Source organism: Bacillus sp. RE35, assembly GCF_052146655.1.
GTDB classification, from domain to species: Bacteria; Bacillota; Bacilli; order Bacillales; family Bacillaceae_G; genus Bacillus_A; species Bacillus_A cereus.
This window is the reverse complement of record NZ_CP197377.1, coordinates 146,836-204,506: the sequence shown is the minus strand read 5'-3', so window position 1 is coordinate 204,506 and position 57,671 is coordinate 146,836. Positions and strand designations below refer to the sequence as shown.

Below are 57,671 nucleotides of genomic sequence, written 5' to 3'. Positions count from 1 at the left end.
ATATACTTCTTCGGTTTTATATGCTTATATCCCCATAAAATACAAATAGAAATCATCGGCATAAGTGCTTCCATAATGGAAGCTACCATTACACCCGACTTACCCATTAACATTTGCCCTAAAAATATGAGGACATTATATACTGTAAATGCCATCGTTCCAAAAAAGACGAGTAACTTTCCTCTTCCCTCTAAACAAAATGCCTGTTTTCCTTCTTTCACTAACAACAATACAATCAGCATTATCGCCACTGCTCCATAGCGAATAAGCGAAAAATAAAATGGATCTATGTATTCTAGCGCATGATCAGCAACTGGAAACATCGCTCCCCATGACATACTCGCAATTAAACACGCCAAAGCCCCTATTATCATTTGACCTCTTCTCACCGCAATCCCCCGTTTCTTTCTATTTGCACAAAGAGAATTGTAAAAGAAAAAATATATCACGTAAAATGATTCAAAATGATGTTAACTATCATTTATAATGATAGTTAACATCAAGGGGGATTACAAAATGGAATTAAGAGACTTACAAATCTTTAAAAGCGTTGCCGATCAGGGTAGTGTAAGTAGCGCAGCAAAGGAATTAAATTATGTACAATCAAATGTAACTGCACGTATTAAACAACTAGAAAACGAATTAAAAACCCCACTCTTTTACCGCCATAAACGAGGAATGACTTTAACAGCTGAAGGAAGAAAAATGCTCGTTTATGTTAGTAAAATTTTGCAAGATGTCGACGAACTAAAACAAGTATTTTTAGATAGCGAAACACCTTCTGGTATATTAAAAATCGGTACAGTCGAAACAGTAAGTACACTGCCTACCATTTTATCTTCTTACTATAAAAGCTATCCGAATGTCGATTTATCATTACAAGCGGGTCTAACAGAAGAATTAATTAGAGAAGTACTTGATCATCAATTAGATGGCGCCTTTATATCAGGTCCTATTAAACATCCACTAATCGAACAATACGATGTTAGTACAGAGAAATTAATGCTTATAACACAAAATAAAGCCTTTCATATAGAAGAATTTACAACAACGCCTCTACTCGTTTTTAACCAAGGATGTGGATACCGCTCCAAACTAGAACGTTGGCTTAAAGACGAAGGTTTGCTACCAAAAAGAATTATGGAATTCAATATATTAGAGACAATATTAAACAGTGTTGCACTCGGTCTCGGAATTACACTCGTACCACAGTCTGCTGTCCATCATCTTTCTAAAGCAGGTAAGGTACATTGTCATGCAATCCCTGAAAAATACGGCAGTATTTCAACGGTTTTCATACGCCGTAAAGATAGCTATATGACGAATTCAATGCGTAGTTTTTTAAAAACAATTGAAGACCATCATCATATCAATATGCTGTGAAAGACATTCTTACATGAATGTCTTTTTTTCTTACAAAAGTGTAAGTCTTTCGTAAGCTAATTCGATAGTTGGAAGTATCCATATTCCCTATAATTAAGACATAAGCAGGGCAACAACTATTCGAAAAGGAGCGGATACGCATGATGAACAATATGAAATCAAATAAATTTTTAAATACAATGGGCATGGTGCTATCCGCACTTGTCGATGCAAAAGCTGTTGCAACTACATTAAACAAATAAGGAGAGATTATAATGAACAACATTACTTTCAACAAATCAGACTTTATCGGACTTGCAAGTGGAGCTACTCTTCTTACGGCTTTCATTTATACACTTGCTCAAGGTCTTATTTAACACTTTGTTTCCCCAACCCCCTTTATATATAGAAAAAGCTGCTCGTCTTATAGACAAGCAGCTTTTTAGTTTGTCCCGCTTTAATGGGCAGTAAGACCCCCTCCTCAAAATTCAGCAAAAGCAAAGAAGTTAGGTGGGGGTCGGGCTGCCCATAAAAGTCCGATTGGTGAAGGCTAATAATCAGTGGGGGATGAAGAACCCCCACACTGATTAAAGTTTCACTTTATTTCATATACAATTTGACCTGTTTTCGTAATATCATATCCGCCAATCGCATTTAATTCATTATGAAATTCTTCCGATTGCAGAATGTCTTTCACAACTTCAATCAGCTCTTCATTTTCTTTATTCTTCAAAATTACTAAATCATACTGTTCTTTCATGATTGGAATAAAGTCCACATTTACAATTTGCGAAAACTTTTCTGAACCTACTCCTACATCAGCTTTTCCATTTGCAACTTGCGTAGCAACACCAAGATGATTCGATTCTTCCCATTCATATCCACTAATATCAGCTTTATTTAATTTTCGGATTCGTAATTGTTCATCCACTAACACTCTAATACCAGAACCCTTTTCTCGATTCACAAACTTTATAGTGGACCCGGATATGTCAGCCCATGTCTTTATTTTCTTCGGATTTCCTTTTTGAACATAAAACCCTACATTTCTGGACAATAAATTAATCATAAGACATGGCTGTCCTACTAAAATACGTTTTACGTAAGGAATATTATATGTACCCGTTTCACCATCAAACAAATGCAAACTAACGATACTTCCTTCTCCTTGATACATTTTCACTAAACTCGTTAAGCTACCTTGATACGCTCTTAAAACATTAGAACTTGGCAAACGATTTTCTATACGTTTAGCTAACATATCTAACGTTAGTTCTTGACCACTAATAATACACGTGTTCAAGATACTACTACCATCGTTTTTCACAGGATTAACTTGTACTTTCCCTGTTTTCATTTGCTTTATATATTGATCTAAATCTGCTGCATCAATGCGCATCTGTCTACCAACTCTATAAGAAGGAAGTTCTCCTTTTTTAATTAAGTCGTATACAGTTAATTTTGATACTTTTAATCGCTTTGCTACTTCTTCCGTTGTGTAGGAATGATGATCCATAGACGATTCCTCACTTTCTCCTTTCATTGTAACAAAGAAAAGAATATTTCTCCTATTTTTTAAAAATAGACATATGTTCAAATTATATTCAATTATAACTAGTTATATTTAGTTATATTTAGTTATAATTAGATGTGTCAAAATGAAAGGGGATTTTTTTATGAATAAATTTATATTACGTTCCATCGGGGCACTTATACTTTCTTTCCTTCTTATATTTAGCGCTGCTTGTACAAGTGGGGAAAAGCATACAAAGTCAGCTGCTAAAGAGGATAAAACAGTTGAACTGACTATCTCAGCTGCTGCAAGCTTACAAGATGCATTAAAAGAAATCGAAAAACAATATAAAGAAAAAGAGCCAAATATCAAACTTTCTTTTAACTTCGGTGCTTCTGGAGCACTTCAACAACAAATTGAACAAGGTGCACCTGCTGATTTATTCTTCTCAGCAGCAGAAGATAAATTCCAAACCCTTGTAAAAAAAGGATTCATTAATGAAAAAGAGGGGAAAAATCTCCTTGGAAACGAACTCGTTCTAGTCGTCCCAAAAGATAGTTCTCTTACAAAAATTCAAGATTTAAAAGATGAAAAAATAAAAAAAATTGCACTTGGTACACCTGAATCTGTACCTGCTGGCAAATATGCAAAGGCTTCTCTAACACACGAAAACCTTTGGAATGATGTTCAAAATAAAGTCGTATTTACAAAAGATGTTCGCCAAGTGTTAACATATGTAGAAACAGGGAATGTCGATGCTGGTATCGTATACAAAACAGATGCTCTCATTTCGGATAAAGTAAAGATTGGTGAGACAGCAGCAGCTACTTCTCATGAGCCAATCCACTATCCTTTAGGTGTTATAAAGGAATCTAAACATAAGAAAGAGGCGACTTCATTTTATGAGTATTTGCAGTCAAAAGATGCACAATCTATCTTTAAAAAATATGGATTTACAGTCCTGTCGTAATTACTATGAGCATTGATGCTATTTTATCGCCTGTCTTTCTATCTTTAAGAGTAGCTGCATGCGCCACTATTCTCGTTACAATTTTAGGGACAATTGTCGGGCGAGCACTAGCTCGCTCCTCATGGCGATATAAAGTACTATTAGAAACCATATTTTTATTACCAATGGTACTTCCACCAACTGTTATCGGCTTCTTTCTCATTATCATCTTTGGAAACAACAGCCCGATCGGAAAGTGGGTTGAATCATTATTTCAGCAGTCTATTATGTTCACATCTACTGCTGCGATCATTGCTTCTACAGTTGTTGCATTTCCGCTTATGTACCAATCAGCGAAAACGGGATTTTCTATCGCAAATGTACAAATTGAAGAAAGTGCTCGTGACCTTGGCGCAAGTGAATATCAAGTTTTTCTGCACGTTACACTTCCGCTCGCATTTCCTGCCTTACTAAGCGGGATGATTTTGAGCTTTGTCCGCGCGCTCGGTGAATTTGGTGCTACACTTATGTTTGCCGGGAACATTCCTGGTAAAACACAGACAATCCCAACTGCAATTTACATGGCTATTGATGCAAGTAATATGCAACTCGCATGGACACTTGTAGTTATTACTATCGGTATGTCACTCGTATTTCTACTATGTATTCAACTTATTAATAAAAGAATTACTAACTCTTAAAGCAGCTTTTTTCGAAGCTGCTTCTTTATTTCTTAGGAAATAAAATATACCACCGGGAAATAACTGAATTTTACCTCTTATTAAAATATACATTTTATTTGAATTCACTTTCTAAAATAGGCAATTTCCTGTTATTATATGGAGGTGTTTCAAAAAATGAAGAAATGAAAACGCATTTATATCGTGAATTCTTCATCCTGTTTTAGCGATCGGTAATCTTCTACTCTATTAGTGGGGCATTACCGATCGTTAGAACGATATGTAACTATATTGGTATAGCAAACCGAAGGGAGTCTTGTAATGGACATTTTATTAGCGCTTCTTCCTGCAATTGCATGGGGAAACATCTTATTAGTAAGCGTAAAAATGGGCGGTGGTGCATATAGCCAAACGGTAGGTATGACAATCGGTGCTCTATTCTTCGCAACAATTATGTATGTATTTACTCAACCAGCTTTAACAATGACAATCTTAATTGTTGGTTTTATTTCAGGTTTATTCTGGGCTTTAGGACAAGTAAACCAATTAAAAACAGTTGAAAAACTAGGTGTTTCAACTACTGTAACGATTTCTACTGGTATGCAACTTGTTGCAACTTCTATCTTTGGGGTTATCGCTTTCCGTGAGTGGACTACTACTACAACGATCATTCTGGGAACGATTGCAATCCTATTAATCGTAGTTGGTGTTGTATTCACATCATTAGATGATAAAGAAAATGCTCAGCCACCTGGACAATTGAAAAAAGGACTTCTTACTTTAATTGTTTCTACTTTCGGCTATCTTGTATATGTAATTATTATTCGTTGGTATAATATCGATGGTTGGTCTGCTATTTTACCACAAGCAGTTGGTATGTTTGTTGGTGCGGTTGTACTGACGTCTAAACATAAACCATTTAACAAATATGCAATCCGTAATGCTTTGTCTGGTTTACTATGGGGAACTGGAAACTTATTCTTACTTCTTTCATTACCACGTGTTGGAGTAGCAACAAGCTTCCCATTATCTCAAACTGGAATCGTTATCTCAACATTCGGTGCGATTGTATTCTTAGGTGAAAAGAAAACAAAACGTCAATTGATCTTTATTGCACTAGGTAGTGTTTTAATTATCGGCGGCGCTGTATTACTTGGTATGACAAAAGCATAATCTTATATTCTATTAGTAAACCCCTGAAGCATATGTACTTCAGGGGTTTTTTAATTCTAATTATTTTCTAGATATAATTATTTGTATGTTCTTGCCCCTTATAATTGCTCTTCCACTCTAGCAAACCAGCTACACATATAAAGAGATTAATAATAGCTAATATTAGCATGACGTATAAACCAGTAGAAATATAAATTACAATGCTAACTACGTTATATAAAATCCATAAATGCCAGTTTTCTAATATTTTTCGACTTAACATAAATTGAGCCACTAGTCCCAATACGGCATTTAAAGCGTCTAAATATGGACTTGTTGACTCTAAATAACGGACTTGATAATAACCCCAACCAATCCAAGCAACTAAAATAAAACTTATATAAAAAGTCCATCCTTTCAAATCTAAACGAACTGTTGCTTTTACCTCTCCCTCCCCACTTCGTGCAATCCAATAATACCAACCATATACATTAAATATAAATTGAAAAGCGGCTAATACTGCCATTGCATATAAACCTTGTGTAATAAAAATGTATAGAAATACCGCAACAGTAATCATGCCAAATAAAAAGTTGGATACTTTTTCTCTCGCTAATAACCAAACATTAATGATCCCCATAATTGATGCGAAAATTTCAATATAACTCGATTGAATATACAATCCAACTAATACACAAATAATACTAGAAACAAGTAAAAAAAGTGGACTTCTAACCATATTTATCTCTCCCCAGATGTGTAATAAATTCCCTATCACCAGTATAAGGAATAGCCCTTTCCTTTACCATGAATCTCCTCCTTCTCATTATCCATTCCATCTACGGTAAGTCTTTTCTTTTTACAAAATTCTCTTAAAGATGATATCGTTTTTATAACATATCTCTACTAGAAAGGAATAAAGGATATGCTAACTAAACATCGAATTTTATTTATTGGTGCCGGTCGTATGGCAGAAGCTATATTTTCCGGATTACTTAAAACAAGCAAAGAGTACATCGAAGAAATTATCGTCTCTAACCGAAGCAACATAGAAAAGCTAAAACAGTTACAACATCGATATAATGTGTCTACTACAACAGATTGGAAACAGCATGTTACATCTGTTGATACGGTTGTTTTAGCAATGCCACCTTCGGCTCATGAAGAGTTATTAGCTGAGCTATCTCCGTTAATATCAAATCAACTAGTCGTAACAGTAGCAGCTGGCATTGGACCATCTTATTTAGAAGCTAGACTCCCAAAAGGCACGCCTGTTGCTTGGATTATGCCTAATACAGCTGCTGAAATTGGAAAGTCTATCTCCTTATATACAATGGGACAATCAGTAAACGAGATACATCAAGAAACCCTGCAACTACTTTTAAAAGGTATTGGTACTTCGCAACTTTGTACTGAGGAAGAAGTTCATCAGCTTACTGCAGTTACTGGAAGTGCACCAGCCTTCCTTTATTACTTTGCTGAAAGCTTAATTGAAGCAACAAAAAGTTATGGAGTTGATGAAGAAACCGCAAAACATCTTGTCATTCAAATGATTTCTGGCTCTGCTTCTATGCTTGAACAAACGCAAAATCCAGCTAACCTTCGCGAACAAGTAACAACGCCAGGTGGTTCCACAGCTGAGGGTCTCAAAACTTTATACGAATATAATTTTTCAGAGGCAATTCAAAAAGCAGTAGAAGCAACAAACAAAAAAGCTAGGGGGAAATAATATGATTTTAACAAGTTTAAAAGACTATACAACATTACATAACGGTGTAAAAATGCCTTGGTTTGGTTTAGGTGTTTTTAAAGTAGAAGATGGTTCAGAAGTAATTGATTCTGTAAAAGCAGCAATTAAAAATGGCTACCGCAGCATCGATACTGCAGCAATCTATCAAAATGAAGAAGGCGTTGGGCAAGCGATTCGTGAATCCGGTGTTTCACGTGAAGAATTATTTATTACCTCAAAAGTATGGAATAGCGATCAAGGATATGAAACAACGCTTCAAGCATTTGAAACTACATTAGAGAAATTAGGTCTAGAATATTTAGATTTATATTTAGTACATTGGCCTGTAAAAGGGAAATATACTGAATCATGGAAAGCATTAGAAACACTTTATAAAGATAGCCGTGTTCGCGCTATCGGTGTGAGTAATTTCCACATTCACCACTTACAAGACGTATTTGAAATTGCTGAAATTAAGCCAATGGTCAACCAAGTGGAATACCACCCACGTTTAGCACAAGAAGAGTTACATGCATTCTGTAAAGAACATAATATCCAGCTTGAAGCTTGGTCACCATTAATTCAAGGACAACTACTAGATAATCCAACGTTACAAGAAATTGCGACAAAATATAATAAATCAACTGCGCAAATTATTTTACGTTGGGATTTACAAAACGAAGTTGTAACAATTCCCAAATCAATTAAAGAACATCGCATTATTGAAAATGCAAACATCTTCGACTTTGAATTAAGTGCTGATGATATGAAAGCCATTCAAGCTTTAAATGAAGATCGTCGCGTTGGTCCAGATCCAGATAACTTTAACTTCTAGTAGAAAAACCACTGCCATATGCAGTGGTTTTTTCATTTAAGAAAACTGAAAATTTAAACTATATTTCATTTAGTTGACACTTCATTATTCAAGGTGTAAGATTTTGAATTATCAAAGAAACAAAAAAATTAATAAAATTTATTCGTTTACTCATTGTATCAAGAGAGGTGGAGGGACTGGCCCTTTGAAACCTCGGCAACAGGTTCATTTTGAATACTGTGCCACTTCCTGCAAGCTTTATGCTTGAAAGATAGAATGAGGGACTTCGTTTATATACGGGTGCATAACTTGTACGTAAAAATCCCTCTTTCTCAATATGAAAAGAGGGATTTTTTATTTTTCATTTCCCTCATCATCATCCAAACTTAATTATTTAGGAGGAAAATCAAATGAAAAAGAAGTTTGTACCCGGTATTGCATCAGTTGTAGGAGTAAGTATTTTATTAACTGGTTGCGGTAGTTATAAAAACGAAGCAAGCGGAGCAAATGCAAAAGACGAGGCACCTAGTAAACAGGTTTTAAACTTATCTTCACCTACTGAAATACGAACAATGGATACGGCTCGTGCTACAGATACTGATTCTGGTCAAGTAATGAGAAACGTATTTGAAGGTTTGTATAATCTTGGTGAAGGTAACAAACCTGTTCCTGGTGTTGCAAAATCTCATGAAGTAAGTGGCGATAAAACGAAATACACATTCCATTTGCGAGATTCAAAATGGTCAAATGGCACTCCTGTTACAGCTAAAGATTTTGTGTTCGCTTGGCAACGTGCCGTAGATCCAGCAACAGCCTCTGAATATGCATTTTTATTCTTTGATATTAAAAACGCAACAAAAATTAACAACAAAGAACTTCCAGCCGACCAACTTGGTGTAAAAGCAGTTGATGACCATACGTTTGAGGTAGAATTAGAGCGTCCTGTTCCTTATTTTATTAGCTTAACAGCGTTCCCAACATTTCTACCAATTAATGAGGAATTCTTTAAAGTACAAGGTGATAAGTACGCTTTAGAAGATAATACAATTTTGTACAATGGAGCTTTTACACTAAGCGATTGGAAGCACGAACAAAGCTTTAAATTTAAGAAGAACCCTACCTATTGGGATAAAGATACTGTCAAACTAGAAGAAATCAATTTTAATGTCGTAAAAGAAAAATCAACAGAAGTAAATTTATTCGAGTCAAAACAATTAGATCGTATAAAACTAACATCTGACTTCGTCGATAAATATAAAAAGGATGCTAACTTTAAAGAACGTCCAAACGTAGGCGTACAATTTTTACGTATGAATCAACAAAACAAAGTACTTCAAAACGTTTCTGCACGCCAAGCAATTGATCAAACAATTGATAGAAAATCCTTTGTAAATACGTTATTAAATGATGGCTCTACACCAACATTTGGTCTCGTTCCAAAAAACTTTGCAAAAGGACCTGAAGGAAAAGACTTCCGTACTGCAAACGGCGATTTAACAAAAGTTGATACAAAATCTGCACAAGAGTTATGGAAAAAAGCTAAACAAGAGCTTGGTTCTGAAAAGATAACATTAGAATTATTAACGAGTGAAGCTGACCTTGATAAGAAAACTGGTGAATTCTTAAAAGGACAACTAGAAAAGAATCTAGATGGATTAACAGTAAATATAAAACCTCAGCCGCGTAAGCAACAAGTTTCGCTTTTATTAAAAGGTGACTACGAAATCGGAATTGATGGCTGGAGCCCTGACTTTGCGGATCCAATTACATTCCTTGAGCTATTTACAACGAATAACCCTTATAACTTAGATCATTACTCTAATAAGGAATTCGATGAAACAATAGCAAAAGTGAAAACAACTTTAGCTGGTGATGAAAAAGCTCGCTGGGAAGCATTACTAGCATCCGAGAAAATATTATTTAAAGACTCTGTTATCGCTCCTCTTTACCAAAAAGGCGAATCTTATTTAGAACGTTCTTATGTGAAAGGAATTGTGCAAGTAGACTTTGCAGGTCAATTAAACTTCAAGTGGGCAAAAATTGAAAAATAAAGTGAAACTTTAATAAGTGGGGGTTTCTTCATCCCCACTTATTATTAGCCCACACCAATTGTTTTTTTAGCAAAATATATTAAAAATAGGTTCTCTCACACATGAGAATCTGCTTTTTTAATATATTATTCTGAGAAATTAACAATCTATTTTTATTATTGACATATAGTTCTTTTCAGTGTTAATATTCTAAATAATCAAAGAAACAAAATATTTCACCATCAAAATATAATGTCTACTACGTTGAAACATATAACGATAGATTATAGTTCGACATGTATATACATATAGAACACCTGATTACCTATAAACAAATATTTATAATAGGTTTTATCTCCTTCTATAGCTACTTCAAGACACGGACATTATGACGTTACGAACAACACATTTAGGGAGGAACGAACAATGAAGAAAAAAGTTGTACCTGTTGTTGCATCTGTTTTAGGGGCAAGTCTATTACTAACTGCTTGCGAGGGAAATAAAGATAATGCAAGCGGAGCGAAAGCAAACGATAAAGCACCTGATAAACAGGCAATTAACTTATCATTCGCTTCAGAAATTCCAACAATGGATGTTGCAAAAGCAACGGATGGGGAATCCATGAACGTAATGCGTAATGTTTTTGAAGGGCTATATGCAATGGGAGAAGATAATAAACCGGTTCCTGGTGTCGCTGAGTCGGTTGACATTAGTCCCGATAAAACAAAATATACATTCCATCTCCGTGATTCAAAATGGTCAAACGGTACTCCTGTTACAGCAAAGGACTTTGCCTTCGCTTGGCAACGTGCCGTAAATCCTGATACAGCAGCTGAATACGCATTCTTATTCTTCGATATAAAGAATGCGAAACAAATAAACCAAAAACAATTGCCAATTGATCAACTAGGGGTCAAAGCTGTTGATGATAAAACGTTAGAAGTACAACTAGACCGTCCTGTTCCCTACTTCTTAAGCTTAACTACATTCTCAACATTCTTACCAATTAATGAAGAGTACTTAAAGTCTCAAGGCGATAAATATGGTTTAGAAACAAATCATTTAATTTATAACGGTGCTTTCACATTAGATAACTGGAAACATGAACAAAGCTTCCAATTGAAGAAAAATCCTAACTATTGGGATGCTAAAACTGTAAAATTAGAAGAAATCAACTTCAATGTCGTTAAAGATAAGTCTACAGAAGTGAACTTATATGATTCAGGACAAATTGATCGTGTTGCTTTAACTGCAGAGTTTGTTGATAAATATAAGAGCGATCCAAACTTCAAAGAACGCGCTGAAGTCGGTATTCAATTCTTACGATTAAATCAGAAAAATGAAACATTAAAAAATCAACATGCACGCCTTGCTATTAACGGCGCAATGAATAAAAAAGCTTACGTAGAAACAATCTTAAATAACGGCGCTGTTCCAGCTGAAGGAATGGTTCCTGCGAAATTTGCAAAGAGCCCAGAAGGCAATGACTTCCGTAAAGAAAATGGAAATCTAGTCAAGGATGATGTGAAAACAGCGAAAGAAAACTGGAAAAAAGCAAAACAAGAACTTGGTACTGACAAAGTAACAATCGAACTATTAACAAGTGACAATGCTTTAGCTAAAAAGACTGGTGAATATTTAAAAGGTGAATTAGAAAAGAACCTAGATGGATTAACAGTGAATTTAAAACCACAACCACGTAAACAACAGCTAAAACTACTATTAAGTGGTGACTATGAAATTGGTATTGACGGCTGGGGCCCTGACTTCGCTGATCCAATTACATTCTTAGATTTATTTACAACAGATAGTGCTTATAACTTCGATAAATACTCTAACAAAGAGTACGATGAGCTAATTCATAAAGTGAAAACAGATTTAGCTGGCGATGAAAAAGCACGCTTTGAAGCAATGAAGCAAGCTGAAAAAATTCTATTACAAGACGGCGCTGTCGCTCCTTTATACCAACAAGGCCGTTCTTACTTACAACGCTCTTTCATTAAAGGACTTGTAACAACTGACTTCGGTGGTGAGTTTAACTACAAGTGGACAGAAGTTACAAAATAATAAGTGCTAATAAAAAGGTATCCCACCGAGGATACCTTTTTATTTTATACTTCTTTAACTACAGAGCTTCTTCTTCCCTTTACCATTCCTTTTATAGCTAAAGTCATCACTGCTACTGATTGTGTAACCAATACAATAACTAATAATGAAATAATATTTCTCTCTAAACTAACTCCTCCAAATATTATTGTATAATAGCCATTCGCTGCATATGTTTCAGGAAATAATTCACTAATTGTTTGATATGTTTTAGAAAGCATTTCATGTGGCACAGTTACAACCATTTGTGTTAATGAAAGAAAGGCGAAAAAGACTATTGTCAATAATCCTCTTTTCCTTCTTTTTGCATTGAACCAAAACTCATCATAAATATAAACACAAACATCAAATATGTTCTCCACGTCAAAGAAGGTATATGCCCTGACCAAAGATAGCTAACTAAATAATTAATTCCCATAATACAAGACGATATTACTAAACTAATACTTATTAGTTTTACATATTTGAGCATATCTTTTCTCCTTGTTTTTATTTTTCTACTTCTTCAAACTGTAGATTCACCGGATCTTCTAAAAGTGTTTCATAAAAGTTCTCTGCCAAATCTGTTGAAGGGATTTTTTCATCTACTTCATCAAATCGAATACTATCTAGCCACACACAACCTTCTCCTGATAATAAAACACCAAATGCAATACCAAGTGCTTCTTCTTTTATATCTAATACAACCGAGTACGATTGCCAGTTATTCGTATTTTTAATGGGGCGATTTTGCATATTATCCATAGCGAGCGGTTCTGTATCTTTTCCATCTACTCGCATCCACAATCCTGCCCAATCTCTTACATTTTCACTCTTAATAAATGCTGTAAAACGTAATCTCTTCCCTACATATTTATCCGCTCGGAACATTTGCATTAATGTTGAAAATCCTCCATGCGTAACATTCTCTTTTGCTTTTATGTATGCAGATACTTTTCCTTGATGGACAACTTCATAATCTAAACCCATCTCATATTCAGCAGGATGACTTCCACTTAAGATCCATCCTTTCGGTATACCTTTTTGCATTGAAACACCCTCTCTTTCTATATAAAATGACTGAAAGTACTTTCGATATTTCTTTGGTGGTAATTGAAACATTCTTTTAAAAGCTCTCGTAAATGCCTCTTGTGAGGAAAAACCATATTGCACTGCAATATCAATAACAGCTCTCTCCGTTGACACTAAAACTTGCGCAGCATGAGTTAACCTTCTCTTTCGAATATAATCTGTTACACTTATCCCAACATATCTTTGAAAGATGCGATGAAAATGGTACATCGATACTGCACTGTGGGATGCCACTCTTTCTGTTGTAAGCTCCTCATGTAAGTGATTCTCTATATATTCAATTGATTTTTTTATTATCTCTTTATATTCTTCATGCATTTTAGCCCCTCCCTCACAACTTCAATTTACCATATACATACAAATCGTTTTTGATTTAAATTGCGGATTAGTCCTTGTGACTGCAGGATAATAATTTATTTTCAACACATACATAATTACATGTTTTTGGGAAAAACTTGTATAGAACGAATTTACATAAGGAGGAATTTATAATGAGAATTCTACTATCAGTTTTATTAGCTCTTATGCTAGTACCTGCATTAACAGGATGTAAAGCTCCTGCCAAAGAAGACACAACTTCTAATAAAAAGACGACTGAAGAAGCAAAAAATGAGGCTCCTGCAGATTTAAAACTAAACTTCAATGAATTCGATTTAAAGGCAGACTACCAAGATACAAAGAAAGACTACGAAGCAGACTATAAAAATGTAGCAGCTGACAAGAAAATGGAAGCAAAAATTGAAGATCATAAAGCAGATGTAAAATTAACAGGAGACGAGGCTATCACAAAATTAAGCCCACTTCTACAAGAATTAAAATTTGATAAAGATACTCCTGACCAAGAAGTAATCGATCAAGTAGTGAACGTGTTCAAACTTGATAAAGACTATCAAAAATTCGATTTAGAAGTTGTCTTCTCTGATGGAACGAAAAAAGAATATAAAAGAGAAATAAAATAAAGAAGTAGGCGGTTGCCTACTTCTTTATTTTTGCATATCTTAAATCTGGTTTAGATCCAACATAATATTGAAGTCCAGATACCGTTTGTTTTTGTAAATAGGAATCCGACGGGAATATAATTGGAATTAATGGTGAATCTGTAAACATAATATCTTCCGCTTTATGCAATAAATCAAAACGCTTATCTTCATTTTGTTCTACTTCTGCTTCCTTCACTAAAGCATCAAATTCTTTATTATGCCATTTTGCATAATTGTTTGGACCATCACCTGCATATAAATCTAATTTAGTAATTGGGTCTAATAGAGAACCGCCCCATCCCATATAAGCTAATTGGAAATCACTTTGCTTATATGTGTCGATGTAACTCTTCCACTCTTTATTTTCTAATTTAATATCTACGCCAAGATTTTTCTTAAACATTTCTTGCATTGCTTCTGCTACTTTTTTATGTTGTGTATCTGTAGTGAATTTTAATGTTACTTCAGGTAATGTAGACCAGCCTTGTTCTTTCATACCTTCTTCTAATAATTTTTTCGCTTCTGCTGGATCAAATTTAACGTAACCACCTTTTTCTTTACGGAAATCACGCCCACTTTGTGTTTTTGCTCCTTCTGGAACGAATGCATTTGCTTCTTGTGCATTGTTTCTATACAGTTTTTCAACAATAAACTTACGATCAACTGCTAATGAGAATGCTTTACGTACTTTCGCATTTGTGAACGGCTCTTTTTCTACGTTAAACGAATAAATATAAGATGAAAATCCTGCAACACGTTTATATTCTTTATTTCCTTTTTCTTTCTCAATCATTTCTTGCGGTAAACTACTTAGTAAATCTAATTCTTTTGATTTGTATAATTGGTACGCTGTTTTAGAATCTGGAATAATACGAAACTCAATTTCTTTTAATGTTACCTTTTTATCATAGTATTCTTTATTTTTTTGTACCGTAATAGCCTGATTATGCTTCCATTCTTTTAATGTGAATGGTCCGTTCGTAATTAACTCTTTTGGATCTGTTTTTAATTTATTATTATCATCAATTGATTTTTTTGATAATGGAATGAATAATGAGCTTGCTAATTTTTGTTTAATGGAAGACACTGGGTGCTCAAGTGTTACCTTTAATGTTTGAGGATCAACAACTTGAATACCAACTTGTCCTTCTTCACCTTTTCCAGTATTGTATGCCTCTGCCCCTTTAATAAAATACATTTCTGTCGCATTCATAGAACCCGTTTTCGGATTTAATAATCGCTTCCATGCAAATTCAAAATCATTTGCTGTAATAGGAGAACCATCTGACCATTTAATATCTTTCTTTAAATGAATTGTATACTCAGTTCCATCAGCATTTACTTCTTCTTTCTCTGCTAATTCATTTTGATATTTTCCATCACTATCTTGCGTATATAAGCTTGAGAATAAATGTCCAATTACATAACCTGAAGTACTATCTGTCGCAATAGCGGAATCAAGTGTATATGGATCGCTACCAATATTCGTTACTAATCGATCTCCTTCTCCCTTACCAGCACTCGCCTTTTGTGTCTCTTTCTTACCGCAAGCGACAGAAGTAATTGCTAAAACAGTCATAATGACAAACAGTAAAAACTTCTTCATCCTACATTCTCCTTTAACCTGAAATTTTTGGTGTTGATGCCAATAGTGTTTTTGTATAAGAATGTTGTGGATTACGGAATACTTCGTCCGTATTTCCAAATTCAACAAGTTCTCCTTTGTATAAGACAGCTACTTTTTCACATAAATAGTGAACCATCGGTAAATCGTGCGCGATAAATAAATATGTATAACCTTGTTCCTTTTGAATTTTTTGCAGCAAGTGCACAATTTGGATTTGAAGCGAAACATCTAATGCCGAAATTGGTTCATCAAGAATTAATACTTCCGGCTCACACAATAACGCTCTTGCAATAGCAATTCGTTGACGTTGTCCTCCGCTAAATTCGTGCGGATAGCGATCAATATATCGTCTATCTAACCCAACACGCTCTAGCGCATCACCTGCTACTTTATCTTTCAATCCTTTATCACCTAAACCAAATGAAATATAGCCTTCCGTTACGCTATCGCGTACTTTCCAGCGCGGATTTAATGCTGCTGTGGAATCTTGAAAAATAAACTGTACTTTCTGTAAGAAATCACGTTTATGAGTTGCCTTCAACTTGTGAACGACTTGACCGTTATAATCAATTTCACCAGACGTTGGGCTCTCAATCCCAGCTATGAGCTTACCAAGTGTTGTTTTTCCTGAACCACTTTCTCCAATAATGCCAAGCGTTGTTCCTTTCGGGATAGAAAGTGATATGTCTTTTAACGCTGCGATTTCTTTATTTTTACTTCCATACGTTTTCGTTACTTGCTTTACAGTAATTAAATCTGTCGTCATGAGGCATTCACCTTCTCTTTTGATTTCGCTTTATTATGCTCCAGAACATGTTGCCAGCAATGTGAACTATGCTCCTTGGAATATGTTGTTCTCTCTGGGAAACGATGAATACATTCTTTTATCGCTACTGGACAACGATTTACAAAAGGACAACCAAAGCTATTTAACGTCTCAATGGAAGGTGTCGTCCCTTCTATTGCACGTAATACTTTTTCAGAATCATCCATATTCGGAATTGCTTGTAATAAGCTTTTTGTGTATGGATGTTTAGGGGAACCTATCACTTCCTCTATCGTTCCTTTTTCAACAACACGTCCTCCATACATCACAACTACTCGATCCGCTACTTCACGTACAAGTGCTAAATCGTGCGTAATTAGTAAAATACTCGTATTTTGCTTTTCCTTTCTTTCCTTTAATAACTCCATAATTTGCTTTTGAATTGTTACATCTAATGCTGTCGTAGGTTCATCCGCAATAACGAGTTTGGGGTGGCAGGCAAATGCGATTGCTAAACAAATACGTTGCCTCATGCCTCCGCTTAATTGATGTGGGTACTGTTCAAAGCGTTTCTCTGCTTCATGTATCCCTAAATCATTTAATAAGTTAATCGCAATTTCTTTTGCTTCTTTTTTCGATTTCTTTTCGTGTTGCAAAATCACCTCTGTAATTTGCCTTCCCACCTTCATCGTCGGATTTAAAGATGAAAGTGGGTCTTGAAAGATAAACGAAATATCTTTCCCTCGAATTTGATTCCATTCTGATTCTTGTAGATTCGTTAATTCCTTTGATTCAAAAGATATATTTCCATCATCAATATGAATTGATTCTTGATTTAAGCCGATAATAGATTGTGCTGTAACACTTTTCCCTGAACCACTTTCTCCTACAAGTGCAACTATTTCACCTTCGCTAATAGAAAAGGAAACATGCTTCACAATTGCTTGGTTACTATTCTCTTTTTCAACGGCTAACGTTACGTTTTCTAAAGATAAGAGCTGTCCCATGTTTTTTCTCCTTTCGATTCCGTTTTACGATTTTTGGATCAATTGCATCTTGTAAACCATCACCAATCGCATTAAATGCGAACATAATGAGCGCAATCATGATTGCTGGGAAGCATAGCTGCCACCATTCTCCACTCAATAATGTCCCAAGTGCATCATTCGTCATCGTCCCCCAGCTTGCTGCCGGTGATTGCACTCCTAGTCCGATAAAGCTTAAAAATGATTCTGAGAAAATAGCTGCGGGAATTGTAAATGATAAATTTACGATAATAATGCCCGTTAAGTTCGGAATTAAATGCCCGTATATAATTTTCATATGGGATGTACCTAATCGCTCCGCTGCAATAACAAACTCTCTTTGTTTTAAAGATAAGACTTGCGCCCTAACGAGACGTGCCATACCAATCCATCCTGTTAATGCAAGGGCGATGATAATGGTAAAAAGACCTGGTTTCATAACAATTAATAGTAAAATAACAATTAATAAATACGGGATACCGTATAACACTTCGATTCCTCGTATAATCCACTCATCAATTAATGTCCCAAGGCGATTGCGCCCTCTCACATATCCACTAAATCCTCCGATTAGCACACCAAGTCCTATATCAAGAGCAGCTGCCACTAATCCAACTGTTAATGAAATTTTCCCGCCAGCCCAAGTACGTGCCCATATATCTCTTCCCAAATCATCTGTTCCGAACCAATGCTCACTACTAGGTGGTAAGTTTGTTGCCTCTTTTACTTGTTCACTCGCAGTAAATGGCGTTAAACTTTCACCAACAAGTGAGAAAACAATAATGAGTAATAACGTCACTGATCCTAAAACTGCGATTGGATTCGATACAAACTTACGAAACACTTCTTTCTTTCGGCTAATCTTTTGCTGATCTTTATTTATCGTTAATTCTTTCTTCTCTTCATTTGTTAATAACTGGTCATTAATTTCATAAGCTCCCATCTAAACATCCCCCTCCTTACGTAATAGAACGAATACGTGGATCAACAATACGATGAATAATATCTGTAATAAAAATACATACAATTAAAAGTGCACTATAAAAAATGGTTGTTCCCATAATCACTGGATAATCTCGATTAAAAATACTATCTACAAAATATTTTCCGAGACCAGGAATTGAAAAAATCTTTTCAATAACGAAAGTACCTGTTAAAAGTCCCGCCATTAATGGTCCAACAAATGTAAGTACCGGAACAATTGCATTTCGAAGAGCATGTCTTATAATAATCTTCTTAATCGGTATACCTTTCGCTCTCGCTAACTTAATATAATCACTCTGCAGTACTTCGATCATATTAGAGCGAACAAATCTTGTAATCACTGCGATTGGTCCTAACGCTAATGCAAAGGATGGCAATACCGTATGTTCAAATGTACCCCAAGAAGCTACTGGTAAGAGCTCGAATTGAATAGCCAATACTTGTATAAATAGTGGTGCTAAAATAAAGCTCGGAATAGAAATACCGAGGATGGCAAGTAAACTTACACCGTAATCAATTACCTTCCCATGATAGAGAGCAGCAAATGTACCTGCAGCAATTCCGACTAGCAATGAAATAATAAGTGCTTGTAAACCAATAATTGCTGATGGACCAAAACCAGTTGTTATAATTTCTGATACACCTTGCCCGGTTGATTGAACAGATTCACCAAAATCAAAATGAACTACGCCGTCTAAATAAGCAACATATTGATTCCATAACGGTTCATCAAGGTGATACTTCGCTCTCATGTTTTGGATCACTTCTTCAGGAAAGATTTTTGCATCTGATGAAAATGGATCCCCCGGAATAATATGCATAATTAGAAATGTCACCGTCGTAATAACCCATAGCGTGAACACCATAACTGATAATTTTTTAATTACATACACCCCAATAACCCCCTAAACACATATATTTACTTAGTTTTATAAACGTACTTTTTCCATTACTCCCTTTTCTCTTTTTAGAATACAAAAAGCCTTGATCTTAAAAAATAAGATCAAGGCTTAATAAACAAAGGCCCATCACTTATCTTTCAAGACTTGCTTGCTGGAATTAGCACGGTGTTCCTATTACAGAACCCGCTGCTGAGGTGTCATAGGGCCAGTCCCTCTACCTCTCTGGATAAGTAAATTGCTATATTATTATTTGGTTCAAATTGTATATTTCGAATTATAATTCTGAAAAAATGAAAAGTCAATCAAATTGGATATATTTAGAAAAATCAGTTTTTAATACTTTTATTTATCTATATCGTATTTCGCTTATAATAAAAAAAGATATGAAAGGAGTTATAAGATGGACCCCTTACTTCTAGCTACTATAGGATTACCCTTAACAATCGTTATACTTGTCATCATCGGCTTCTACAAACTCTTCATCAAAAAGAAAAGTATCACTTCTTTTTATACCCCTTTCGATAATATTACCGGGCAAACTATTTCCGAATTTCACGAAGAACAGAAGATATTAGTATCCGAGGATGAAGATGGAGATGGCAAGAAGAAAAAATAACCTTGCATAGGCAAGGTTATTTTTTCGTTTCTGCTTGAAAACGTTTATAGTATGTCGATGCTGTTGCAAAATTAATTTCTATATCACGAATCAACGATGAATCTTCTTCTTTAGCTAACTTCTGTAATTTTTTCATTGCTTGTTCTGATTCATTCAAGAAACCAACATATACCTCATGTTCTTGCTCTTTCGATTTTGGAACACGAATTTCTTTACGTATATGATCAATATCTTCTAACATGCTAGTTGTTACCTTTTGCACATCTTCTTTATATGTAGCATTCGTTATTTCCTTACCGCCCTTTTCTTTTGCCACTTCAAATAACTGCAGTGCTTTATTAATTTCTTTATTGATTTTTATATCGTATTTTTCATGTACTGCACGGTATTCTTTCATCTCTTCTGTTTGTTCAGTAGATTGCTCTACCTTTTCTTTCGTATCTTTATTTCCATTACACCCTGCTAGAAGGAGCATACTTCCCATTACAGCAATACCCAAAACCTTCTTCATCTCTTCTTCTCCTTTTATCTACAGCTATTACTCATTATAGTTTCTTTTATCTCCACTTGTTATTATACCGAGAACGCCCTACTTTTTACACTTAAGACGACATCGTAATATATATACCAACATGTTTGTCACAGTATCGTCACTTTATACAAATAACTTTTGCAATGCTTTACTACTCACCTTACAAAACTGTAAGCACACATAAAGAACAAACCATGCTAGACTTACATATGCATAACGCAAACATATGTAAGGTTTTAAGGAGAATCATCTATGTACAACACAATACCTTTTATGGGAGAAGATATTCGTGTCCTTATTCGCGAAAAATCACTTCATATCGAAAATACAGAGAGCCTTCGCCGCGTATTAAAGAAGAAGCATGCTCCATTTAAGTTAGCTCAATATTTAAAACAACAACATACAAATCAATTTCATACCGTGCTCAATATATCGGATAAATCATTAACAATCGAAATCATCGGTCATGTCTACATTGGAAACTTTGCAGATACCTTAAAGGAAATCCCACGTATACCGAAGATTGCTCCTATTATCGTTAAAAAAGCGTATAAAATTACTGACCATACCGATATTATCGACTGTGGGGAAAAAGAAGTCGATAGTAATCGCTGGGTGTGGGATAAACTTGCTGTTTTATATGATACGATCATGAATAATATGTATGAGGTATTTCAAAGAAATGAAAAAAAGAACTGATTCAAACATTCCCTTTGAATCAGTTCTTTTTTGTTAAGCCTCTAAATTTTGTTTTTGCTGCAGTTCAAACTGCTTCTCACTTCTTCTGGCCATAAATAGATAACATAACACTGCTCCTACTTCACAAAGCGCAATAACAACCCCCATCGGTAATGCTGTATTACTTCCACCGATACCTACTAGCGGCGCAACAAGAGCTCCTGAAATGAACTGTAATAAGCCTAATAAAGCTGATGCTGTTCCTGCAGCTTGTTTCTGATTTCTCATCGCTAATGAAAACCCAGTTGTTGATACAACCCCGACACTTGATACGACAAGGAATAACGAACATAAAACACCGATTAAACCTATTCCTAGTACGATTGTCAGTAGTAAAGATAGGCCACCAACAGCTGCGATAATAATACCAGCAACAAATAATGTCTTCTCATTCACTTTCCCCGCTAAACGACCCGTTACCTGACTAGCAATAATAATACCGATGCCGTTAATTGCAAAGAATAAACTAAATTGCTGTGGTGATGCTCCGTATATGTTCTGCAACACAAATGGTGAGCCCGAAATGTATGCAAACATTGCCGCTGTTACTAATCCTTGTGACAATGCATATCCCATAAACAGACGGTCCTTTAACAATTTTCCGTACGTCGCCAAAGTCCCTGACAAACCACCCGTTTCTCTTTCTTCAGGAGGTAATGTTTCACGCAATACAAAAGTAGCTGAGATTAACATGAATACACTAATTGCTCCAAGAACGATGAAAACACCGCGCCACGTTGTAAACTGTAATAATTGCCCCCCAATAATCGGTGCCAAAATAGGTGCTGCTCCGTTTACTAACATAAGCAGTGAGAAAAACTTCGTCATTTCAGAACCTGAATACATATCACGTACCATCGCACGTGATATAACAATCCCGGCTGATCCTGAAGCTCCTTGTAGGAAGCGCAATAACACTAATGTCCAAATAGATGGCGCAACAGCACAAAGTAAAGAAGAAGCAACATAAATAATAAGAGCAATAATAAGAGGTTTGCGTCTTCCGTAAATATCACTAATTGAGCCAACAAATAATTGTCCTACTGACAGCCCAAGCAAACAAGCTGTTAATGTAAGCTGCGCGAGGGATGCACCTGTTTGCAAATCATCCGTTAACTTCGGTAATGAAGGCAAATACATATCAATAGATAATGGTCCAATCGCCGTAAGTGTTCCTAATACAAGAATCATCCATAACCTGTTTGCCTTTACAGGTTTATATATTTCGTGATTAACTTCATTCACTTTTTCAATTCACCCTTTCCTATACAAACTGAATCGTAACAATTATAGTTACATCATAAACATACGTCAAGTACAGCGCATTTTCCTCTTTCATAATGTAAAAAAAGCGATAGAAATTCTATCGCTTTACTTTTTCACATTGCTATTCGTAAATTTAGATACTGAGGACATCATCTCTCCCGTATCTAAATATGTAATTTGAATTGGGTCTCCTACTTCTGTAAACATAGCATATGGGAATTTCTTCACCGGTATCATAAATACCTTTTGTTCATTCTCTAAAAGTACGTACACGATTGTATTTTCACCTGATTTTTCTTTATATACACGTTGTACAATACCTTCTTTTTGCGCTTCTTTTCCTGTTGAGGTTGGTCTAAATGTATCACCATTACCGCTCATTACGTTTTTATAATTCTCAAGCGCTTCTTTCTGCGAAGAACCTGTCGCAAATATTTTTGCATTAGCAGCATATACAACTGTATGTGCACGTACTAGGCCTCCGTCATCAACAACCGGAATAATCCAAGCTGGTTTACCGTATACGTTATAAATGACAGGCATTGTCCCATGCCATTTCTCTCTCTTAAAGGAATTATCTACTACTTCTGTAGCTGCTGAACCATCCATAATCCCCTTTACTTCTTTTCCATTATAGTAATATAGCTTGCCTGTGCGTGCATCTACTAATGAATAGCCTAGGGCTGAATCTACTCCTTCTTTTGGAGAAGTAAAGTCTGTAAAATAATACAGTGTTCCATCTTTACCAAAGATCGGGGTCACGCCTTCTTTCGTTCCCCACTCAGTCGGAATTTTCATATCTGTTTGTGAGAATTTCGTATTCCAAAATCCGTGAATATATTTACCAAAGTACGTATTTAACGTAGATGCAGTCTCATGATTTAATACACCATCAACAAATTTAGGTGCCTTTCCTTTATCATATCTTTTCACTTCACCTGTTTGTGCATCTACTACGACAACACCTTCTACCTCAAATCCAGATCTTCCTGAAATAAATTCACCATACGTCATTGTATAATATGGTTTTCCTTTATCATCAACCTCAAATTTAGGTTTTCCTTTAAAGATTAAATTTGGTTCTGCTTGCCTTACCACACGCTCTAAATTATTACCAAAAAACATGCTTGGCACATATTTCATTTTATAACCGAGGTGCAGTTTCGCTTCCGCATCAGGATTCGTACCTGACATCGTTACATACCCTGGAATTGTCTCAGCTTTACGCGCTTTAAAAAATCCTGAAACTTCAATCGGCGCTACATATAAAGCTTCGCCGTTTACCATTTGTGGCGTTAATTCTCCTAGCTCAAAATAAGCTACTTTCGGAATATCACCAAATACTTTTTTCATCTTATTCTCCGCTGTCTTTGGCGGCACTGTAAACGGCTGGTCATTTTCAGTAAATGGCTCTGAAATATCTTTCTCTATCTTAACAACAGAATCATATTTCTTTTGCGAGATTACTATATCGTGCAAATAACCAAAGTAGCCGTAACTTGCGAGTAAAATAAACATTAGAAGTCCTTTTAATGTACCTTCTAATTTCCCTATTTGATCTTGTGAAAATAAAACAAGCCCAATTAAAATTGCTACTGCAACAGAATAATGAGTAAGAATCGAGTCTACCCGATCATCAATTAGCCAAAAGTATTCATAGATTGCAATACCTATCCAAAATAAAACAGGAATAACTAAAATAGATGATTTCTTACCCTTTACAACCTTCTTATCTCCCTTCTTATCCACTGCTCGAAGCTTACTACTACTTCTTGTCCATGGAATCAAAAACAAAGTAAGAATAGCTAAAACTACAAATTTCATCAAAGGCACTGTCCCCTTTTCTTTTGTATTCCCTTTTAGTATAACAAATAAAGGGTATTAAGGTGAAAATAGGAATAGTTATATTTTTTTACTACTTAATACAATCCCGCTCACTACATATAGAATAGATGCAATATAAAAAATTGTACCAATCGTAAAGAAATCTACTAAATATCCCGTGGCAATAACCGCTACTGCTCCGCCAATGGATGTCCACACATGGTATTTTCCAATCTCATAACCAGCCTTTTCCTGCGCAACCTTTCGTGCTAACGAAGTCTTCTCAGTATTACGCTGCACAGCACCTAAAATGCCCATTACAATTTGAAGAATATATACATGCCATACTTCCGTGGCAATCGGAAAGCAAAGCATTAAGATTGCCATGGACCAAGCGTATATGATTAATAATTTTTTATCACCTACTTGATCAGATATCTTTCCCACTAGTGGATATACAAGTGCTGATGTTAAAGCAAATAAGCCATACGCCCAGCCAAATTGCGAGAAGCTATTTCCAATGTTTCGAAGCAATAATATATAAAAAGGAAATACCATACTTCCTGCCATCATGATGATACTTTGCGAAGCCACAAATCTTCTATATGTCATTTCGTATACTCCCTATAAAATAAATTCACAAATCTCTCTTCTGAATCTACTTCCTTCTTTTTCTTGAGAAATTCTTCAATACGAGGATATGCCCTCTTTAACTGCTCTTTCGTTGGATAAGAATAGTACGGCAAATAGTAACTACCGTTATGCTTTAAAGTAACATCAATCATCTTCCGAATGACATCCTCTGTTTTCTTTATCTCACTCTCTGAGCGTCCCTGGTTAATCAAAAGAACCAGCGCAAACATATCATCTTTCGCATAGGACAAAACTGCATTTTCATTCTTTTCCACGTAACGAATCGTAATGTTGAGTAAATTAAACTCTTCTTCATTTAATACGTTACGTAAATCATCTATATACTCCGTGAAAGCATCTATAGGCACAAAGTATTCTTGTAACACTTCGGTCCTATTTGGATTTTCATATTCCATAAAAGCACTATCTGATCTCATAACATTATTACGCGTCTCATACTTTCCATCTGTACGTTCAAAATAACCTCTTTGTATATCCCAAAATGTATTCTTTCCCCAATCACTATAACGTGATAACCCAAGTAAAAATTTCGGTACCGCTATAATATTTTCTTCCTTTAATTCACTGTACTCTTCTCTCATATTTTGATTTTGTGCCAAAGTATAATCTGTCACATACATCTCTTTTAAAAATGAATTTGGAGCAATAGAAATACGCGCTAAGTGCATACGAACATTTTCATCTCTTTTCACTTTCTCTTTGAAATAAGATACGTATTCTTTATAATCTATCATTCTCGTGTGCATTTCATATAATTCATCATCTGTTAACTTCAGCGTCACATCTAAAATAACTCCAAATAAACCGTAACCCCCAATGACATATGGAAATAACTCTGCATTTTCTTCTCTACTTACATTACGTACCGTGCCATCTGCCATTAACAATCTAAATGAATCTACTGTATCAATTAGTGCCTCATGACGAATATCACGCCCGTGTACATTTACACTTAATGAACCACCAACAGTAAAAATATTTTGAGACTGCATGACCTGTACCGCAAGGCCATATGGATTTATTTTCTTCTGAATATCATTCCACGTGACACCACTTTGAACTGTAATCTGCTTCTTCTCTGGATCAAATTCTAATATTTTATTATACCCTTTCATATCGAGCATCGTGCCATTTGGATAATATGTCTGTCCTCCTTGGCTATGTTGCATGCCTGCAATGGAAATTTTCTCTCCTGAAACTTTTGCATCTCGCACTAATTTTATTAACGAGTGCTCTTCCGTAGCACTTTCAACACGTTTTATTTTTGTCGGAAGCAATTTACCTACATCACTCATAATGGGATGATCAATTTGTTTTTTATACGTATGTACAGACGTTGCAAGCAAAACCGTATATGCGACAATGACCACTACTATCTTTCTTTTTTTCAAAGGACACTCTCCTTATTAGCAACAAAAAGAGATACCCGTTCTTTCAGGTACCTCTCTTGACAGTGATTACTTTGCTGCTGGCAATTGTATTGGATCAAATTTATCATACGATGTAAACTTCGCATCCGTAATAATGTGCGCTTTATCCTCACCATTGCTACTCATAACCATATCTATCTTTGCTGATTCATATTTAAAATCTTTTGTAATAATATATTCTCCATCTATTTCTTCTATCTTTGCATTTTGGCCTTGTAGCATTTGTTTCTGCTTTTCATCCATACTAGCTAACATACTCTCTGTCTCTTGCCCTTTTAATGCAAACTTCAGCTTATAATTATCTCCACTTTTCTCCATCTTCACTTTATTTAAAATTTCCGATGGAATCTCTAAATTATCTACCATTCCTTGAGTCGCATTCATTCCGTTAGCATTTAATTGTTCCTCTGGTACAGACATAACTTCACCCGTATTAGGATTTTTCAACTGACCAGCAATTTTGCCACCCACATCATAAACAACAACCTCTGTACCAGAAACATTCATTTCAGAACGAGAATTTTTTTTCTTCGGCTCTAATTGCATTTTGGCCTTTATTACATTCATCTCTGTTCCTTCAGCCTTTATTCCCACATCATATGTCATCGTTACATTTTCTTCGTTTTTAAAAGCTTCATTCGCTTTATTAAAAACATCCTTCGCTGTTAATTCCTTTTCTTTCTGCACAGCTTCTTTTTTCGGTTCATCAGTCTTTTTTGCTTTCTCATTACTACACCCTACTCCTAGACCGACTGCAAGTACTAAACTTGAAATTAAAATAATTTTTTTCATAACGTCCCCTCCTTCCCAAAAATAATATCATCTCTTTTCCTATGAAATCTATATAATTCGTAATATTCTTCTTTAAATTTATTTCCTATATAGCAACATGTTTGAGAAAAAGTTTAAATATGATGTAAATAATAACAACTCATTTCAGGAGGTCATTATGAAAGCTATTATTTGCACAAAGTATGGACCACCTAATGTTCTCCAACTTCAAAATATAGAAAAGCCTAAACCTAAAAAAAATGAAGTATTAGTTAAAATTCACGCAACAAGTGTATCGACTGGAGATTGTAGAATACGTGGCTTTAATAGCCCCCTCTTATTTTGGATTCCTATGCGGATCATATTAGGTTTCAGAAAACCGAGAAAACCTATACTTGGCGTAGAGTTATCCGGTGAAATCGAAGACATTGGAACAGATGTAACACAATTTAAAAAAGGAGATCAAGTTTTTGCATTAACAGAACTAAACCTTGGTGGTTATGCCGAATACACATGCGTGCATGAAAGTGGATTAATAGCATTAAAACCTACCAATGTGACATATGAAGAAGCTGCCGTTATTCCTTTTGGCGGAACTTCAGCATTGCACTTCCTTAGAAAAGGACAGATAAAAAAAGGGCAACGAGTACTTATATACGGCGCCTCTGGATCAGTAGGGACAGCTGCCGTACAACTTGCGAAATACTTCGGGGCGACTGTCACAGCCATTTGTAGTAGTTCGAATTTCGATTTAGTAACAGCTTTAGGGGCAGACAACGTAATTGATTATATGAAAGAAGATTTTACTAAGCGGGGCGAGCACTATGATATTATATTTGATGCAGTTGGAAAATATAATAAGTCTCTTTGTACAGATGCATTAATGCCTAATGGAAAATATGTATCTGTGAACGGAATGATGGCAAAAGTCAGTAAAGAAGATATGAACCTACTAAAACAACTGGCTGAAACAGAAAAGCTAAAGCCTGTTATTGATAGAACTTACCGATTAGAAGAAATTGCTGAAGCTCATATATATGTAGAAAAAGGACATAAAAAGGGGAACGTTTCGATTACCTTAAAATAAAATATATTCTGAAAATATCATTGACAATTCTTTTTGTACGATTTACTATTAGTACCATATTCAAAACTACATACACATACTCTTATCAAGAGTGGCGGAGGGACTGGCCCGATGATGCCCGGCAACCGAGCTTATGACGTATAAGCTAAGGTGCTAATTCCTGCAAAACGAGTTTTCGTTTTGGAAGATAAGAGAGGAACCTATTTCGTCTATTCGGCACCTCTCTTATTTTGAGAGGTGCTTTTTATTTTGGAACGTATATGAAGGGGGAATCATAGATGAAGAAAGTATTATTAAGCATTGTAAGCGGAGCGGTACTATTATTAGGCGCATGTAGCGCAGGTTCAGATAAACAAGTAAAAGCGTTAGATGAGAAAAAGATTACTGTCGGTGTAACAGGCGGGCCGCATGAGCAGATTTTTGAAAAGGTAAAAGAAGTGGCAGCGAAAGATGGTCTCGAAATTGATATAAAAGTATTTAATGATTATGTAGCACCAAACGTATCCCTCGATGAAAAAAGCCTTGATGTAAATAGCTATCAAACGAAATCATATTTAGACGTATTTAAAGCTGAACGTAATATGAAATTAACCGAAGTATTTTCAACAGTAACATTCCCTATGGGCGTCTATTCTAAAGACATAAAAGATGTAAAAGAATTAAAAGAGGGCGACGCAATCGCTGTCCCAAATGACCCAACGAATGAACTTCGTGCTTTAAAGTTATTTGAAAAAGCAGGGGTTTTAAAAGTGGATCCAAAAGCGACAGAAAAAGCGACTGCGAAAGATGTAATTGAAAATCCAAAAAAATTAAAGATTGTTGAGTTAGAGGCATCTCAATTACCAACACAACTAAGTGAAGTAAAAGCAGCTGCAATTAATACAAACTTTGCATTAGGTGCAAAATTAAGCCCTGCGAAAGATTCCATTTTCCGTGAAGGCAAAGATTCGCCTTATGTGAACTGGGTCGTTGTTCGTACTGAAAATAAAGATGATGTTGTTGTAAATAAATTAAAGAAAGCTTATCAATCTAAAGAAGTAAAAGAATTTATCGAGAAAAAATTTGATGGTTCTGTTTTACCGTCTTGGTAGGAGCTGACGATAATGATTGAATTAAAAAATGTATCCAAAGTATTTACAACAAAAAAGGGGAATGTGGAAGCTCTTAAGTCCACTTCCCTCCAAGTAAAAAAGGGCGAAGTATTTGGAATCATTGGATATAGTGGCGCTGGCAAAAGTACATTAATTCGCTGTGTAAATTTATTAGAAAAACCAACGACAGGAAATATTATTGTAAACGAGCAAGATTTAACAACACTGTCTACAAAAGAACTAGCAAAAGCGAGACAAAAAATCGGGATGATTTTTCAAGGATTCAATTTGCTCAAAACTGTTACCGTTTATGAAAATATCGCATTACCGTTACGCCTTGCTGGCGTTCCAAAATTAGAAATTGAAAAAAGGGTAGAAAAGTATTTACGTATTGTCGATCTTTTTAATCGAAAAGATGCCTATCCGAGTGAACTTTCTGGTGGCCAGAAACAACGTGTTGCCATTGCACGTGCACTATCACATGAACCGGAAGTGTTATTAAGCGACGAAGCAACGAGTGCTTTAGATCCAGAAACAACTGATTCTATTCTTGACCTATTATTAAAGATTAATGAGGAAATCGGGATTACAATTTTATTAATTACACATGAAATGAATGTCATCCAACGTATATGCGACCGAGTTGCTGTTATGGAACATGGAGCAGTAATTGAAAGCGGGACTGTGAAGGAGATCTTCACAAACCCACAACATGTAACAACGAAGAAATTTGTAAATAGTGCATTTGCAGCAAAAATCCCAGCTGAAGTACAAAAAGAACTACAAAGAACCGGAGAAATCGTAACACTTTCATTTATAGGAAATTCTTCTGGTGAACCAGCGTTAGCTATCGCTACAAAACGTTTCCAAGTGTATCCAAATATTTTATCCGGTAATATTACACAGTTAAAACATGAGGCATACGGGAAACTTGTCATTCATATGCAAGGGGAACAAAATGAAATCAACCACGCTTTATCATTTTTACAAGAGCAAGGAATCATCGTAGAAGGGGGTAGAACAGATTATGGGAAACAAGTCCTTTTTGGATGAATGGGGTAAAGTCATATGGGAAGCAACCATTCAAACATTTCAAATGACATCTATTTCACTATTCATCTCTATCCTTATTGCACTACCACTTGGTGTTACACTTGTTTTAACGAGACCTGGTGGGCAGCACGAAAATAAAATCATTTACCCAATTCTTAATACAATTATTAATATCATTCGCTCTCTTCCATTTATCATTCTATTATTCTTCATTTTACCTTTTACAAAGTTTCTAATGGGAACCTCCATTGGTGTACAAGGCGTAATCGTACCGCTTGTCGTATTCACGGCCCCTTATATTGCACGATTAATGGAAACTGCTTTATTAGAAGTAGATCGCGGCGTTATTGAAGCCTATCAAGCGATGGGCGTTTCTACTATAAAAATTATTTGGCACGTTATGGTGAAAGAAGCTCGTCCCTCCCTTGTACTTGGATTAACAATTGCAACGATTGGCTTAATCGGCGCAACAGCAATGGCTGGTCTTGTAGGCGCTGGTGGGCTAGGAGATTTAGCATACCGCTTCGGACATTTACGCTATGAACCTGAAGTAATGTATGCAACTGTCTTTATTTTAATTATCCTCGTTCAAGGATTACAGTCTTTAGGGAATGGTATTGCACGAAGGTTGAAGAAAGATTAAAAAAGAAGGTATCTCACTAAGGTGAGATACCTTCTTTTTTATCTTTTAAATCCACCTTCTGAATGAATAACTTGCCCAGTAATCCACTCAGCTTCTTCACTTACTAAAAATTTAATGAGTCTAGCTGCATCCTTTGGCTCACCAATTCTGCCAAAAGGAAACATCGGCTTTAACCCTTGTTTTATCTCTTCAGTCATCCATCCTGTATCAGTTGGTCCTGGATTAATTGCATTCACTGTTATTCCTAAATGAGCTACCTCTGCTGACAACGTACTAGTAAGAGCATCAATAGCTCCCTTCGTTGTTGCATACGCTAGTTCTCCTACCATAGGACTTTGAAATTGCCCCGAAGTCATATTCACAATTCTACCACCAGATTTTTTATCAAATCCTCGGGCAAATTGACTACTGAGCAATGTAGTCGCACGAATATTCACCATATAATGCTTATCTAATTCTTCAGCAGTCAACGTAGAGAAATCATTATTCGTAGAATATGCTGCATTATTAATTAATATATGAGGGTACCCTAATTGTTCAGTAACTTTATTTATAAGCTCTTTCGGTGCATCATTCTGAGTTAAATCTAACTCCATACTTGAGACTTTAACACCGTTTTTTAGTAACTCTTCTTTTAATTGTATTTGTTCATTTTTATCAACGCCCCAAGGCATCTCTTTATCGTAAGCTGTCCAATACGTAAAAAATATATCGTATCCTGATTCAGCTAATTCTTTACAAACCGCTGCGCCTATACCATCTAGACGACTTACCCCTGTAATAACTGCTACTTTATTTTTTAATTGGTTCATCATATACTCCTCCAAGTTTAAAGGACGCATATTTTATATAAGAGATATAAACTTTCCCACAAAAAAGACAGATACATAAAATAGGCCCCTATCCTTATAAAAGGGATGTACAATCCAAATATGCATTCCTTGAATGATTTACAGATGACTAAATAAACCCTCGCTTATGAGAGCAAAATTCATCTATCTAGTTTCTAATCATTACAAGTTCATCCACATATTGAGTCTTTGTCTCCTTTACATATATCTCCAAATTTTATTTTAGCACTAAAGATTTAATATTTCAAAAAATAAAAGAACCACTCCTATTTATAAAGTATCGTGTACTATAAACCATAGTGAATAACTAATTTAAATTTAAGTGTATACATTTATCATTACCTATTCGTTGTATAAGTGTAGGGAGGAAAAGTGATGGGAAAAGAAAATATATTTACCTCCTATCTTATCAATCTAGGGGAGGAAGTGTTCAAACTACTACTAGCGAAAGGGGCTATAAAAGAAGATGCAGAAGACATCATCCAAAATACCTTCTATAAAGTATACACATTGCTAGATAATCTAACCGAGAGTAACATACGTCCATGGTTTTTCAGAGTCGCATTAAATGAATACATTGATTTAAAACGCAAAAAAGAACAGCAAAACATCTACTTAACTGAAGAAATCTATTCAAAACTTCAATATACAGACCGAGAATTGGATACAGTTTTAAATAAAGATGAGATTTTCTATTTATTAAAAGATATAAAATTAGAATATAAAGAAGCCTTCTTTTTAAAATATTATTACAATTTTACATACGAAGAAATCGCTCTAATACTAGATATTCAAGTAAACAGCGTCAAACAAAAATTACATCGTGCACGTAAGACAATTCATTCTAAAGTAGGAGGAAAAAATTAATGGATACTTCTTTAAAAGATGCTTTAAAAAAGGCTAAAAGGAAACAGTTGCTTAAAATCATCATTACCTCTATTATCGTTGTCATGATGCTTATCCCTATCATTTATAAAGTTGGCAATTACTTCGCAGCGAAAAGCTCTACGAAACTTCACGAACATCTCTTTTTACATAACGCAATTGCAGAACCGAATGTACAAATTGATTCTCAAGTAACAAGTAATTCATCTATGTTTGGCGGCAATATTATATCAAACCGTTCCAAAAACATTAACGGTTATGTAGTCCCATGGAACACATTAACAAGTTCTTATGGTTGGTTCCTGACTCATATTGACTTCAATGAGTTAACACCTGGCTTTTATTGGTCAGATACAAATTTCTATGAGTATGATAAACAAACAAAGAATAAATTTGCGACATTTTATAATCCGGCTATTAAAGATTATCACGATGGTGTGCAAAATGAATTAGGTGAAGTTTCACAAATGAACAACTATGTTGCCGAAGTTGCCATCTCTTTCAATCAACCCTATACATTAAAAGAGGTTCAAACAAAAATACCAGATAACTTAAATATCGTATGGCTATATATGACCTCACCAATCAGAGATGAAAGTAAAGGACCTGCTGGTATGCCTGTTTACGGATTCAATCCAGACAAGTCCCCTAAAGAAGCGTACAAAGAGTTCATTGATTCACTTAATCAATACGATGACGATGGACATGACGAAGATATACAGAAGTTTTTAAAAGCAAACAAAAACAAACCATTTGATCAAGTGAAAATTTTAGGTGTTATGCTAACAGGAAAAACGGAAAACTTTAAAGCATTAGAAAACCAAGATTTTATTCGCGGTGCTTCTGTAGGGGTGACTGCGCAAGTTGTTCCTTATATAAAGCCAGAGAAATAATACGTAATGCCCAGATACACTAAAAAAACTACATGAATCTGTTTACTATGGGAGCTCTCTACTAAAATAGATAGCTCCCATACTACATTTATTCTTCACCTTCCAAAAATAAATTTCAAAATGCTTTATGTACAATTTTACAAATAAAAAATCATAAACTTGTTCACATTATATCCATTGTGAATTTGTTCACAATGGATATATAATAAACATGTAAATACAATATTGGAGGGATTTCAATGGTTATCAATTTTTTAAGAACTGATAAACGTGCTACTTTCATATTATTACTTTTACGGCTTTACATAGGGTATACATGGTTCGCTGCTGGGATAGGCAAAGTCTTCGGACAATCTTTTGACGCAAGTGGCTTTCTAAAGGGTGCTATTGCTCAAGCATCAGGTGACCACCCTGCAGTACAAAGTTGGTGGGCAGATTTTCTTCAACATTTTGTCCTTCCAAACGCAGACCTATTTAGCTTTTTAGTTCAATGGGGAGAAATTTTAGTAGGTCTAGGTTTAATTTTAGGCGGATTAACAAAAACAGCTGCATTTTTCGGAATCATAATGAATCTTTCATTTTTATTAAGTGGAACTGTTAGTGTAAACCCAAACCTGCTTATTTTGACTATGTTCATTTTAGTTGCAGGGCAGAACGCTGGACGTATTGGATTAGATGGCTATGTTTTCCCTAAACTTTTCCGTAAAAACAACCACGGAACATATAAATTAAGTAAAACTGCGTAGTAACAGTTTACTTTTAAAATATAAATAAGAAAAAGAGCCTGAATATAGGCTCTTTTTCTTATTTATCCTAATTTAAACTTTTAACGAGCCACGAAAACCTCTGGCAGCATAGTAAGAGTCTGCTCCATTATGGTACACGAAAACATGTCCAAAGCGATAATCGCAAAATAAAGCACCACCGAGTTCTCGAATATCTAAAGGTGTTTGTACCCAACTTGATGATTTCATGTCAAAATCGCCAAGTTGTTGCAATTCCCGATACTGTTCTTCCGTTAATAATTCAATGCCCATAGCATTGGCAACATCAATAACGTTATTCTCTGGTTTATGTTTTTTTCTTGATTCTAACGCTTCAAGATCATAACAAAGACTTCTGCGGCCTTTAGGACTCTCCTTTGAACAATCATAGAAAGTATATTCGTCCTTTTCTTCATCATAACCAACAACATCCGGTTCACCACCAGTTACTTCCATTTCGTTAAGTGACCACATTTTTTCATTATTAGTAGTCAGCTTCGCTTCAACTTTAGCCCATTCAAGACCTTCATGGCGGTTCATGTTTTTCTCAAAACGAGCTTGCAATACTTTCAATAACTCTTCACGTTTTTCTACTAGTAAGTCATTTTTATTTCCTGTCATATTAGTCCTCCCTGATGTATGTACTGATAGTAGTTTAAGTATATATTTTATAATAAATCATCTCAATATGAAGACCGTTTCAACCTTATGTCTTGTACAAACATCCCTTACAAAGTCCTAAAACCCTCCATACTCTCTCCAAGAATATAGTGTGAAAACCACATCAAGTTCTGCTTCATAATAGCCACATGAACTCCTGGTTGGTCAGAACTATATGCCATTCCTTTAAATATAATTAATTCTGTATCAACTTCCATATCCATTAATCCTTGATATAGATCATATGCATTTGTAATTGGAATTCTTGCATCCTTTTCCCCATGTTGAATTAAGGTAGGCGTACAAGCTGATTTAATATACGTCATAGGTGATGTCTTCGTATATATCTCTGGATCATTCCATGGAGTATTTCCTAAATACATTCTAATAAAGTAAGGTATATCTGTATTTACATAATGGGTACTCCAGTTAGTTATTCCACCGCCAACTGAAATAGCTTTAAACCGACTACTAAACGTAGAACAGAAAGCTGATACATATCCACCGTTGCTCCATCCCATAACTCCTACTCTATCCTTGTCTACCATCCCTTTTTCTACTAGTTCATCCACTCCAGATATAACATCATCGTAGTCAGCAATCCCCTGTTTTCTATAGTTAGCTTTTAAAAATTCATTACCATAACCTGAACTTCCTCTGTAATTTGGTTCTAAAACGATAAAGCCTTTTTCAACAAACTGTTCAATCGGATATTTCTCATTGAAGCAGTCTGAAAATATCGGAAAAGATGCCCAAGCCGGACCGCCGTGAATTACTACTAATAAAGGATATTTTTTATTAGTGTCCAACTCTACTGGCGTTGATAAAACACCTTCTATTTCAAGACCATCGCTACTTTTCCATGAGATGATTTCCCTGTTACTTCTAAGTTTCCCTTTGAAAAAGCTATTTTCATCCGTTATTTTTTTATCGTCTAAATAGATTTCAAAGGTTTCATTTGTTATAGCCTTATTGTAGGATATATGTTTGCCATCCTTTGTTATAGAAGCATCCATTATAAAGCCATCTACTTTTTCGCTTAATATTTCCACAGTGCCATCTTCGGCTAGCAATCCAATAAGATAATTCGTTTTATTCTGCCACCTAATTAAAACCCCTTTAGCTGTCCACTGTAATGGCATAACCGTACTATCAAAATCTGTTAAAGGTTGAATTAGCTCTCCGGTATTTATATCATATATCTCTAACGTACTATCTTGTATATGGTTTCTATAGTAACCCTTCTCTCTTATGCTTGCTGTGTAACATATTTCACTGCCGTCAGGAGAAAAGCAAACACTCCCTCCCAACAACTTATCCACATTCAGCTTTTGTAGCTCTCCAGCTTTAATATGGAGTATGTATAGATCTCCATTTATATAATCTGCCATATTTGAGCTTGGTGTCGCCATAAATACAACCTTTTTACCATCATTTGAAATATCAAATTCATGGATATGAAAATCCTTACCATCTGTTAATTGATAAACAACTCTGTTCTCGTGTTCATCTGTATCACTTTGTATCACCTTCTCTATTTCAATGTAATATAAACAATTATTCTGGTGTTCCTTACCTATATGTTGAAAATCTCCATATAGATCCTTACGTTTCTTCATCTCCTCACATTCTTTTGACTGCGTAACATAATAAAGACCCTTGCCAGTAGGACCCCATTTGAATGTACTGACTCCTTCTTTCTCATCGGTAATTTGAAACTCTCTATAACCATCTAGTGACTTAACAAATATCTGATTTTTCCCATCACCAACTGGACTAAGATATGCGATACACCTAGCATCTGGAGACCATAATGGGTGTGTACTATCTATATCACCATTTGATAATGGGTAACTCTGCTTCTTATCTTTTTCATATATCCATACATGATTCCTATATGTATTGTCTTTCCAATCAGCCGTCTTCTTAACAAATGCTACGTTTTTACCATCATCACTTATGTTTGTACTTGATACGGTTGGTAATGAAATAATCTCTTCTATACTTAAATATGTTTTTTCATTCACTTTCATCAATATACCCCCTTGAAATGTCCATAAATCTCTCGTCTCTTTTTATCGTAATAAAGGAAATTGTTCACGAATACTTAAAATGATAACGGAAAATTCAGATAAATAAAAGTGAAGTCGATAAAGTAAAACTTTAATTTATGGAGTTCTATCCACTTACCAATTCTAGATGTTCTTTTCCGACACAAAAACACCCCTTTTAGATACAAATTTGTAAATTTATTTTAAAGCTATAACTATATGTTGGTTTAGAATAAAATTTGATAAAAATGAAGTCACAAATCTTTATTTAACAACAAAAAAATTCATTTTGAAAAAACGATTGATCAAAATAGAATCACTCTTTTTAACTAAGTATGAGATTTTTATAAAAAAATTTTAATCAAAACTCACTTAGAATCTTTACTTGAAGGAATAAAGCTTCGCATCTTTTTTGTGAACATCGTTAAACTAAGATAAATTTTGACCGTATCTGTAATTAATTGTAAAATATTATACGTAGAAAGGTATTATAAAATAAATATAGAAGGGGTATGTTTTTTAGTTTTAAAGGGGCTAAAGCACATCTATTTTATGTTTTTAAAGGGAGAATTGAAAAATCATATGAAGAATTTCAAAAAGAGTACAGGTAAAATTTTACTAGCATCTGGATTAGTAGTTTCTATGTCAGCTTGTAGTGTAACAAATTTATTTGGAGAAAAAGAAAAAACAAATGCTGAATCTGGTAAACAAGAAAGTAAAGAAACTAAGACAGAAGGTAAATCATCTGAAACAAAGGAAAAATCAACTAACTCAAAAGAAGAAAGTAAAGATGTTAAGATGATTATGGTTTTACCTGAGGATTACCCACAACTTATGGTAGACATTGAAGAAGACTTATTAAGACGTCTAGATTACTATGATGCTTCTGTGAGGGATAATAAAAAGGGAAGTAAGTCAAATGAAGAGGTACGAGATAGTATTAAAGACTTAGATAAAGTATTTAATAAAATAGAGCGTATAGATGCACCAGGAAAATACAAGGAAGATCATAAGGAAATTGTAAAAGCTGTTCAAAAGTTAAAAGAATCTTTCAAAGAAGTATCGAAGTTATTTGATTACTCTAAAACACTTAAAGATACGGATGATGCAATCATAGATAAAGCAAACAATAAATTAGATGAAGCAAAACGCATTTGGAAACCTGTATTTGATAAGTTAAAAGCGGAAGCTAAGGGTGGTTCAACAACTACTTCTACAACAAGTGGTACTAGTTCTTCTAACTCACCGAGTTTATCTAGTGGTAATACAGTTAAAACATACAGTACCCAAGATAAAACTGGTATATTCAAAGGAAAAATTGATACACCAGACGAGGATTCCGCTAAGTTTAAGAATGTACAGAACAACTATAAAGACGGTACAGAGCTTGTAGGTAATTGGGGTATTGATTACGGAGACGGAGTCAAAACTACGTTAGTCCTAAAAGCAGATAAGACATTTGAAACATATGCAAATGGTTCTTATCCAAATAAAGATAATTACTTAACAGGAACATACCAAGCAGACGTTTCTTCCCATCAGTTAACGCTAATGGTGGAAAAAGGAACTCAAAATGGTCAAGAAGTGAAATTGGAAAGACCTATTTATTCATCATATGAGGTTAAAAATTTAGATGGTAAAGCGTTACAGATTTTCCACATAGACGAACAAGTAACAATTTGTTATGTAAAACAATAAATAACTAAAAAAACTCTGTAAAATGATTTTTACAGAGTTTTTTCTTAGTTTTAATTTATTTCAAACGTATAACTATATTTATTAACCTACCAATCTCCTACTCAACAGTAACAGACTTAGCTAAGTTACGTGGCTTATCAACGTCACACTCGCGGTGAAGCGCTGCGTAGTATGAGATAAGTTGTAATGGAATAACTGCTACTAGCGGTGCTAGCGCTTCGTGTACAGCTGGTAATACGAAGCTGTCACCTTCCATTTCTAAGCCTTTCATTGAGATTATACATGGGTTAGCCCCGCGTGCTACTACTTCTTTCACGTTACCACGAATTCCAAGGTTTACGTGCTCTTGTGTAGCAAGTGCGATAACTGGTGTACCATTTTCAATTAAAGCGATTGTACCGTGTTTTAACTCTCCTCCAGCGAATCCTTCTGCTTGGATGTAAGAGATTTCTTTTAGTTTTAACGCACCTTCTAATCCTACGTAGAAGTCTACGCTACGGCCGATGAAGAAACAGTTACGCGTTGTTGCTAAAAATTGTTTTGCTAATGCGTCCATTTCTTCTTTTTGATCACAAAGTTCTATCATTGCATTTGCTACAAGTCCTAGTTCGTGTGTTAAATCGAAATCAAGAACTTCACCTTTTGCTTTAGCAATATCAGCTGCTAAAATTGAAAGTACTGCAAGCTGTGCTGTGTAAGCTTTCGTTGATGCAACTGCAATTTCTGGTCCAGCGTATAACGGAAGTGTATAATCAGCTTCACGAGAAAGCGTAGAACCAGGCACGTTTGTAATTGTTAATGCTTTATGACCCATTTCATTTGTTTGCACAAGTACTGCACGGCTATCAGCTGTTTCACCACTTTGTGAAATATAAATGAAGAATGGTCTTTCTGTTAATAATGGCATGTTGTAAGAGAATTCACTTGCCACGTGTACTTCAACTGGCATTTTTGCAAACTTCTCGATAAATTGTTTTCCAACAAGACCTGCATGATAACTCGTTCCACATGCAATGATGTAAATACGATCGCTATCTAAAATCGCATTGCGGATGTCTTGATTTAATTCAATTTCGCCATTTTCATCTTGATACTTTTGAATTATATTACGGATTACAAGTGGTTGCTCATCGATTTCTTTAAGCATGAAATGAGGATATGTTCCCTTTTCAATATCACTTGCGTCTAATTCCGCTGTAAACGGTGCACGTTCAATCGTTTCACCTTGTAAGTTTTTAATTGTAATACTTTCTTTCGTTACGATTACGATTTCTTTATCCATTAACTCAATAAATTGATCTGTAACTTGTAACATCGCCATAGCGTCGCTTGCCACAACATTAAAGTTGTCACCAACACCTACTAATAGCGGGCTTTTGTTTTTAGCAACATAAATCATGTTTGGATTTTCAGCATCAAGTAATCCGATTGCATAAGAGCCATGTAAAAGAGATAGCGTATTACGGAACGCTTCTTCTACACTTAATCCTGTGCTCACTTGTTGTTCCATAAGCTGTACGATAACCTCTGTATCTGTTTCACTTACGAACGTTACATCTTGTAAATATTCCTTTTTCACTAATTCATAGTTTTCAATTACACCGTTATGAACTAATGTAAAGCGTTTTGATGTACTTTGATGCGGATGCGCGTTTACTTTACTTGGAACACCGTGTGTAGCCCAGCGTGTGTGTCCGATACCCACGCTTGCTGCTACGTTCTCATCTACGATTTCACGAAGTTTTGCGATACGGCCTTTTTCTTTGTATACAACAACACCGTTCTCTGCTTGTACTGCAATACCTGCTGAATCATATCCACGATATTCTAGCTTTTCTAAACCTTTTAATAAAATTTCCTTTGCATCTTGCTCTCCAATAAATCCTACGATTCCACACATGTTTAGTCGCCGTTACAAATGCTTACACTGCTCTGCGAACATGTAACGACATAGTCCGATACCATTTTTATTTATACTAAAAAACGGATTACATATTGCTAGCCCTGTAAGCTTGTAACGGCTTTCACCTTCCTCTCGATTGGGTTTAAGTCCGTATATACTTATACAGCTAGTTTTCATCCGTTCCTCTTCTCTCATCACACTTTCACCTTTGTCCACTAAGTCACCTTAATGATTTAAGTAAAAGCTTGCGGTTGTGATGAACAACCGGGAGTCATCCGCCGAAATCTCGATAAACCCCACCTCGTCAACTACACTATTTGTAGTTCTGGCGCTTTTATAATTTACAATATTTCCTTTGAGAAAAAGAACAAGACCATCTTATAACAAACATGGATAAACCGTCAATGAAATTTTTTTCATCGTCTATAAAACATATGAAAAAGGAGCACTTTTTGTGCTCCTTTTTCATATAAATTCAGCTAATTATTCAGCGCCGACTTCAGCTTTCACAACTTCTACAATGCGATGTACATATGCATCACAAACTTCTTGTGTTGGTGCTTCTGCCATTACACGAATAAGTGGCTCTGTTCCAGATGGACGAACAAGAATACGGCCATCACCGTTCATTTCTTCCTCTACAACACGAATAATTTCTTTAATTTTTTCATTTTCTAATGCTAATTTTTTATCTGTTACACGAACGTTTACTAACAATTGTGGGAATTTCGTCATTTCTCCTGCAAGCTCAGATAATGGCTTTTTCGTCATTTTCATGATGTTTACAAGTTGAAGTGCACTTAACATTCCATCACCAGTTGTAATGTAATCAAGTAAGATAATATGGCCTGATTGTTCTCCACCTAGATTGTAACCTCCACGCTTCATTTCTTCCATAACGTAGCGGTCACCAACTGCTGTTTTATCACTTGTAATATTATTTGCTTCAAGTGCCTTGTAGAAACCTAAGTTACTCATAACAGTTGAAACAACTGTATTATGTTTTAATTGACCAGTTTCTTTCATATATTTCGCACAAATGAACATAATTTGATCACCGTCAACGATGTTTCCTTTTTCGTCTACAGCAATTAAACGGTCGCCATCGCCATCAAAAGCAAGTCCGATATCCGCACCTTTTTCTTTTACCAATTCAGCTAAGCCTTCTGGATGTGTAGATCCTACACCCTCATTAATATTCATACCGTTTGGAGAAGTTCCCATTGTTGAAATATCAGCTTCTAGGTCTGCAAATAAGTATGGAGCTAGAGAAGAAGTTGCACCATGTGCACAATCTAAAGCGATATGTAGGCCAGAGAAATCTTCTTCAACAGTTTGTTTAATGTACTGTAAATATTTTTGTCCACCTTCAAAGTAATCGCTCACTTGTCCAAGATTAGTACCTGTCGGACGTGGTAGTTCATCAACTTCTTTGTCTAATAAAGCTTCAATCTCAGCTTCTTGCTCATCTGTTAATTTAAAGCCGTCTGAACCAAAGAATTTAATACCGTTATCTTGTACTGGATTATGAGATGCAGAAATCATAACACCCGCTTGTGCATCTAGTGCTTTTGTTAAATAAGCAACGCCCGGTGTAGAAATAACGCCAAGGCGCATTACTTCTGCTCCAGTTGATAATAGACCTGCTACTAAAGCTCCTTCTAACATATGACCAGATACACGTGTATCACGACCGATAATTACTTTTGGACGATCTGTATCTTTTGTTAATACATAACCACCAAAACGTCCAATTTTGAAAGCTAATTCAGGTGTTAACTCCTTATTTGCAACTCCGCGTACTCCATCTGTACCAAAATATTTACCCATTATGATTCGCTCCTTTTTCTTGCTCTTTTTGATTATCTACTGTTGGTTCTTGACTCGTTTCTTTATCTTTATCTTGATTTTGATTTTGGTTTTGATTCTTTTCCTGTTCTTTTTCTGAATCAGGTTCAGGATTTTTTGGTTTCTCATTTTGATTTTCTTGATCCGTATTTGAATCCGGTTGTTGACCGTTACCCTGTACTTCTTTATCTGGTTTTTCTTTCTTCACAATAGTAACTTTAGCACTTTTTTGTTTTGGCTCTATTGAAATATTACCAGGACCGCTCACTTGAATGGAAATATCTTTCGTCCCTGAGGATACATTTTGCAGATTAATTACCGCTGTTATTTGAGCAGCTGTTATTTTATCTACTATACTTGCTTCTCCTGAAATATCAACACTTATCTTTCCATCTTGCGGCGAAAGTAGCTGAGCAGTAACATCTTTAGACAGTCCATTTTTCTGGATTGGGATACCATCAATCGTTTTTGTTTTCGTTTGTTTTGTTTTTTGCACTCCCACCGAAACCTTCACTTGATTCGGTTTTGCACTTGTTACACCCTTGGGTAATAAAACAGAGGCATCGAATGTTGTAGACTCTGTCAATTGACTAAGATCTACTTCGACCCCCTCTAGCGATTGTATATTATCCAAAATATCTTTTGGACCAGCTATCGTTACTTCTCTCGGTTCAACACTGATATTTGTAACCGCCAATCCTTCTGCTAAACTCCCCTTCTTCGTATACGTTACAGGAACAGTTTTTTCAGTATTATTGGCTGTAGTTTGCGTTGCCACATTCAACGTTACACTAATCTTAGATGGACTTGTTCTTACATTTAAACGTTTTCCTTCTTTATTGTATAATGTAACTTCGGGCGTTTTTGTAACAGTTTTATTAACACCTTTTAAATCAACATACGCTTTGGCAGAGGAAATGCTTTCAATTTCTTCTTTCGTCCCAACTACCTCAACAGTATCCGGTTTAAGGCTTGATTTTTCTAGAGTAGCCCCCGCTGGCATCTGATCCTCATTTGATAATTTCAGATCTACATGAACATATTTTCTCGCCTTTTCATGAAGAGTAACTTTAATTGTTGATGGCTGAACTGTTCCTTTCACATCATCTGGAAGCCCGTTCGTTTTTAAAGAAATCTCATAAGTTCCTTTTGGACTATCTCGCAAATCAACCGGTATGTCAAATTGTTTTTTTGCTTTTGCTGTAGCAACTGATGCTTTTGGGCCTTCTAATTTTACTTTAACGCCCTCTGCCGGAATACCACTTACAATATATTTCTCCTCATCATACTTAAGATTAATAGCATAATTAGTTAATGTTTCTTTCGTATCATTTGCAAAAGGTAATATACCTGATGTCGTATTTTTTTCAGTTAACGTCGCTGACATAAAAAGCATACACGCCAATAGTAATGAGATCCCTTTTAAAAACCAATGATTCTCCATTAACTTATCCATGACGCTTTCTCCTCCAATTCCATAAAGACGAAGAAGTCGTTTTTTCGTTTCCACTAAATTCAGCTAATAACATATCTTTCAGCTGTTCTGTCTTCAAATCACGATGCAACTTACCATTTTTCGTTAAAGAAATTTGACCAGTTTCTTCAGACACAACTACTGTAATACTATCAGTAACTTCACTAACTCCCATTGCAGCACGATGCCTAGTTCCTAATTCTTTAGAAATAAACGGACTTTCTGATAATGGAAGATAGCATGCTGCTGCTTTAATTGTACTTCCTTGCATAATTACCGCTCCGTCATGAAGAGGTGTATTTGGAATAAAAATATTAATAAGTAATTCCGATGATACGTTTGCATTAAGCGGAATACCCGTTTCCACATAATCACCCATACCGGTCTCTTTTGACAAAGTAATTAATGCACCAATTCTACGTTTCCCCATATATTCGGTTGCTTTTGCTATCGCTGTTGCAACCATTTCAGGTTCATCATCCTCATGCGTTCCAACACGCGAAAATAAACTCCCGCGCCCTAGCTGCTCAAGTGCTCTTCGCAATTCTGGCTGAAAGATAATAATAACGGCTAAAAATCCCCACGTTAATACTTGTTCAGTTAGCCAAGATAGCGTACGCAATTCAAGGAAAATACTGATCATCTTAACGACGATAATAACTGTAATCCCTTTTAAAAGTTGAACAGCTTTCGTCCCTCGGATTATAAGAATTAGCTTATATATAATAAACCATACAATGGCAATATCTAATGCCGTACTAAGATATTTCAAAATGGTCGTATCTTCAAAAGGCATGCTATCCCTTCCTCCTACTTACGAGCAATTCTATCCATATATTGAAATATTGTTTTATGCTCTATCTGTATGTATTTCCAACAACTAGTTAATTATACCATACATGAAACAAACGACAATTACAAACAACCCCCTTTAGCTCAAATTGGTAAGATGTCAAACATTTTTATTGTACAGTATAATATAAATCATTATTATACGCTTATTTTCAAATAAAAAAAGCAACTTCTCAGTTGCTTTTCTTACATTTATTTTAGTTTTTCACCGAATAAAGAACCCATTAAAGCAACTGCTGTTGTTGCCGTTCTATTTCTCTCATCTAAAATCGTATTTACCTCAACAAATTCAGCAGATGTGATAATATCAGCTTCTGCTAACATTTCCATCGCCAAATGACTTTCACGATAAGATAGACCGCCAATTACAGGCGTTCCAACACCTGGTGCATCATGAGGATCAAGACCATCTAAATCTAATGATAAGTGTACACCATCGGTATGAGATAAATATGCGATTGTTTCTTCCATCACAGCCGTCATCCCCATACGATCAATTTCATGCATTGAGAACACTTTAATACCTTCATTGCGAATGAAATCTTTTTCTCCTTCATCCAATGCACGCGCACCGATAATTACGACATTCTCTTTTTTCACCTTTGGATATGCTCCGTATAAATCTACAAGTGAAGAATGTCCATAACCTAAACTTGCTGCAAGTGACATACCATGAATATTTCCAGATGGTGAAGTTTCCTCTGTATTTAAATCACCGTGTGCATCATACCAAATAACGCCTAAGTTTTTATAATGTTTTGCTACACCAGCTAATGTACCGATAGCAATACTATGGTCACCACCTAATACAAGTGGAAAACGACCTTCTTCTATAATATGATCCACCTTACTTGCTAATTCATTACATACAGTTGCAACTTGTGTAAGGTTTCTTAATTTTGTATTTTCATCTATCTCTTTTTCTCTCTCTATACATATATCTCCCATATCTTTAACGTCATATCCAATTTCTTCAATTCTTTCAATTACCCCTGCATAACGGATCGCGCTCGGTCCCATATCAACTCCACGACGCATCTGTCCTAAATCCATTGGAACTCCAATAACTGAGATTTCTTTTTTCATAGATAGTATCCCCCTTTTATGCCTTCACTAAATATTTTAAATCTTTTATATAGTCTGACTCAACTCGACATTTTTCTGTATGGATATACAATTTATTCACTTATATTCACGTTGAAAACCAAATTTTAAGACTATTCTATGTATAAAGTTAACTTAATGAAACAATCGCAATCACTATTATTAAATAATAATAATAAAACACTCCTATATTTAGAAGTGTTTTTCTGATGCTATTTTCCATACTGTTGCAATATTCTTCGTTGTCATTTCAATATTTTCTTCTGCTACTTTATATGCTTCTTCTAGTGTCATCGGTCTCGTTGTGATACTAAATACCGCATCTATTCCTTTCTCGTACACAGCTGAATAATCAGATGATACAGACCCTCCAATAGCAATTACAGGCACAGAAAAACGTTTTGCACGCCCCGCAACACCCACAGGAGCCTTTCCATATGCAGTTTGTTTATCTATTCTACCTTCACCAGTTATAATAAGATGTGCATCTTCTATATGTTTATCGAAATTTGTATAATCTAATACAATTTCAATGCCCCTACGCAAGTCTCCCTTTAACACTGAAATAACAGCCGCTCCCATTCCTCCCGCTGCCCCTGCACCAGGTATTTCAGATACATCAAAAGATACATATCGTTTAAGCATATTCGCATAATGTTGTAAATTCTCATCTAGCTCTTTCATCATCTCTATATTTGCACCCTTTTGTCTCCCAAATACGAAAGATGCTCCCTGCATTCCGACTAATGGATTATCCACATCACATGCCGCTTCTATCTTTACCCCCTTTAAGCGTGGGTCCATTCGTGAAAAATCAATAGTAACAATCGAGTGTAATGTGCCTCCAGATGGATCTATTACTTCACCCTTACCATTTATAAACCTTACTCCTAAAGCCGCTAACATACCTGCCCCGCCATCATTTGTAGCACTTCCTCCAAGTCCTAAAATTATGTACTCCACTCCTTGATCTAGCGCATGTAATATAAGTTCTCCTGTTCCTTTTGTCGTTGTAATAAGTGGGTTGCGCTTTTCAACTGGAACGTGCTGTAATCCTGATGCTGCTGCCATTTCGATAAACGCTGTCTTTTTATCTTTAGAAATGCCATAAAAAGCTTGTATACCTTCTCTAAGCGGTCCTGTCACACTAATTGATATAATTCTCCCCCCTGTAGCATCAACAAGTGATTCAACCGTCCCTTCTCCTCCATCTCCAATTGGTATTTTCACATACTCTGCATTAGGAAAAATTGCTCTAAAACCTCTTTCAATAGCTCCACATACTTCTATAGCTTTTAGGCTTTCTTTATATGAATCAGATGCAATAACAACTTTCACAATTATCTCCCCATCCCTTATTTTTACGTTTTCTTCATTTTAAACGACAAGTATAAAAGTTGTCTTTTTAAACACAAAAAAAGCTTACATCGTATGATGTAAGCTTTTTTATTTAGATGGAGCCTAGCGGGATCGAACCGCTGACCTCCTGCGTGCAAGGCAGGCGCTCTCCCAGCTGAGCTAAGGCCCCTTATTAATTAAGCGGAAGACGGGATTCGAACCCGCGACCCCAACCTTGGCAAGGTTGTATTCTACCACTGAACTACTTCCGCAAAAATGATGAGCCATGAAGGACTCGAACCTTCGACCCTCTGATTAAAAGTCAGATGCTCTACCAACTGAGCTAATGGCTCGTAAATGGCTGGGCTAGCTGGATTCGAACCAGCGCATGACGGAGTCAAAGTCCGTTGCCTTACCGCTTGGCTATAGCCCATTAATATTTACTAGTATGGTTATCTTTTCAAAAAAATAAACCCTCTCAGGTTATTTTAAAGAAAATGGTGGAGGGGGGCAGATTCGAACTGCCGAACCCGAAGGAGCGGATTTACAGTCCGCCGCGTTTAGCCACTTCGCTACCCCTCCGACATTTTAAATATATATGGTGGAGGATGACGGGATCGAACCGCCGACCCCCTGCTTGTAAGGCAGGTGCTCTCCCAGCTGAGCTAATCCTCCAAAAGTGGTGACCCGTACGGGATTCGAACCCGTGTTACCGCCGTGAAAGGGCGGTGTCTTAACCACTTGACCAACGGGCCAAAAAAGTTTTAAACCTATTCCCAAGCTTCCAACCGGGCTTGAACCGGTGACCTCTTCCTTACCATGGAAGTGCTCTACCAGCTGAGCTATGGAAGCATAATGGCTCCGCAGGTAGGACTCGAACCTACGACCGATCGGTTAACAGCCGATAGCTCTACCACTGAGCTACTGCGGAATAATATTAGCCTGGCAACGTCCTACTCTCACAGGGACAAGGTCCCAACTACCATCGGCGCTAGAGAGCTTAACTTCCGTGTTCGGTATGGGAACGGGTGTGACCTCTCTGCCATCATTACCAGACTGTATTCATTTAAGACAAGAATCATTTTAACTCATTTGACCTCGAAAGTCAACAAGTTTTTTATATTCTTTCAAAACTAGATAACATTTGCTACATATTATATGGTTAAGTCCTCGATCTATTAGTATTCGTCAGCTCCACATGTCACCATGCTTCCACCTCGAACCTATCAACCTGATCATCTTTCAGGGATCTTACTAGCTTACGCTATGGGAAATCTCATCTTGAGGGGGGCTTCATGCTTAGATGCTTTCAGCACTTATCCCTTCCGCACATAGCTACCCAGCTATGCCCTTGGCAGAACAACTGGTACACCAGCGGTGCGTCCATCCCGGTCCTCTCGTACTAAGGACAGCTCCTCTCAAATTTCCTACGCCCACGACGGATAGGGACCGAACTGTCTCACGACGTTCTGAACCCAGCTCGCGTACCGCTTTAATGGGCGAACAGCCCAACCCTTGGGACCGACTACAGCCCCAGGATGCGATGAGCCGACATCGAGGTGCCAAACCTCCCCGTCGATGTGGACTCTTGGGGGAGATAAGCCTGTTATCCCGGGGTAGCTTTTATCCGTTGAGCGATGGCCCTTCCATGCGGAACCACCGGATCACTAAGCCCGACTTTCGTCCCTGCTCGACTTGTAGGTCTCGCAGTCAAGCTCCCTTATGCCTTTGCACTCTACGAATGATTTCCAACCATTCTGAGGGAACCTTTGGGCGCCTCCGTTACACTTTAGGAGGCGACCGCCCCAGTCAAACTGCCCACCTGACACTGTCTCCCGGGTCGATAAGACCCGTAGGTTAGAATTTCAATACAGTCAGGGCGGTATCCCACCAGCGCCTCCACCGAAGCTAGCGCTCCGGTTTCAATGGCTCCCGCCTATCCTGTACAAACTGTACCAAAATTCAATATCAGGCTACAGTAAAGCTCCACGGGGTCTTTCCGTCCTGTCGCGGGTAACCTGCATCTTCACAGGTACTATAATTTCACCGAGTCTCTGGTTGAGACAGTGCCCAAATCGTTACACCTTTCGTGCGGGTCGGAACTTACCCGACAAGGAATTTCGCTACCTTAGGACCGTTATAGTTACGGCCGCCGTTTACTGGGGCTTCAGTTCAGAGCTTCGCTTACGCTAACCCCTCTCCTTAACCTTCCAGCACCGGGCAGGTGTCACCCCCTATACTTCGCCTTACGGCTTCGCAGAGAGCTGTGTTTTTGCTAAACAGTCGCTTGGGCCTATTCACTGCGGCTTTCCGTTAAGAAAGCACCCCTTCTCCCGAAGTTACGGGGTCATTTTGCCGAGTTCCTTAACCAGAGTTCTCTCGCACACCTTAGGATTCTCTCCTCGCCTACCTGTGTCGGTTTGCGGTACAGGCACCTTTTATCTCGCTAGAAGCTTTTCTTGGCAGCGGGGAATCAAAGACTTCGCTCCATAAGGAGCTTCCCCATCACAGCTCAGCATACGCGATAAGCGGATTTGCCTACTTATCAGCCTAACTGCTTGGACGTGCACAACCAATCGCACGCTTCTTCTATCCTTCTGCGTCCCTCCATTGCTCAAACGATAAAGAGGTGGTACAGGAATATCAACCTGTTGTCCATCGCCTACGCCTGTCGGCCTCGGCTTAGGTCCTGACTAACCCTGAGCGGACGAGCCTTCCTCAGGAAACCTTAGGCATTCGGTGGACGGGATTCTCACCCGTCTTTCGCTACTCATACCGGCATTCTCACTTCTAAGCACTCCACCAGTCCTTCCGGTCTGACTTCACTGTCCTTAGAACGCTCCCCTACCACTGATACCATTGGTATCAATCCGCAGCTTCGGTGGTGTATTTAGCCCGGTACATTTTCGGCGCAGAGTCACTCGACTAGTGAGCTATTACGCACTCTTTAAATGGTGGCTGCTTCTAAGCCAACATCCTAGTTGTCTAAGCAACTCCACATCCTTTTCCACTTAATACACACTTTGGGACCTTAGCTGGCGGTCTGGGCTGTTTCCCTTTTGACTACGGATCTTATCACTCGCAGTCTGACTCCTAAGGATAAGTCATTGGCATTCGGAGTTTGACTGAATTCGGTAATCCGATGAGGACCCCTAGTCCAATCAGTGCTCTACCTCCAAGACTCTTACACTTAAGGCTAGCCCTAAAGCTATTTCGGGGAGAACCAGCTATCTCCAGGTTCGATTGGAATTTCTCCGCTACCCACACCTCATCCCCGCACTTTTCAACGTGCGTGGGTTCGGGCCTCCATTCAGTGTTACCTGAACTTCACCCTGGACATGGGTAGATCACCTGGTTTCGGGTCTACGACCACGTACTAAACGCCCTATTCAGACTCGCTTTCGCTGCGGCTCCGCCTCTTCAGCTTAACCTCGCACGGGATCGTAACTCGCCGGTTCATTCTACAAAAGGCACGCCATCACCCGTTAACGGGCTCTGACTATTTGTAGGCACACGGTTTCAGGATCTCTTTCACTCCCCTTCCGGGGTGCTTTTCACCTTTCCCTCACGGTACTGGTTCACTATCGATCACTAGGGAGTATTTAGCCTTGGGAGATGGTCCTCCCAGATTCCGACGGAATTTCACGTGTTCCGCCGTACTCAGGATACATTCAAGAGAGAACGAAGTTTCGACTACGGGGTTGTTACCCTCTACGACGGACCTTTCCAGGTCGCTTCATCTACCTCGTTCCTTTGTAACTCCGTATAGAATGTCCTACAACCCCAAGAGGCAAGCCTCTTGGTTTGGGCTATGTTCCGTTTCGCTCGCCGCTACTCAGGAAATCGCATTTGCTTTCTCTTCCTCCAGGTACTTAGATGTTTCAGTTCCCTGGGTCTGTCTTCCTTACCCTATGTATTCAGATAAGGATACCATACCATTACGTATGGTGGGTTTCCCCATTCGGAAATCTTCGGATCAAAGCTTACTTACAGCTCCCCGAAGCATATCGGCGTTAGTCCCGTCCTTCATCGACTCCTAGTGTCAAGGCATCCACCGTGCGCCCTTTCTAACTTAACCAAACTAAAAATTAAAAAATATGAGCTACACTGTTATCTAGTTTTCAAAGAACATACATTTATATATGAGAGATAGTTCTCTCAAAACTGAACAAAACGAAACACGGAAACTTATATTGATGAACAGCGTTCATCAATTCTCCATAGAAAGGAGGTGATCCAGCCGCACCTTCCGATACGGCTACCTTGTTACGACTTCACCCCAATCATCTGTCCCACCTTAGGCGGCTGGCTCCAAAAAGGTTACCCCACCGACTTCGGGTGTTACAAACTCTCGTGGTGTGACGGGCGGTGTGTACAAGGCCCGGGAACGTATTCACCGCGGCATGCTGATCCGCGATTACTAGCGATTCCAGCTTCATGTAGGCGAGTTGCAGCCTACAATCCGAACTGAGAACGGTTTTATGAGATTAGCTCCACCTCGCGGTCTTGCAGCTCTTTGTACCGTCCATTGTAGCACGTGTGTAGCCCAGGTCATAAGGGGCATGATGATTTGACGTCATCCCCACCTTCCTCCGGTTTGTCACCGGCAGTCACCTTAGAGTGCCCAACTTAATGATGGCAACTAAGATCAAGGGTTGCGCTCGTTGCGGGACTTAACCCAACATCTCACGACACGAGCTGACGACAACCATGCACCACCTGTCACTCTGCTCCCGAAGGAGAAGCCCTATCTCTAGGGTTTTCAGAGGATGTCAAGACCTGGTAAGGTTCTTCGCGTTGCTTCGAATTAAACCACATGCTCCACCGCTTGTGCGGGCCCCCGTCAATTCCTTTGAGTTTCAGCCTTGCGGCCGTACTCCCCAGGCGGAGTGCTTAATGCGTTAACTTCAGCACTAAAGGGCGGAAACCCTCTAACACTTAGCACTCATCGTTTACGGCGTGGACTACCAGGGTATCTAATCCTGTTTGCTCCCCACGCTTTCGCGCCTCAGTGTCAGTTACAGACCAGAAAGTCGCCTTCGCCACTGGTGTTCCTCCATATCTCTACGCATTTCACCGCTACACATGGAATTCCACTTTCCTCTTCTGCACTCAAGTCTCCCAGTTTCCAATGACCCTCCACGGTTGAGCCGTGGGCTTTCACATCAGACTTAAGAAACCACCTGCGCGCGCTTTACGCCCAATAATTCCGGATAACGCTTGCCACCTACGTATTACCGCGGCTGCTGGCACGTAGTTAGCCGTGGCTTTCTGGTTAGGTACCGTCAAGGTGCCAGCTTATTCAACTAGCACTTGTTCTTCCCTAACAACAGAGTTTTACGACCCGAAAGCCTTCATCACTCACGCGGCGTTGCTCCGTCAGACTTTCGTCCATTGCGGAAGATTCCCTACTGCTGCCTCCCGTAGGAGTCTGGGCCGTGTCTCAGTCCCAGTGTGGCCGATCACCCTCTCAGGTCGGCTACGCATCGTTGCCTTGGTGAGCCGTTACCTCACCAACTAGCTAATGCGACGCGGGTCCATCCATAAGTGACAGCCGAAGCCGCCTTTCAATTTCGAACCATGCAGTTCAAAATGTTATCCGGTATTAGCCCCGGTTTCCCGGAGTTATCCCAGTCTTATGGGCAGGTTACCCACGTGTTACTCACCCGTCCGCCGCTAACTTCATAAGAGCAAGCTCTTAATCCATTCGCTCGACTTGCATGTATTAGGCACGCCGCCAGCGTTCATCCTGAGCCAGGATCAAACTCTCCAATAAAGTTAGTTTGTCTAGCATCTAAAATAAAAATTGACGTTTCACGTTGTTTGTTTCGTTCAGTTTTCAAAGAACTACTTGGTCGCTCATTTGCGACTTCCTTATGTTAACATCTTCGTTAGTTAATGTCAACTAAGTTTTTCAATTTCTTTTTGTCGTTTTCTGCGTTTCCGCATCAGCGACGGTTATTAATTTAACATATACAAACTATTAACGTCAACACTTTTTAATAAAAAATTCTTTTTCTTACATAACGAATACATTCTTCTGTGTTAGCTACTCTCCGGAATAAACAGAAAATGATTTTATATCTTTCTTCCATAGCTTTTTTTACAACTTCATGAATACGCTCATCTTCAAAATCAAATAAAAGTTCCTCTAATTCTCTCTTCAATATGTATTCCATTTCTTTTCTCTCTTCTTTTGTCAACATCAGCCCAAGCAAACAATCACCTCAATAATTCCTTACGCAACAATAAACGTTCCGCTCATTTTCAATTATCACAATCCTATCATCCATTATATCCACTACTTACGATATTAATCCTTTGTTCTCTTTTTTATATTTCCAGCATATATGTAACTGAAAAGGATTGGACAAAGGGGCGTAATATTATGTTTTTCTTTTTTATTACGAGTAAGAGAAATTTTAAACACATTAGCTTAATAGTGATACTGTCCTTATTTACAGCATGGCTACTCTTTTTAAAAACATATTCACATGAATCTGCTTTTTCAACTGCTACAGGCCCTAAAGTAATTTACAAAGGAGACACCGCTAAAAAGCAAGTTGCATTTACGTTTGATATTAGTTGGGGAGACAAAAAAGCAATTCCAATCCTAGATACTCTTAAAGAAAAAGAAATTAAGAATGCAACCTTCTTCCTTTCTGCTGCATGGGCCGAAAGACACCCCGATATTGTAGAGCGAATCATGAAAGATGGACACGAAATCGGTAGTATGGGGTACAATTACACATCCTATACTTCTCTAGAGACAAATGAAATAAGACGAGACCTTTTACGAGCACAAGATGTTTTTACGAAACTTGGTGTAAAACAAGTCAAGCTGTTACGTCCACCTAGTGGCGAATTTAACAAAGCAACCCTTAAAATCGCAGAATCACTTGGATACACCGTCGTGCATTGGAGTAATAATTCAAACGATTGGAAAAACCCAGGTGTAAATAACATCGTTTCCACTGTCTCTAATAATTTGAAAGGTGGAGATATCGTGTTATTACACGCATCCGATTCTGCCCTTCAAACAAATAGAGCTTTACCGCTGCTCCTGCAAAAAATAAAAAGTGATGGATATGAGCAAATATCCGTTTCACAACTTATTTCCAACACAAGTACGAAAAGTGAAGATGTGAAGTAGCTTCTTCCCTACTACTCTTCACGCATAAAAAGCTCTACTACCTTTCAAGAAGGTGGTAGAGCTTTTTTAATCATACCATTTACAACATTATAACTGATGTTGTATAAAACCTCTCTATTAAGCTGATTTACTTGTTTTTCCGATTAAACGATGTAATACAAGTAATTGATATGCATTACATAACAATAGCGGTATAACCATTAAATATAACCAATCTGTATCATTAATCCGAAGCGCCGGTACCCATTCAAGGATCGTTACAACAACCATAAAGAACAGAGCTGGCACAAATGCTTTTTTATTTGTTTCTTTACTTTTTACATAAGCAACAATTGCTCCAAACACAAATAACATTCCAGCAACAAGTATATTATTCCCTAACGAGACTTCCCCATTTGCAATAAGTACAGATCTTAAATACACAAAATCAAATAATACGAATGCAATAAAGAAGAGCTGGACTGCATTCCATAAAGAAGATGAGCGAAACATCCCTAGTCCAAAACGGTGGATTGTTAAATATGCAAAGAATCCCATTTGACTTATAACACTAAAAATAAATCCTACACCCATCAGCCAGAAAGATACTGCTAAAATCTCCTTACCGTCGAAATTTTGAAAAAATTCATTGTACTTGTCCCACTCCAAAACAAAACCAATAATAACTGTGCTAATCCCACCAAGAAACAACGTCGTTAAAAATAGTCGTACCCACTTGCGGCTATTCACAACACATCCCCCATTATCCTTATATTTCTAATTAAATTGTATCAATGACAATTTCAAAAAGCTAGCCATGTTCATGTATAAATTCCTTAAAGATATTTATATTAAAAAGAGAGAACTGTGCTGAAAGGAGTTCCAACTTATGAAACGGATGCTATTCATTTTCGTTTCTTCTTTTCTACTTATCGCACTTGCAGCATGCGCACAAGGAAAAGAAACGAAATCCGAACTAGATTACGATCAAACAAAGAAAATGATTGTTGATATTTTAAAAACAGATCAAGGTAAGAAAGCTATTCAAGATGTATTAACTGATGAAAAAATGAAACAAGCACTCATACTAGATGAAACAGTAGTAAAGAAAACGATTGAAGATGCCATGGTATCCGATAAAGGGCAACAATTCTGGGAAAAGCTCTTTAAAGATCCTGAGTTCTCATCAAAATTTGCTAAAAGTATGGGGAAAGAACAAACTCAATTAATGAAAACCTTATTAAAAGACCCTGAATACCAAGCAGGCGTTATAGAAATTATGAAAAATCCTGAAGTAGAAAAAATGATGTTACAAACAATGAAGAGTAAAGAATACCGTCAATATCTACAACAAGTACTAACAGAAACTGCTGAAAGTCCACTCTTCCAAGCCAAGATGATTGATATCATTAGTAAAGGTGTGCAAAAAGCTGAAAAAGGCGGATCTGGTAAGAAAGAAGCAGGCGGTGACGGTGGTTCTCAAGGCGAGAAGAAGGAAGAACAGTAAAAAATAATAACTATAATAACGAGTGGACAATTTATATATTGTCCACTCGTTATTACTTTATCTTGCTATTAACAGACAAAATGGACCCCTCTAATTAAACGAAAGGTTTACTAGCAACAAAAGCCTTATTGTTGTCAGTAACAGGTGAACCCCACTGATTAAAGTTTCACTTTATTTTTGTGTAACAGCTGTTTTATCAATTACTGTTTCAGCTATTTTACTATAAATAATGCCCGTTGTATGTGTATCTTCATATACTGAAGGAGCAAAGTCTTCTTTATTCCAATCGGGTTGTTGCAGTGGAATACGACCAAGAACATTCGTTTGTAATTCGGTAGCTAACTTATCTCCCCCGCCTTTTCCAAATACATATTCTTTCTCACCAGTTACCTTACTTTCAAAATATGCCATATTCTCAACAACACCAAGAATACTATGTTCAGTGCGCAATGCCATCGCTCCAGCACGCGCTGCTACAAACGCAGCTGTTGGATGAGGCGTCGTTACAATAATCTCTTTGCAAGATGGCAACATTGAGTGCACATCTAACGCAACATCACCTGTGCCTGGTGGCAAATCTAGTACTAAATAATCTAAATCGCCCCATTCTACTTCTGTGAAGAAGTGGTTTAACATTTTCCCAAGCATAGGTCCTCTCCAAATAACTGGTGCATTATCCTCTACAAAGAAGCCCATTGAGATTACCTTTACACCTAAACGTTCCACCGGAATTATCTTGTCACCTCTTACGATAGGACGTTTTTCTATCCCCATCATGTCTGGCACACTAAAACCGTAAATGTCCGCATCAATAATACCAACTTTTTTTCCTAAACGAGCTAAAGCAACTGCAAGGTTAACGGAAACAGTTGATTTTCCCACGCCACCTTTTCCACTCGCTACTGCTAAGAATGTTGTTTTTGAATTAGGTGACAATAAAGATTCACTTTGCTCTTCTTCTTGTTCCGGTGCAAACTGAGCTAATTCCTCTTCTGTAAATTCTGCAAAACGAAGTCCAACTGTTGCTGCCCCAAGTTCTTTTACTAACTTTACAATTCCAGACTGCAACTGCATTTGTTCCGCTGTACCGGTTTTTACGATTGCAATTTTAACACTCACATGTTCCTTCTCTGGCTTGACTGTTACCTCTTTAATTGCACTTGTTTCTTTTAATGTTTTATGTAAAAACGGATCTACAATCCCTTCTAACGCTTCAACCACTTGCTCTTTCGTTACCATAATTAGCCCAGCCCCCTGTATGAAAAATAACGTAATGTTAATTGAATTTATCTCTGCGTATTCTTGAAATAAATGCG

52 protein-coding genes, 9 tRNA genes, 3 rRNA genes and 3 riboswitches (1 of these 67 running past the window's edge) are annotated in these 57,671 nt (G+C 36.9%); of the genes, 22 read left to right on the top strand and 42 right to left on the bottom strand.

Features of this window, described 5'->3' with window-relative positions:
• Positions 1–389, bottom strand: the 5' end (the start) of a protein-coding gene (locus ACTL4X_RS01170; RefSeq protein ID WP_002182372.1) for a DMT family transporter. Its footprint begins 580 nt before the window's first position; 389 of the gene's 969 nt are visible here — the first part of the coding sequence; it begins with the start codon at positions 387–389; its stop codon lies beyond the left edge, outside the window.
• 127 nt (positions 390–516) lie between these two features.
• Here ACTL4X_RS01170 and ACTL4X_RS01165 point away from each other — a divergent pair, with 127 nt between their 5' ends.
• Positions 517–1,383 carry a LysR family transcriptional regulator gene (locus ACTL4X_RS01165; protein WP_000423031.1) on the top strand — a complete coding sequence of 289 codons (867 nt, stop codon included), beginning with the start codon at positions 517–519 and terminating at the stop codon, positions 1,381–1,383.
• Positions 1,384–1,637: 254 nt separating this feature from the next.
• Entirely contained in the window at positions 1,638–1,739 is a 102-nt protein-coding gene (locus tag ACTL4X_RS01160; protein ID WP_001060017.1) for a DUF3948 family protein, read from the top strand.
• Between the two features lie 218 nt (positions 1,740–1,957).
• Here the strand turns inward: ACTL4X_RS01160 and ACTL4X_RS01155 are convergent, their stop codons facing one another.
• On the bottom strand, positions 1,958–2,878 hold the full coding sequence (locus ACTL4X_RS01155; RefSeq protein WP_002180310.1) for a substrate-binding domain-containing protein: 921 nt from the start codon (positions 2,876–2,878) through the stop codon (positions 1,958–1,960).
• A gap of 160 nt (positions 2,879–3,038) precedes the next feature.
• Between ACTL4X_RS01155 and modA the strand changes: the two genes are divergently transcribed.
• The 3 genes from modA (at position 3,039) to ACTL4X_RS01140 (ending at position 5,677) form a co-directional block, all read left to right on the top strand.
• On the top strand, positions 3,039–3,845 hold the full coding sequence (gene modA / locus ACTL4X_RS01150) for a molybdate ABC transporter substrate-binding protein (protein WP_001031841.1): 807 nt from the start codon (positions 3,039–3,041) through the stop codon (positions 3,843–3,845).
• A gap of 5 nt (positions 3,846–3,850) precedes the next feature.
• Complete coding sequence (modB, locus tag ACTL4X_RS01145) at positions 3,851–4,525, top strand: molybdate ABC transporter permease subunit (RefSeq protein ID WP_000020526.1); 675 nt, start codon at positions 3,851–3,853, stop codon at positions 4,523–4,525.
• Positions 4,526–4,825: 300 nt separating this feature from the next.
• A complete protein-coding gene (locus tag ACTL4X_RS01140; protein WP_000353544.1) occupies positions 4,826–5,677 on the top strand; it encodes a GRP family sugar transporter in 852 nt (283 codons plus the stop codon).
• A 67-nt stretch (positions 5,678–5,744) separates the two neighbouring features.
• On the opposite strand, the gene pnuC is transcribed toward ACTL4X_RS01140, so the two are convergent.
• Positions 5,745–6,395, bottom strand: a complete 651-nt coding sequence (pnuC, locus tag ACTL4X_RS01135; RefSeq protein WP_000252484.1) for a nicotinamide riboside transporter PnuC — start codon at positions 6,393–6,395, stop codon at positions 5,745–5,747.
• A gap of 186 nt (positions 6,396–6,581) precedes the next feature.
• Here pnuC and proC point away from each other — a divergent pair, with 186 nt between their 5' ends.
• The 4 genes from proC to ACTL4X_RS01115 all read left to right on the top strand — a co-directional run bounded on the left by proC (position 6,582) and on the right by ACTL4X_RS01115 (position 12,296).
• On the top strand, positions 6,582–7,385 hold the full coding sequence (gene proC / locus ACTL4X_RS01130; protein WP_000956253.1) for a pyrroline-5-carboxylate reductase: 804 nt from the start codon (positions 6,582–6,584) through the stop codon (positions 7,383–7,385).
• A gap of 1 nt (position 7,386) precedes the next feature.
• Positions 7,387–8,220: an aldo/keto reductase gene (locus ACTL4X_RS01125; RefSeq protein ID WP_441394976.1), complete on the top strand. Its 834-nt coding sequence runs from the start codon at positions 7,387–7,389 to the stop codon at positions 8,218–8,220.
• A 152-nt stretch (positions 8,221–8,372) separates the two neighbouring features.
• Positions 8,373–8,477: riboswitch (SAM riboswitch) on the top strand.
• A gap of 132 nt (positions 8,478–8,609) precedes the next feature.
• Positions 8,610–10,250, top strand: a complete 1,641-nt coding sequence (locus ACTL4X_RS01120) for a peptide ABC transporter substrate-binding protein (RefSeq protein ID WP_441394975.1) — start codon at positions 8,610–8,612, stop codon at positions 10,248–10,250.
• A 405-nt stretch (positions 10,251–10,655) separates the two neighbouring features.
• Positions 10,656–12,296, top strand: a complete 1,641-nt coding sequence (locus tag ACTL4X_RS01115; RefSeq protein WP_441394974.1) for a peptide ABC transporter substrate-binding protein — start codon at positions 10,656–10,658, stop codon at positions 12,294–12,296.
• Between the two features lie 44 nt (positions 12,297–12,340).
• Here the strand turns inward: ACTL4X_RS01115 and ACTL4X_RS01110 are convergent, their stop codons facing one another.
• From ACTL4X_RS01110 to ACTL4X_RS01100, 3 genes are read right to left on the bottom strand one after another with little or no spacing between them, the layout of a single operon-like run.
• Entirely contained in the window at positions 12,341–12,619 is a 279-nt protein-coding gene (locus ACTL4X_RS01110) for a hypothetical protein (RefSeq protein WP_000156946.1), read from the bottom strand.
• Positions 12,616–12,807 carry a hypothetical protein gene (locus tag ACTL4X_RS01105; protein WP_000922547.1) on the bottom strand — a complete coding sequence of 64 codons (192 nt, stop codon included), beginning with the start codon at positions 12,805–12,807 and terminating at the stop codon, positions 12,616–12,618. The genes ACTL4X_RS01110 and ACTL4X_RS01105 overlap by 4 nt, the downstream gene beginning before the upstream one ends.
• 17 nt (positions 12,808–12,824) lie before the next feature.
• Positions 12,825–13,724: a helix-turn-helix transcriptional regulator gene (locus ACTL4X_RS01100; RefSeq protein ID WP_441394973.1), complete on the bottom strand. Its 900-nt coding sequence runs from the start codon at positions 13,722–13,724 to the stop codon at positions 12,825–12,827.
• Between the two features lie 173 nt (positions 13,725–13,897).
• Here ACTL4X_RS01100 and ACTL4X_RS01095 point away from each other — a divergent pair, with 173 nt between their 5' ends.
• Positions 13,898–14,365, top strand: a complete 468-nt coding sequence (locus tag ACTL4X_RS01095; RefSeq protein WP_001221552.1) for a YusW family protein — start codon at positions 13,898–13,900, stop codon at positions 14,363–14,365.
• A gap of 16 nt (positions 14,366–14,381) precedes the next feature.
• Here ACTL4X_RS01095 and ACTL4X_RS01090 read toward each other — a convergent pair whose 3' ends face one another.
• Genes ACTL4X_RS01090 through ACTL4X_RS01070 form a run of 5 tightly spaced genes read right to left on the bottom strand, consistent with a single transcriptional unit; the run spans position 14,382 to position 19,681 of the window.
• Positions 14,382–15,992, bottom strand: a complete 1,611-nt coding sequence (locus ACTL4X_RS01090; protein WP_000714112.1) for a peptide ABC transporter substrate-binding protein — start codon at positions 15,990–15,992, stop codon at positions 14,382–14,384.
• A gap of 13 nt (positions 15,993–16,005) precedes the next feature.
• Positions 16,006–16,779 carry an ABC transporter ATP-binding protein gene (locus ACTL4X_RS01085; protein WP_000205673.1) on the bottom strand — a complete coding sequence of 258 codons (774 nt, stop codon included), beginning with the start codon at positions 16,777–16,779 and terminating at the stop codon, positions 16,006–16,008.
• Positions 16,776–17,786 (bottom strand): ABC transporter ATP-binding protein, encoded by a 1,011-nt coding sequence (locus ACTL4X_RS01080; protein ID WP_000531264.1) that lies wholly within the window; start codon positions 17,784–17,786, stop codon positions 16,776–16,778. The genes ACTL4X_RS01085 and ACTL4X_RS01080 overlap by 4 nt, the downstream gene beginning before the upstream one ends.
• Entirely contained in the window at positions 17,743–18,747 is a 1,005-nt protein-coding gene (locus ACTL4X_RS01075; protein ID WP_000501523.1) for an ABC transporter permease, read from the bottom strand. Before ACTL4X_RS01075 ends, ACTL4X_RS01080 begins: the two co-directional genes overlap by 44 nt.
• 16 nt (positions 18,748–18,763) lie before the next feature.
• On the bottom strand, positions 18,764–19,681 hold the full coding sequence (locus ACTL4X_RS01070; protein WP_000289313.1) for an ABC transporter permease: 918 nt from the start codon (positions 19,679–19,681) through the stop codon (positions 18,764–18,766).
• Positions 19,682–19,817: 136 nt separating this feature from the next.
• Positions 19,818–19,923: riboswitch (SAM riboswitch) on the bottom strand.
• A 167-nt stretch (positions 19,924–20,090) separates the two neighbouring features.
• Here ACTL4X_RS01070 and ACTL4X_RS01065 point away from each other — a divergent pair.
• The gene (locus tag ACTL4X_RS01065; RefSeq protein WP_000371388.1) at positions 20,091–20,306 is read left to right on the top strand and encodes a DUF3951 domain-containing protein; all 216 of its coding nucleotides are present in this window, start codon (positions 20,091–20,093) and stop codon (positions 20,304–20,306) included.
• Positions 20,307–20,322: 16 nt separating this feature from the next.
• Here the strand turns inward: ACTL4X_RS01065 and ACTL4X_RS01060 are convergent, their stop codons facing one another.
• Positions 20,323–20,817: a hypothetical protein gene (locus ACTL4X_RS01060; protein ID WP_000756541.1), complete on the bottom strand. Its 495-nt coding sequence runs from the start codon at positions 20,815–20,817 to the stop codon at positions 20,323–20,325.
• 273 nt (positions 20,818–21,090) lie between these two features.
• Between ACTL4X_RS01060 and ACTL4X_RS01055 the strand changes: the two genes are divergently transcribed.
• Positions 21,091–21,537 (top strand): hypothetical protein, encoded by a 447-nt coding sequence (locus ACTL4X_RS01055; RefSeq protein WP_000282860.1) that lies wholly within the window; start codon positions 21,091–21,093, stop codon positions 21,535–21,537.
• Positions 21,538–21,570: 33 nt separating this feature from the next.
• Here ACTL4X_RS01055 and ACTL4X_RS01050 read toward each other — a convergent pair whose 3' ends face one another.
• From ACTL4X_RS01050 to ACTL4X_RS01030, 5 genes are all read right to left on the bottom strand, one after another.
• Complete coding sequence (locus ACTL4X_RS01050; protein ID WP_224200803.1) at positions 21,571–22,830, bottom strand: multidrug effflux MFS transporter; 1,260 nt, start codon at positions 22,828–22,830, stop codon at positions 21,571–21,573.
• Positions 22,831–22,947: 117 nt separating this feature from the next.
• Positions 22,948–24,666: a DUF3981 domain-containing protein gene (locus ACTL4X_RS01045; protein ID WP_000674040.1), complete on the bottom strand. Its 1,719-nt coding sequence runs from the start codon at positions 24,664–24,666 to the stop codon at positions 22,948–22,950.
• Positions 24,667–24,744: 78 nt separating this feature from the next.
• The gene (locus ACTL4X_RS01040; RefSeq protein ID WP_000222351.1) at positions 24,745–25,278 is read right to left on the bottom strand and encodes an MFS transporter; all 534 of its coding nucleotides are present in this window, start codon (positions 25,276–25,278) and stop codon (positions 24,745–24,747) included.
• Positions 25,275–26,711, bottom strand: a complete 1,437-nt coding sequence (locus ACTL4X_RS01035; RefSeq protein ID WP_000746310.1) for an FAD-binding oxidoreductase — start codon at positions 26,709–26,711, stop codon at positions 25,275–25,277. The genes ACTL4X_RS01040 and ACTL4X_RS01035 overlap by 4 nt, the downstream gene beginning before the upstream one ends.
• A gap of 66 nt (positions 26,712–26,777) precedes the next feature.
• Positions 26,778–27,542, bottom strand: a complete 765-nt coding sequence (locus ACTL4X_RS01030) for a DUF6612 family protein (RefSeq protein ID WP_000720580.1) — start codon at positions 27,540–27,542, stop codon at positions 26,778–26,780.
• Between the two features lie 157 nt (positions 27,543–27,699).
• Between ACTL4X_RS01030 and ACTL4X_RS01025 the strand changes: the two genes are divergently transcribed.
• From ACTL4X_RS01025 to ACTL4X_RS01010, 4 genes are all read left to right on the top strand, one after another.
• The gene (locus ACTL4X_RS01025) at positions 27,700–28,608 is read left to right on the top strand and encodes an NAD(P)-dependent alcohol dehydrogenase (protein WP_000643856.1); all 909 of its coding nucleotides are present in this window, start codon (positions 27,700–27,702) and stop codon (positions 28,606–28,608) included.
• 79 nt (positions 28,609–28,687) lie between these two features.
• A riboswitch (SAM riboswitch) is annotated at positions 28,688–28,802 on the top strand.
• An 84-nt stretch (positions 28,803–28,886) separates the two neighbouring features.
• Positions 28,887–29,699 (top strand): MetQ/NlpA family ABC transporter substrate-binding protein, encoded by an 813-nt coding sequence (locus tag ACTL4X_RS01020; protein WP_000756980.1) that lies wholly within the window; start codon positions 28,887–28,889, stop codon positions 29,697–29,699.
• Positions 29,700–29,711: 12 nt separating this feature from the next.
• A complete protein-coding gene (locus ACTL4X_RS01015) occupies positions 29,712–30,752 on the top strand; it encodes a methionine ABC transporter ATP-binding protein (RefSeq protein WP_000571355.1) in 1,041 nt (346 codons plus the stop codon).
• Positions 30,727–31,395: a methionine ABC transporter permease gene (locus tag ACTL4X_RS01010; protein ID WP_000527136.1), complete on the top strand. Its 669-nt coding sequence runs from the start codon at positions 30,727–30,729 to the stop codon at positions 31,393–31,395. The genes ACTL4X_RS01015 and ACTL4X_RS01010 overlap by 26 nt, the downstream gene beginning before the upstream one ends.
• A gap of 38 nt (positions 31,396–31,433) precedes the next feature.
• Here ACTL4X_RS01010 and ACTL4X_RS01005 read toward each other — a convergent pair whose 3' ends face one another.
• On the bottom strand, positions 31,434–32,210 hold the full coding sequence (locus tag ACTL4X_RS01005) for an SDR family oxidoreductase (protein WP_025690516.1): 777 nt from the start codon (positions 32,208–32,210) through the stop codon (positions 31,434–31,436).
• Positions 32,211–32,621: 411 nt separating this feature from the next.
• Between ACTL4X_RS01005 and ACTL4X_RS01000 the strand changes: the two genes are divergently transcribed.
• The 3 genes from ACTL4X_RS01000 to ACTL4X_RS00990 all read left to right on the top strand — a co-directional run bounded on the left by ACTL4X_RS01000 (position 32,622) and on the right by ACTL4X_RS00990 (position 34,770).
• Entirely contained in the window at positions 32,622–33,113 is a 492-nt protein-coding gene (locus ACTL4X_RS01000; protein ID WP_086401947.1) for an RNA polymerase sigma factor, read from the top strand.
• The gene (locus tag ACTL4X_RS00995; RefSeq protein WP_006920121.1) at positions 33,113–34,024 is read left to right on the top strand and encodes a sigma factor regulator N-terminal domain-containing protein; all 912 of its coding nucleotides are present in this window, start codon (positions 33,113–33,115) and stop codon (positions 34,022–34,024) included. Before ACTL4X_RS01000 ends, ACTL4X_RS00995 begins: the two co-directional genes overlap by 1 nt.
• A gap of 239 nt (positions 34,025–34,263) precedes the next feature.
• The gene (locus ACTL4X_RS00990; RefSeq protein WP_025690519.1) at positions 34,264–34,770 is read left to right on the top strand and encodes a DoxX family membrane protein; all 507 of its coding nucleotides are present in this window, start codon (positions 34,264–34,266) and stop codon (positions 34,768–34,770) included.
• Between the two features lie 72 nt (positions 34,771–34,842).
• Here ACTL4X_RS00990 and ACTL4X_RS00985 read toward each other — a convergent pair whose 3' ends face one another.
• Entirely contained in the window at positions 34,843–35,409 is a 567-nt protein-coding gene (locus ACTL4X_RS00985) for a DUF4256 domain-containing protein (protein WP_000147393.1), read from the bottom strand.
• Between the two features lie 107 nt (positions 35,410–35,516).
• Entirely contained in the window at positions 35,517–37,481 is a 1,965-nt protein-coding gene (locus tag ACTL4X_RS00980; protein ID WP_000867227.1) for a S9 family peptidase, read from the bottom strand.
• A 588-nt stretch (positions 37,482–38,069) separates the two neighbouring features.
• Here ACTL4X_RS00980 and ACTL4X_RS00975 point away from each other — a divergent pair.
• A complete protein-coding gene (locus ACTL4X_RS00975) occupies positions 38,070–39,197 on the top strand; it encodes a DUF3994 domain-containing protein (RefSeq protein WP_080001407.1) in 1,128 nt (375 codons plus the stop codon).
• Between the two features lie 97 nt (positions 39,198–39,294).
• On the opposite strand, the gene glmS is transcribed toward ACTL4X_RS00975, so the two are convergent.
• The 20 genes from glmS to ACTL4X_RS00875 all read right to left on the bottom strand — a co-directional run bounded on the left by glmS (position 39,295) and on the right by ACTL4X_RS00875 (position 53,934).
• Complete coding sequence (gene glmS / locus ACTL4X_RS00970; protein WP_000334163.1) at positions 39,295–41,097, bottom strand: glutamine--fructose-6-phosphate transaminase (isomerizing); 1,803 nt, start codon at positions 41,095–41,097, stop codon at positions 39,295–39,297.
• 12 nt (positions 41,098–41,109) lie between these two features.
• A complete protein-coding gene (locus ACTL4X_RS00965; RefSeq protein ID WP_001206405.1) occupies positions 41,110–41,295 on the bottom strand; it encodes a hypothetical protein in 186 nt (61 codons plus the stop codon).
• A 288-nt stretch (positions 41,296–41,583) separates the two neighbouring features.
• The gene (gene glmM, locus ACTL4X_RS00960; RefSeq protein WP_000521476.1) at positions 41,584–42,930 is read right to left on the bottom strand and encodes a phosphoglucosamine mutase; all 1,347 of its coding nucleotides are present in this window, start codon (positions 42,928–42,930) and stop codon (positions 41,584–41,586) included.
• Positions 42,923–44,404: a CdaR family protein gene (locus tag ACTL4X_RS00955; protein ID WP_000359601.1), complete on the bottom strand. Its 1,482-nt coding sequence runs from the start codon at positions 44,402–44,404 to the stop codon at positions 42,923–42,925. Before ACTL4X_RS00955 ends, glmM begins: the two co-directional genes overlap by 8 nt.
• On the bottom strand, positions 44,397–45,218 hold the full coding sequence (gene cdaA / locus ACTL4X_RS00950) for a diadenylate cyclase CdaA (protein WP_001115697.1): 822 nt from the start codon (positions 45,216–45,218) through the stop codon (positions 44,397–44,399). Before cdaA ends, ACTL4X_RS00955 begins: the two co-directional genes overlap by 8 nt.
• Before the next feature lie 248 nt (positions 45,219–45,466).
• Positions 45,467–46,360 (bottom strand): arginase, encoded by an 894-nt coding sequence (rocF, locus tag ACTL4X_RS00945; RefSeq protein WP_000711563.1) that lies wholly within the window; start codon positions 46,358–46,360, stop codon positions 45,467–45,469.
• 210 nt (positions 46,361–46,570) lie between these two features.
• The gene (locus ACTL4X_RS00940) at positions 46,571–47,716 is read right to left on the bottom strand and encodes a glycerate kinase (RefSeq protein ID WP_000869587.1); all 1,146 of its coding nucleotides are present in this window, start codon (positions 47,714–47,716) and stop codon (positions 46,571–46,573) included.
• Positions 47,717–47,833: 117 nt separating this feature from the next.
• Positions 47,834–47,906: transfer RNA gene (locus ACTL4X_RS00935), tRNA-Ala, on the bottom strand.
• A gap of 10 nt (positions 47,907–47,916) precedes the next feature.
• Positions 47,917–47,988 (bottom strand) — tRNA-Gly (locus ACTL4X_RS00930).
• A gap of 8 nt (positions 47,989–47,996) precedes the next feature.
• A tRNA-Lys gene (locus ACTL4X_RS00925) sits at positions 47,997–48,069 on the bottom strand.
• A gap of 5 nt (positions 48,070–48,074) precedes the next feature.
• Positions 48,075–48,149: transfer RNA gene (locus ACTL4X_RS00920), tRNA-Gln, on the bottom strand.
• Between the two features lie 65 nt (positions 48,150–48,214).
• A tRNA-Tyr gene (locus ACTL4X_RS00915) sits at positions 48,215–48,298 on the bottom strand.
• 17 nt (positions 48,299–48,315) lie between these two features.
• Positions 48,316–48,391 (bottom strand) — tRNA-Val (locus ACTL4X_RS00910).
• A 5-nt stretch (positions 48,392–48,396) separates the two neighbouring features.
• Positions 48,397–48,471, bottom strand: a tRNA-Glu gene (locus ACTL4X_RS00905).
• A gap of 24 nt (positions 48,472–48,495) precedes the next feature.
• Positions 48,496–48,568 (bottom strand) — tRNA-Thr (locus ACTL4X_RS00900).
• 4 nt (positions 48,569–48,572) lie between these two features.
• A tRNA-Asn gene (locus ACTL4X_RS00895) sits at positions 48,573–48,647 on the bottom strand.
• Between the two features lie 9 nt (positions 48,648–48,656).
• Positions 48,657–48,772, bottom strand: a 5S ribosomal RNA gene (rrf, locus tag ACTL4X_RS00890).
• A gap of 102 nt (positions 48,773–48,874) precedes the next feature.
• Positions 48,875–51,794, bottom strand: a 23S ribosomal RNA gene (locus ACTL4X_RS00885).
• Between the two features lie 146 nt (positions 51,795–51,940).
• A 16S ribosomal RNA gene (locus ACTL4X_RS00880) occupies positions 51,941–53,492 on the bottom strand.
• Together the 16S, 23S and 5S rRNA genes with 9 tRNA genes alongside form the textbook arrangement of a ribosomal RNA operon.
• 223 nt (positions 53,493–53,715) lie before the next feature.
• Entirely contained in the window at positions 53,716–53,934 is a 219-nt protein-coding gene (locus ACTL4X_RS00875; RefSeq protein ID WP_000901147.1) for a hypothetical protein, read from the bottom strand.
• Positions 53,935–54,104: 170 nt separating this feature from the next.
• Here ACTL4X_RS00875 and pdaB point away from each other — a divergent pair, with 170 nt between their 5' ends.
• Entirely contained in the window at positions 54,105–54,869 is a 765-nt protein-coding gene (gene pdaB, locus ACTL4X_RS00870) for a polysaccharide deacetylase family sporulation protein PdaB (RefSeq protein WP_000464703.1), read from the top strand.
• Between the two features lie 117 nt (positions 54,870–54,986).
• On the opposite strand, the gene kbaA is transcribed toward pdaB, so the two are convergent.
• Positions 54,987–55,598 (bottom strand): KinB signaling pathway activation protein KbaA, encoded by a 612-nt coding sequence (kbaA, locus tag ACTL4X_RS00865; protein WP_001088524.1) that lies wholly within the window; start codon positions 55,596–55,598, stop codon positions 54,987–54,989.
• A 139-nt stretch (positions 55,599–55,737) separates the two neighbouring features.
• On the opposite strand from kbaA, the gene gerD reads away from it, so the two are divergent.
• Positions 55,738–56,355 (top strand): spore germination lipoprotein GerD, encoded by a 618-nt coding sequence (gene gerD / locus ACTL4X_RS00860; protein WP_000827295.1) that lies wholly within the window; start codon positions 55,738–55,740, stop codon positions 56,353–56,355.
• A gap of 171 nt (positions 56,356–56,526) precedes the next feature.
• Here gerD and ACTL4X_RS00855 read toward each other — a convergent pair whose 3' ends face one another.
• Entirely contained in the window at positions 56,527–57,594 is a 1,068-nt protein-coding gene (locus ACTL4X_RS00855) for an Mrp/NBP35 family ATP-binding protein (RefSeq protein WP_000256628.1), read from the bottom strand.
• Between the last annotated feature and the right edge of the window lie 77 nt (positions 57,595–57,671).

Coding starts and splice junctions, on each gene's coding strand:
- pdaB (WP_000464703.1), top strand. CDS start 54,105: ATGTTTTTCTTTTTTATTACGAGTAAGAGAAATTTTAAACACATTAGC.
- ACTL4X_RS00855 (WP_000256628.1), bottom strand. CDS start 57,594: ATGGTAACGAAAGAGCAAGTGGTTGAAGCGTTAGAAGGGATTGTAGAT.
- ACTL4X_RS00980 (WP_000867227.1), bottom strand. CDS start 37,481: ATGAAAGTGAATGAAAAAACATATTTAAGTATAGAAGAGATTATTTCA.
- ACTL4X_RS01000 (WP_086401947.1), top strand. CDS start 32,622: ATGGGAAAAGAAAATATATTTACCTCCTATCTTATCAATCTAGGGGAG.
- gerD (WP_000827295.1), top strand. CDS start 55,738: ATGAAACGGATGCTATTCATTTTCGTTTCTTCTTTTCTACTTATCGCA.
- ACTL4X_RS01045 (WP_000674040.1), bottom strand. CDS start 24,666: ATGAAATTTGTAGTTTTAGCTATTCTTACTTTGTTTTTGATTCCATGG.
- ACTL4X_RS01090 (WP_000714112.1), bottom strand. CDS start 15,992: ATGAAGAAGTTTTTACTGTTTGTCATTATGACTGTTTTAGCAATTACT.
- ACTL4X_RS01105 (WP_000922547.1), bottom strand. CDS start 12,807: ATGCTCAAATATGTAAAACTAATAAGTATTAGTTTAGTAATATCGTCT.
- ACTL4X_RS01025 (WP_000643856.1), top strand. CDS start 27,700: ATGAAAGCTATTATTTGCACAAAGTATGGACCACCTAATGTTCTCCAA.
- ACTL4X_RS01165 (WP_000423031.1), top strand. CDS start 517: ATGGAATTAAGAGACTTACAAATCTTTAAAAGCGTTGCCGATCAGGGT.
- modA (WP_001031841.1), top strand. CDS start 3,039: ATGAATAAATTTATATTACGTTCCATCGGGGCACTTATACTTTCTTTC.
- ACTL4X_RS01085 (WP_000205673.1), bottom strand. CDS start 16,779: ATGACGACAGATTTAATTACTGTAAAGCAAGTAACGAAAACGTATGGA.
- ACTL4X_RS01040 (WP_000222351.1), bottom strand. CDS start 25,278: ATGACATATAGAAGATTTGTGGCTTCGCAAAGTATCATCATGATGGCA.
- ACTL4X_RS01120 (WP_441394975.1), top strand. CDS start 8,610: ATGAAAAAGAAGTTTGTACCCGGTATTGCATCAGTTGTAGGAGTAAGT.
- ACTL4X_RS00965 (WP_001206405.1), bottom strand. CDS start 41,295: ATGAGAGAAGAGGAACGGATGAAAACTAGCTGTATAAGTATATACGGA.
- ACTL4X_RS01080 (WP_000531264.1), bottom strand. CDS start 17,786: ATGGGACAGCTCTTATCTTTAGAAAACGTAACGTTAGCCGTTGAAAAA.
- proC (WP_000956253.1), top strand. CDS start 6,582: ATGCTAACTAAACATCGAATTTTATTTATTGGTGCCGGTCGTATGGCA.
- ACTL4X_RS01155 (WP_002180310.1), bottom strand. CDS start 2,878: ATGGATCATCATTCCTACACAACGGAAGAAGTAGCAAAGCGATTAAAA.
- ACTL4X_RS01115 (WP_441394974.1), top strand. CDS start 10,656: ATGAAGAAAAAAGTTGTACCTGTTGTTGCATCTGTTTTAGGGGCAAGT.
- pnuC (WP_000252484.1), bottom strand. CDS start 6,395: ATGGTTAGAAGTCCACTTTTTTTACTTGTTTCTAGTATTATTTGTGTA.
- ACTL4X_RS00985 (WP_000147393.1), bottom strand. CDS start 35,409: ATGACAGGAAATAAAAATGACTTACTAGTAGAAAAACGTGAAGAGTTA.
- ACTL4X_RS01030 (WP_000720580.1), bottom strand. CDS start 27,542: ATGAAAAAAATTATTTTAATTTCAAGTTTAGTACTTGCAGTCGGTCTA.
- modB (WP_000020526.1), top strand. CDS start 3,851: ATGAGCATTGATGCTATTTTATCGCCTGTCTTTCTATCTTTAAGAGTA.
- glmM (WP_000521476.1), bottom strand. CDS start 42,930: ATGGGTAAATATTTTGGTACAGATGGAGTACGCGGAGTTGCAAATAAG.
- cdaA (WP_001115697.1), bottom strand. CDS start 45,218: ATGCCTTTTGAAGATACGACCATTTTGAAATATCTTAGTACGGCATTA.
- ACTL4X_RS01065 (WP_000371388.1), top strand. CDS start 20,091: ATGGACCCCTTACTTCTAGCTACTATAGGATTACCCTTAACAATCGTT.
- ACTL4X_RS01055 (WP_000282860.1), top strand. CDS start 21,091: ATGTACAACACAATACCTTTTATGGGAGAAGATATTCGTGTCCTTATT.
- ACTL4X_RS01140 (WP_000353544.1), top strand. CDS start 4,826: ATGGACATTTTATTAGCGCTTCTTCCTGCAATTGCATGGGGAAACATC.
- ACTL4X_RS01010 (WP_000527136.1), top strand. CDS start 30,727: ATGGGAAACAAGTCCTTTTTGGATGAATGGGGTAAAGTCATATGGGAA.
- ACTL4X_RS01125 (WP_441394976.1), top strand. CDS start 7,387: ATGATTTTAACAAGTTTAAAAGACTATACAACATTACATAACGGTGTA.
- ACTL4X_RS01095 (WP_001221552.1), top strand. CDS start 13,898: ATGAGAATTCTACTATCAGTTTTATTAGCTCTTATGCTAGTACCTGCA.
- ACTL4X_RS00990 (WP_025690519.1), top strand. CDS start 34,264: ATGGTTATCAATTTTTTAAGAACTGATAAACGTGCTACTTTCATATTA.
- ACTL4X_RS00955 (WP_000359601.1), bottom strand. CDS start 44,404: ATGGATAAGTTAATGGAGAATCATTGGTTTTTAAAAGGGATCTCATTA.
- ACTL4X_RS01160 (WP_001060017.1), top strand. CDS start 1,638: ATGAACAACATTACTTTCAACAAATCAGACTTTATCGGACTTGCAAGT.
- ACTL4X_RS00995 (WP_006920121.1), top strand. CDS start 33,113: ATGGATACTTCTTTAAAAGATGCTTTAAAAAAGGCTAAAAGGAAACAG.
- rocF (WP_000711563.1), bottom strand. CDS start 46,360: ATGAAAAAAGAAATCTCAGTTATTGGAGTTCCAATGGATTTAGGACAG.
- ACTL4X_RS01060 (WP_000756541.1), bottom strand. CDS start 20,817: ATGAAGAAGGTTTTGGGTATTGCTGTAATGGGAAGTATGCTCCTTCTA.
- ACTL4X_RS01005 (WP_025690516.1), bottom strand. CDS start 32,210: ATGATGAACCAATTAAAAAATAAAGTAGCAGTTATTACAGGGGTAAGT.
- glmS (WP_000334163.1), bottom strand. CDS start 41,097: ATGTGTGGAATCGTAGGATTTATTGGAGAGCAAGATGCAAAGGAAATT.
- ACTL4X_RS01100 (WP_441394973.1), bottom strand. CDS start 13,724: ATGCATGAAGAATATAAAGAGATAATAAAAAAATCAATTGAATATATA.
- ACTL4X_RS01075 (WP_000501523.1), bottom strand. CDS start 18,747: ATGGGAGCTTATGAAATTAATGACCAGTTATTAACAAATGAAGAGAAG.
- ACTL4X_RS01020 (WP_000756980.1), top strand. CDS start 28,887: ATGAAGAAAGTATTATTAAGCATTGTAAGCGGAGCGGTACTATTATTA.
- ACTL4X_RS01015 (WP_000571355.1), top strand. CDS start 29,712: ATGATTGAATTAAAAAATGTATCCAAAGTATTTACAACAAAAAAGGGG.